The organism is Arthrobacter sp. NPDC056493, from assembly GCF_042795115.1.
Lineage (GTDB): Bacteria > Actinomycetota > Actinomycetes > Actinomycetales > Micrococcaceae > Arthrobacter.
Genome location: NZ_JBHTSL010000019.1, coordinates 1 through 55279, shown reverse-complemented (window position 1 = coordinate 55279; position 55279 = coordinate 1). Strand labels below are relative to the sequence as shown.

The 55279-nt window shown below is 65.6% G+C and carries 58 protein-coding genes, 1 tRNA gene and 1 pseudogene (1 of these 60 cut by a window edge); 37 read left to right on the top strand and 23 right to left on the bottom strand.

The genetic code is table 11. The annotated features are described in order from the left end of the window. Positions 1-747, bottom strand: partial view of an amidase gene (locus ACFQ50_RS10375; protein ID WP_377995443.1) — the 5' portion only. It extends 687 nt beyond the left edge of the window; the window shows 747 of its 1434 coding nt (coding positions 1-747); it begins with the start codon at positions 745-747; its stop codon lies beyond the left edge, outside the window. A gap of 299 nt (positions 748-1046) precedes the next feature. Here ACFQ50_RS10375 and ACFQ50_RS10370 point away from each other — a divergent pair, with 299 nt between their 5' ends. Continuing rightward, a complete protein-coding gene (locus ACFQ50_RS10370) occupies positions 1047-1781 on the top strand; it encodes a DUF5058 family protein (protein ID WP_377995442.1) in 735 nt (244 codons plus the stop codon). An 83-nt stretch (positions 1782-1864) separates the two neighbouring features. Further along, complete coding sequence (locus ACFQ50_RS10365) at positions 1865-2608, top strand: hypothetical protein (protein WP_377995441.1); 744 nt, start codon at positions 1865-1867, stop codon at positions 2606-2608. 98 nt (positions 2609-2706) lie between these two features. Here ACFQ50_RS10365 and ACFQ50_RS10360 read toward each other — a convergent pair whose 3' ends face one another. After that, positions 2707-3255, bottom strand: a complete 549-nt coding sequence (locus ACFQ50_RS10360; protein ID WP_377995440.1) for a flavin reductase family protein — start codon at positions 3253-3255, stop codon at positions 2707-2709. A gap of 260 nt (positions 3256-3515) precedes the next feature. Between ACFQ50_RS10360 and pstS the strand changes: the two genes are divergently transcribed. The 4 genes from pstS to pstB all read left to right on the top strand — a co-directional run bounded on the left by pstS (position 3516) and on the right by pstB (position 7667). Beyond that, positions 3516-4637, top strand: coding sequence for a phosphate ABC transporter substrate-binding protein PstS (gene pstS / locus ACFQ50_RS10355; RefSeq protein WP_377995439.1), 1122 nt, complete (start codon positions 3516-3518; stop codon positions 4635-4637). A 123-nt stretch (positions 4638-4760) separates the two neighbouring features. After that, positions 4761-5693 (top strand): phosphate ABC transporter permease subunit PstC, encoded by a 933-nt coding sequence (pstC, locus tag ACFQ50_RS10350; RefSeq protein ID WP_377995438.1) that lies wholly within the window; start codon positions 4761-4763, stop codon positions 5691-5693. After that, a complete protein-coding gene (gene pstA / locus ACFQ50_RS10345; RefSeq protein ID WP_377995437.1) occupies positions 5694-6803 on the top strand; it encodes a phosphate ABC transporter permease PstA in 1110 nt (369 codons plus the stop codon). It abuts the gene before it with no gap. Between the two features lie 84 nt (positions 6804-6887). Then, positions 6888-7667, top strand: a complete 780-nt coding sequence (pstB, locus tag ACFQ50_RS10340; RefSeq protein WP_377995436.1) for a phosphate ABC transporter ATP-binding protein PstB — start codon at positions 6888-6890, stop codon at positions 7665-7667. Between the two features lie 84 nt (positions 7668-7751). Here the strand turns inward: pstB and ACFQ50_RS10335 are convergent, their stop codons facing one another. The 3 genes from ACFQ50_RS10335 to ACFQ50_RS10325 all read right to left on the bottom strand — a co-directional run bounded on the left by ACFQ50_RS10335 (position 7752) and on the right by ACFQ50_RS10325 (position 10303). Then, entirely contained in the window at positions 7752-8768 is a 1017-nt protein-coding gene (locus ACFQ50_RS10335; protein ID WP_377995435.1) for an anion permease, read from the bottom strand. A gap of 1 nt (position 8769) precedes the next feature. After that, complete coding sequence (locus ACFQ50_RS10330; RefSeq protein ID WP_377953153.1) at positions 8770-9387, bottom strand: DUF47 domain-containing protein; 618 nt, start codon at positions 9385-9387, stop codon at positions 8770-8772. A 256-nt stretch (positions 9388-9643) separates the two neighbouring features. Continuing rightward, positions 9644-10303 (bottom strand): hypothetical protein, encoded by a 660-nt coding sequence (locus tag ACFQ50_RS10325; RefSeq protein ID WP_377995434.1) that lies wholly within the window; start codon positions 10301-10303, stop codon positions 9644-9646. 235 nt (positions 10304-10538) lie between these two features. On the opposite strand from ACFQ50_RS10325, the gene ACFQ50_RS10320 reads away from it, so the two are divergent. Then, positions 10539-10611 (top strand) — tRNA-Lys (locus ACFQ50_RS10320). A 123-nt stretch (positions 10612-10734) separates the two neighbouring features. On the opposite strand, the gene ACFQ50_RS10315 is transcribed toward ACFQ50_RS10320, so the two are convergent. The 3 genes from ACFQ50_RS10315 to ACFQ50_RS10305 are packed head-to-tail and all read right to left on the bottom strand — an operon-like array spanning position 10735 to position 13170. Beyond that, on the bottom strand, positions 10735-11511 hold the full coding sequence (locus ACFQ50_RS10315; protein ID WP_377995433.1) for a hypothetical protein: 777 nt from the start codon (positions 11509-11511) through the stop codon (positions 10735-10737). After that, positions 11508-12692, bottom strand: a complete 1185-nt coding sequence (gene xerC, locus ACFQ50_RS10310; RefSeq protein ID WP_377995432.1) for a tyrosine recombinase XerC — start codon at positions 12690-12692, stop codon at positions 11508-11510. Before xerC ends, ACFQ50_RS10315 begins: the two co-directional genes overlap by 4 nt. Further along, entirely contained in the window at positions 12685-13170 is a 486-nt protein-coding gene (locus ACFQ50_RS10305) for a helix-turn-helix domain-containing protein (RefSeq protein WP_377995431.1), read from the bottom strand. The genes xerC and ACFQ50_RS10305 overlap by 8 nt, the downstream gene beginning before the upstream one ends. A gap of 146 nt (positions 13171-13316) precedes the next feature. Here ACFQ50_RS10305 and ACFQ50_RS10300 point away from each other — a divergent pair, with 146 nt between their 5' ends. The 11 genes from ACFQ50_RS10300 (at position 13317) to ACFQ50_RS10250 (ending at position 20613) form a co-directional block, all read left to right on the top strand. After that, positions 13317-13538 (top strand): helix-turn-helix transcriptional regulator, encoded by a 222-nt coding sequence (locus ACFQ50_RS10300; RefSeq protein WP_377995430.1) that lies wholly within the window; start codon positions 13317-13319, stop codon positions 13536-13538. 80 nt (positions 13539-13618) lie between these two features. After that, positions 13619-13747 carry a hypothetical protein gene (locus ACFQ50_RS10295; protein ID WP_377995429.1) on the top strand — a complete coding sequence of 43 codons (129 nt, stop codon included), beginning with the start codon at positions 13619-13621 and terminating at the stop codon, positions 13745-13747. Then, complete coding sequence (locus ACFQ50_RS10290; RefSeq protein WP_377995428.1) at positions 13744-14184, top strand: hypothetical protein; 441 nt, start codon at positions 13744-13746, stop codon at positions 14182-14184. The genes ACFQ50_RS10295 and ACFQ50_RS10290 overlap by 4 nt, the downstream gene beginning before the upstream one ends. Then, complete coding sequence (locus ACFQ50_RS10285; RefSeq protein ID WP_377995427.1) at positions 14181-14918, top strand: phage antirepressor; 738 nt, start codon at positions 14181-14183, stop codon at positions 14916-14918. The genes ACFQ50_RS10290 and ACFQ50_RS10285 overlap by 4 nt, the downstream gene beginning before the upstream one ends. Before the next feature lie 29 nt (positions 14919-14947). After that, on the top strand, positions 14948-16222 hold the full coding sequence (locus ACFQ50_RS10280) for a hypothetical protein (protein ID WP_377995426.1): 1275 nt from the start codon (positions 14948-14950) through the stop codon (positions 16220-16222). Beyond that, positions 16219-16359, top strand: a complete 141-nt coding sequence (locus tag ACFQ50_RS10275; protein ID WP_377995425.1) for a hypothetical protein — start codon at positions 16219-16221, stop codon at positions 16357-16359. The genes ACFQ50_RS10280 and ACFQ50_RS10275 overlap by 4 nt, the downstream gene beginning before the upstream one ends. Before the next feature lie 308 nt (positions 16360-16667). Next, on the top strand, positions 16668-17297 hold the full coding sequence (locus ACFQ50_RS10270) for a helix-turn-helix domain-containing protein (protein WP_377995424.1): 630 nt from the start codon (positions 16668-16670) through the stop codon (positions 17295-17297). A gap of 145 nt (positions 17298-17442) precedes the next feature. Continuing rightward, the gene (locus ACFQ50_RS10265) at positions 17443-18114 is read left to right on the top strand and encodes a hypothetical protein (protein ID WP_377995423.1); all 672 of its coding nucleotides are present in this window, start codon (positions 17443-17445) and stop codon (positions 18112-18114) included. Next, entirely contained in the window at positions 18111-18341 is a 231-nt protein-coding gene (locus ACFQ50_RS10260) for a hypothetical protein (protein ID WP_377995422.1), read from the top strand. Before ACFQ50_RS10265 ends, ACFQ50_RS10260 begins: the two co-directional genes overlap by 4 nt. Positions 18342-18345: 4 nt before the next feature. Next, positions 18346-18594, top strand: a complete 249-nt coding sequence (locus ACFQ50_RS10255; RefSeq protein WP_377995421.1) for a hypothetical protein — start codon at positions 18346-18348, stop codon at positions 18592-18594. A gap of 198 nt (positions 18595-18792) precedes the next feature. Continuing rightward, on the top strand, positions 18793-20613 hold the full coding sequence (locus tag ACFQ50_RS10250; RefSeq protein ID WP_377995420.1) for a hypothetical protein: 1821 nt from the start codon (positions 18793-18795) through the stop codon (positions 20611-20613). Positions 20614-20856: 243 nt separating this feature from the next. Here the strand turns inward: ACFQ50_RS10250 and ACFQ50_RS10245 are convergent, their stop codons facing one another. Further along, on the bottom strand, positions 20857-21003 hold the full coding sequence (locus tag ACFQ50_RS10245) for a hypothetical protein (RefSeq protein WP_377995419.1): 147 nt from the start codon (positions 21001-21003) through the stop codon (positions 20857-20859). Between the two features lie 167 nt (positions 21004-21170). On the opposite strand from ACFQ50_RS10245, the gene ACFQ50_RS10240 reads away from it, so the two are divergent. After that, positions 21171-21506, top strand: a complete 336-nt coding sequence (locus ACFQ50_RS10240) for a hypothetical protein (protein ID WP_377995418.1) — start codon at positions 21171-21173, stop codon at positions 21504-21506. A gap of 127 nt (positions 21507-21633) precedes the next feature. Here the strand turns inward: ACFQ50_RS10240 and ACFQ50_RS10235 are convergent, their stop codons facing one another. Next, entirely contained in the window at positions 21634-22194 is a 561-nt protein-coding gene (locus ACFQ50_RS10235; protein WP_377995417.1) for a hypothetical protein, read from the bottom strand. Positions 22195-22368: 174 nt separating this feature from the next. On the opposite strand from ACFQ50_RS10235, the gene ACFQ50_RS10230 reads away from it, so the two are divergent. Both ACFQ50_RS10230 and ACFQ50_RS10225 read left to right on the top strand, forming a co-directional pair. Next, on the top strand, positions 22369-22800 hold the full coding sequence (locus tag ACFQ50_RS10230) for a hypothetical protein (RefSeq protein ID WP_377995416.1): 432 nt from the start codon (positions 22369-22371) through the stop codon (positions 22798-22800). A gap of 114 nt (positions 22801-22914) precedes the next feature. Beyond that, the gene (locus tag ACFQ50_RS10225; RefSeq protein WP_377995415.1) at positions 22915-23127 is read left to right on the top strand and encodes a helix-turn-helix domain-containing protein; all 213 of its coding nucleotides are present in this window, start codon (positions 22915-22917) and stop codon (positions 23125-23127) included. A gap of 262 nt (positions 23128-23389) precedes the next feature. Here the strand turns inward: ACFQ50_RS10225 and ACFQ50_RS10220 are convergent, their stop codons facing one another. After that, entirely contained in the window at positions 23390-24712 is a 1323-nt protein-coding gene (locus ACFQ50_RS10220) for a glutamyl-tRNA reductase (RefSeq protein WP_377995462.1), read from the bottom strand. A gap of 479 nt (positions 24713-25191) precedes the next feature. Between ACFQ50_RS10220 and ACFQ50_RS10215 the strand changes: the two genes are divergently transcribed. The 9 genes from ACFQ50_RS10215 to ACFQ50_RS10175 all read left to right on the top strand — a co-directional run bounded on the left by ACFQ50_RS10215 (position 25192) and on the right by ACFQ50_RS10175 (position 32430). Then, entirely contained in the window at positions 25192-26199 is a 1008-nt protein-coding gene (locus ACFQ50_RS10215; protein WP_377995414.1) for a LacI family DNA-binding transcriptional regulator, read from the top strand. Positions 26200-26295: 96 nt separating this feature from the next. After that, positions 26296-26598, top strand: coding sequence for an urease subunit gamma (locus tag ACFQ50_RS10210; RefSeq protein WP_377995413.1), 303 nt, complete (start codon positions 26296-26298; stop codon positions 26596-26598). An 8-nt stretch (positions 26599-26606) separates the two neighbouring features. After that, positions 26607-26978, top strand: coding sequence for an urease subunit beta (locus tag ACFQ50_RS10205; RefSeq protein ID WP_377995412.1), 372 nt, complete (start codon positions 26607-26609; stop codon positions 26976-26978). Further along, on the top strand, positions 26975-28717 hold the full coding sequence (gene ureC, locus ACFQ50_RS10200) for an urease subunit alpha (RefSeq protein WP_377995411.1): 1743 nt from the start codon (positions 26975-26977) through the stop codon (positions 28715-28717). The genes ACFQ50_RS10205 and ureC overlap by 4 nt, the downstream gene beginning before the upstream one ends. Positions 28718-28726: 9 nt before the next feature. Continuing rightward, positions 28727-29203 carry an urease accessory protein UreE gene (gene ureE / locus ACFQ50_RS10195; protein WP_377995410.1) on the top strand — a complete coding sequence of 159 codons (477 nt, stop codon included), beginning with the start codon at positions 28727-28729 and terminating at the stop codon, positions 29201-29203. Continuing rightward, entirely contained in the window at positions 29184-29867 is a 684-nt protein-coding gene (locus tag ACFQ50_RS10190) for an urease accessory protein UreF (RefSeq protein WP_377995409.1), read from the top strand. The genes ureE and ACFQ50_RS10190 overlap by 20 nt, the downstream gene beginning before the upstream one ends. Before the next feature lie 45 nt (positions 29868-29912). Next, entirely contained in the window at positions 29913-30530 is a 618-nt protein-coding gene (gene ureG / locus ACFQ50_RS10185) for an urease accessory protein UreG (protein ID WP_377995408.1), read from the top strand. A gap of 74 nt (positions 30531-30604) precedes the next feature. Beyond that, positions 30605-31390, top strand: coding sequence for an urease accessory protein UreD (locus ACFQ50_RS10180; protein ID WP_377995461.1), 786 nt, complete (start codon positions 30605-30607; stop codon positions 31388-31390). Then, positions 31390-32430, top strand: a complete 1041-nt coding sequence (locus ACFQ50_RS10175) for a HoxN/HupN/NixA family nickel/cobalt transporter (protein ID WP_377995407.1) — start codon at positions 31390-31392, stop codon at positions 32428-32430. The genes ACFQ50_RS10180 and ACFQ50_RS10175 overlap by 1 nt, the downstream gene beginning before the upstream one ends. A gap of 6 nt (positions 32431-32436) precedes the next feature. On the opposite strand, the gene ACFQ50_RS10170 is transcribed toward ACFQ50_RS10175, so the two are convergent. Further along, entirely contained in the window at positions 32437-32961 is a 525-nt protein-coding gene (locus tag ACFQ50_RS10170; RefSeq protein ID WP_377995406.1) for a hypothetical protein, read from the bottom strand. 100 nt (positions 32962-33061) lie between these two features. After that, entirely contained in the window at positions 33062-33670 is a 609-nt protein-coding gene (locus tag ACFQ50_RS10165; RefSeq protein WP_377995405.1) for a TetR/AcrR family transcriptional regulator, read from the bottom strand. Between the two features lie 158 nt (positions 33671-33828). Here ACFQ50_RS10165 and ACFQ50_RS10160 point away from each other — a divergent pair, with 158 nt between their 5' ends. Both ACFQ50_RS10160 and ACFQ50_RS10155 read left to right on the top strand, forming a co-directional pair. Continuing rightward, entirely contained in the window at positions 33829-35286 is a 1458-nt protein-coding gene (locus tag ACFQ50_RS10160) for an APC family permease (protein ID WP_377995404.1), read from the top strand. Beyond that, positions 35276-36931, top strand: a complete 1656-nt coding sequence (locus ACFQ50_RS10155; protein ID WP_377995403.1) for an amidohydrolase — start codon at positions 35276-35278, stop codon at positions 36929-36931. The genes ACFQ50_RS10160 and ACFQ50_RS10155 overlap by 11 nt, the downstream gene beginning before the upstream one ends. On the opposite strand, the gene ACFQ50_RS10150 is transcribed toward ACFQ50_RS10155, so the two are convergent. From ACFQ50_RS10150 to ACFQ50_RS10130, 5 genes are all read right to left on the bottom strand, one after another. Next, entirely contained in the window at positions 36928-37314 is a 387-nt protein-coding gene (locus tag ACFQ50_RS10150; RefSeq protein ID WP_377995402.1) for a VOC family protein, read from the bottom strand. The two genes, ACFQ50_RS10155 and ACFQ50_RS10150, sit on opposite strands and share 4 nt — an antisense overlap. Positions 37315-37319: 5 nt before the next feature. Then, positions 37320-38318, bottom strand: coding sequence for a carbohydrate kinase (locus tag ACFQ50_RS10145; protein WP_377995401.1), 999 nt, complete (start codon positions 38316-38318; stop codon positions 37320-37322). A gap of 116 nt (positions 38319-38434) precedes the next feature. Further along, positions 38435-39229, bottom strand: coding sequence for an ATP-binding cassette domain-containing protein (locus ACFQ50_RS10140; RefSeq protein WP_377995400.1), 795 nt, complete (start codon positions 39227-39229; stop codon positions 38435-38437). Continuing rightward, positions 39226-40272 carry an ABC transporter permease gene (locus ACFQ50_RS10135; RefSeq protein WP_377995399.1) on the bottom strand — a complete coding sequence of 349 codons (1047 nt, stop codon included), beginning with the start codon at positions 40270-40272 and terminating at the stop codon, positions 39226-39228. The genes ACFQ50_RS10140 and ACFQ50_RS10135 overlap by 4 nt, the downstream gene beginning before the upstream one ends. A gap of 21 nt (positions 40273-40293) precedes the next feature. Then, entirely contained in the window at positions 40294-41412 is a 1119-nt protein-coding gene (locus tag ACFQ50_RS10130) for a substrate-binding domain-containing protein (protein WP_377995398.1), read from the bottom strand. Between the two features lie 166 nt (positions 41413-41578). Between ACFQ50_RS10130 and ACFQ50_RS10125 the strand changes: the two genes are divergently transcribed. Both ACFQ50_RS10125 and ACFQ50_RS10120 read left to right on the top strand, forming a co-directional pair. Further along, positions 41579-42577 (top strand): LacI family DNA-binding transcriptional regulator, encoded by a 999-nt coding sequence (locus tag ACFQ50_RS10125; RefSeq protein WP_377995460.1) that lies wholly within the window; start codon positions 41579-41581, stop codon positions 42575-42577. A 60-nt stretch (positions 42578-42637) separates the two neighbouring features. Next, positions 42638-42931: a putative quinol monooxygenase gene (locus ACFQ50_RS10120; RefSeq protein ID WP_377995397.1), complete on the top strand. Its 294-nt coding sequence runs from the start codon at positions 42638-42640 to the stop codon at positions 42929-42931. Positions 42932-42949: 18 nt separating this feature from the next. Here ACFQ50_RS10120 and ACFQ50_RS10115 read toward each other — a convergent pair whose 3' ends face one another. Next, a complete protein-coding gene (locus tag ACFQ50_RS10115) occupies positions 42950-45643 on the bottom strand; it encodes a GH32 C-terminal domain-containing protein (RefSeq protein ID WP_377995396.1) in 2694 nt (897 codons plus the stop codon). A gap of 227 nt (positions 45644-45870) precedes the next feature. Between ACFQ50_RS10115 and ACFQ50_RS10110 the strand changes: the two genes are divergently transcribed. Beyond that, positions 45871-46209, top strand: coding sequence for a hypothetical protein (locus tag ACFQ50_RS10110; protein ID WP_377995395.1), 339 nt, complete (start codon positions 45871-45873; stop codon positions 46207-46209). Between the two features lie 190 nt (positions 46210-46399). Next, the gene (gene malQ, locus ACFQ50_RS10105) at positions 46400-48625 is read left to right on the top strand and encodes a 4-alpha-glucanotransferase (RefSeq protein ID WP_377995394.1); all 2226 of its coding nucleotides are present in this window, start codon (positions 46400-46402) and stop codon (positions 48623-48625) included. Positions 48626-48704: 79 nt separating this feature from the next. On the opposite strand, the gene ACFQ50_RS10100 is transcribed toward malQ, so the two are convergent. Next, positions 48705-51572, bottom strand: coding sequence for an alpha-amylase family glycosyl hydrolase (locus tag ACFQ50_RS10100; RefSeq protein WP_377995393.1), 2868 nt, complete (start codon positions 51570-51572; stop codon positions 48705-48707). A 160-nt stretch (positions 51573-51732) separates the two neighbouring features. Then, positions 51733-52776 carry a lactonase family protein gene (locus ACFQ50_RS10095; protein ID WP_377995392.1) on the bottom strand — a complete coding sequence of 348 codons (1044 nt, stop codon included), beginning with the start codon at positions 52774-52776 and terminating at the stop codon, positions 51733-51735. A gap of 224 nt (positions 52777-53000) precedes the next feature. Here ACFQ50_RS10095 and ACFQ50_RS10090 point away from each other — a divergent pair, with 224 nt between their 5' ends. Next, complete coding sequence (locus tag ACFQ50_RS10090) at positions 53001-53843, top strand: putative protein N(5)-glutamine methyltransferase (RefSeq protein WP_377995391.1); 843 nt, start codon at positions 53001-53003, stop codon at positions 53841-53843. Between the two features lie 26 nt (positions 53844-53869). On the opposite strand, the gene ACFQ50_RS10085 is transcribed toward ACFQ50_RS10090, so the two are convergent. Further along, entirely contained in the window at positions 53870-54496 is a 627-nt protein-coding gene (locus ACFQ50_RS10085; protein WP_377995390.1) for a hypothetical protein, read from the bottom strand. A 23-nt stretch (positions 54497-54519) separates the two neighbouring features. Continuing rightward, a pseudogene (locus tag ACFQ50_RS10080) lies at positions 54520-55279 on the bottom strand (HNH endonuclease); the annotation flags it as partial.

Here is a 55279-nt window from a genome sequence, read left to right as displayed (position 1 = left end):
ATCGGCCGGATCGATCACCTGTGGGTGCGGCACGCGCGGATCCCGTCCAGCGGTGACGGACATGAACAGTGCGATGTCATCCACAGTGCGCGCCATCGGGCCGGTCCGTCCCAGCCAGGACCAGGCGTTGAGATCGGACGGCATCGGAATGACGGCCTGGGACGGCCGGAATCCGACGATGTTGCAGAAGGACGCGGGGATCCGCAGCGAGCCACCCATATCGCTGCCGTCACCCATTGCCTGCACGCGGGATCCGACGACGGCGGCCACGCCGCCGCTGCTTCCGCCTGAGCTAAGCGCGGGCGCATAAGGATTGGTAGTGGTGCCGAAGAGCTCGTTGAACGTGTGGGAGCCTGCCCCGAACTCGGGAACGTTCGTCTTTCCCGTGCTGATCACGCCGGCCGCCTTGAGCCGGGCGATGATCAGGTCGTCCCTGGCCGGCACGAAGTCCTTCAACACCACCGAGCCCTGGGTGGTGCGCATGCCGGCGGTGTTGTTGGTGTCCTTGTGGGTCAGGGGCAGGCCGTGCAGGGGCGGCAGCTCGGCGCCGGAGGCAGTGAGTTCGTCGGCGCGGGCTGCCCGCTTGGCTGCGCCCTCGGCGTCGAGGGTCACCACCGCGTTGAGCCGGGGATTCACAACGGCAATGCGTTCGAGGTGGCAGTCAAGGGCCTCCCTCGCCGAGATTTCCCTGTTCCGGATGGCGGCGGTGAGCTCGACGGCGGAAAGTTCGCTGATGGCGTCAGACATGGTGCTCCTTCGGGCGGCGGTTGAAGACTGCGCGGTTGTACCCTGCACAGTTGTTCTTCCCTGAAGTGTGGTGGACCGGAAGCGGGAGCGGAAGGCATCAGCAAATGAATCCGCGGCATGACTGATCCGGCCAGAACTTTGGCCGATTCCGCCATCCCTTGCCGTCCCGGACCGGTCTCCCGGACAGTATTCCTAACCTGCTGGCCGATCCGGTCGGAGGAACAGATTCCGCAACGCAGCGGTCCTGCCCGCGGCATCAGCATCGCCGGCCCACAGCGGGCCACAATCAGGAGGCTCCCATGCACGCATCCCTGGCACCCACCGGCTCCACGGACATCCTTGCAATCGCCAATGCCCCCGTCCTCTGGCTCTGCGTGGCAGGCGTCTTCGGCGTCATCGTGATCCAGTCGCTGATCTTCCTCAGGGCAGTGCGCCGGGCAGCACCCTCGGTGCAGATGACACCAGGGGACATCAGGACGTCGTTCCGGTCCGGTGCTGTCTCGGCGATCGGCCCCTCACTCGCCGTCGCGCTCGTGGCCATCGCGCTGCTGGCACTCTTCGGCGCACCCGCCGTGCTATCCAGGATCGGACTGATCGGCTCAGCCGCCTACGACGTCTCGGCGGCCGGCATCGCTGCCGGCACCCTGGGAGCCAAGCTCGGCGACGAGAGCTACACCCAAAGCGTTTTCGCGGTGGCGTTCTTTGCCATGAGCATCGGCGGAGCCATGTGGATGATCGCCACGCTGATCCTCACCCCGTTGCTCCGCCGCGGCGACGCCAAGGTCCGCGCGATCAACCCGGCGGCCATGGCCATTGTCCCCGCGGCGGCCCTTATCGGCGCGTTCGCGTGCCTGGGCTTCACGGAGCTGCCAAAGTCCGGTACCCACGTGGTCACCTTTGCCGTGTCCGCCGCCGTGATGGCGCTGTCCCTGCTGCTGGCCAAGGCACTCGACAGGAGCTGGCTGCGGGAGTGGGGCCTGGGCATCTCGATCGTCGCCGCCCTCGCCGCCGCACTTTTCACGTCCGGCGCCTGAGCCGCGCGTCCGCCTCAGCGCGACCCGTTAGAACCCGAACCGGACCAACCCAGATCCCCTTAATACCGGACAGGAATCCAGTTATGACCGCCACCAGCACCGCACCAGCCGCCACGGACCAAGCCATGGCCGAGTTTGACCGCACCACCTCGCGTTGGGGACGCACCACCATGATCGCGGGCCTGCTGGTCTCCGTCGCCGGCCCCCTGTACCTCGTCTTCGCCGGCGGACTGGACATTGCGCCGGCGCAGCTCTGGATCGCCTTCGCCGCCGTCGCCGCCACCTTTGGGATCATCTGGATCGTCGAGCCGCTGACGTACTACCCCATCCTTGGACCGGCCGCCATGTACCAGGCCTTCATGATCGGCAACATCTCCAACAAGCTGCTGCCAGCCGCCCTGATCGCGCAGACCAACATCGGCGCCAAGCCCGGAACCCGCCGCGGCCAGCTGGCCTCCGTCGTCGCCATCTGCGGTGCGGCCGCCGTACACCTGGCCTCACTGGTCCTCTTCGTGGGGCTGCTGGGGAGCTGGCTCATCAGCGTTATTCCGCCTGCCGTCATGAATGTGACCCGCCTGTATGTGCTGCCCGCGGTCCTCGGCGCCGTGCTGGTCCAGGCCATTGTCTCCATGAAGCAGCCCAGGACCACCGTCATCGCCCTGGCCGTGGCAGCCGCCGTCGTCTTCCTTGTCCTCCCGGCGGTTCCGGGACTGGCCATGGTCTCCACCGCCATCGCCGTCCTGGGGACGGTGCTGCTGGCGTGGTTCCTCCGGGACAGGCGGCCTGCCACGGCCAGCCGCCCGGCACAGCCGTTGCACCTCGAGTAAACCGACACCCCACGAAAGGCGCTGGGTGCGTTCTGCCGGTCAGTCCCGGTGGAACGCACCCTTTTGCCGTGCCAGTGGCTACGCGTGCCATTGAGTATTTACGGTGCCAGCCGGCGGAACTCCGAACCGAAGTGCACCAGCGGGTCCGGGGCCTCGGACAGTTCCGCGCTGCTGCCCATGGCCAGCACCTCGCCCACAACCAGCAGGTGGGTCGCGGCAGAATGGACCGAAACGGTCCGCAGCTCGAAGTAGGCGAGGCAGCCGTCGATAACCGCGGCTCCTGTGGCCGGTCCGCGGCGGAACGGGACCTGCGCCAGCAGCCCGTGCAGAGGTGTCCCCGGACTGGCCAGCCACGTCGCCGTGCGCTCGTGCTTGCCGGAGAGAACGCTCAGGGCCCAGGTGCCCGCCTCCTCCACGGCCTCGCCGATACGGGACTCCGCGTACAGACTGACCAGCATGGTGGGCGGGTCGTAGGAAACCGACAGGAAGGCGCTGACCGTGGCGGCGTAGTCCCTGTTCCGCAGCCGGGTGGAAACCACAGCGACGCCGGCGGTGATGTCCGAACTCAGCCTGCGGTACAGGTCCACGTCGGCGTCCAGCCGACCCTCGCCCAACCGGTGTGCCTCCAGCGGCCCTGAAGTTTCCATGAGCCCCATCGTGCCACGTGGGGCGGTTGTTAACGCTGTTAAGAGTGTGACGAAACCACTACGGCTGTGGCGCACCTAACGCAATGGCAACCCAGCATCTGTAAGCCAATGGCCCGCCGTCGTTAACCATCCGTTCATCTCGCACCCCAAAACTTGTTACCTGCGGCCCTTAACTTCAGTGAAGGTACAAAAAGTACGCATCTCACGTTCGGACGTCTCCGGTCCGCACCGCATCAGAAACCCTGGAAGGGGTACACCCAGTGAAGGCACTCCGCTTCAGCCGCCACGCGGCAATCGCTGTTATCGCCGCTGGCGCACTCGCGCTCACCGCCTGTGGTTCAGACAATGCCACGAACGCCGCCCCGGCAGGCAGCGCCTCCGCCGCCGGCACCAAGGTCACCGGCACCCTGACCGGCATCGGCTCCTCCGCGCAGGGCGCGGCCATGGACGTCTGGAAGACCAACTTCGCCTCCGCCAACCAGGGCGCCACCGTACAGTACTCCCCGGACGGCTCCGGCGCCGGGCGCAAGGCCATCCTCGACGGTTCGGCACAGTTCGCCGGCTCCGACGCCTACCTGAAGGATGAGGAACTGGCTTCCGCCAAGAAGGTGTGCGGCCCCGAGGGTGCCATCGAGATCCCCGTCTACATCTCGCCGATCGCCATTGCGTTCAACCTGCCGGACATCACCGAGCTGAAGCTGGACGCCCCCACCGCGGCCAAGATCTTCCGTGGCGAAATCGCCAAGTGGAACGACCCCGCCATTGCCGCCCTGAACCCGGACGCCAAGCTCCCGGACCTCGCCGTCACCCCGGTGAGCCGCTCTGACGACTCAGGCACCACCAAGAACTTCACCGAGTACCTCTCCGCTACGGCTCCCGATGTCTGGAAGGACAAGGCCGACGGCATCTGGCCTGCATCCCTCAAGGGCGAGAACGCCAAGGGCACGTCCGGCGTCGTCAAGACCGTTACCGACACCCCCGGTGCCGTGACCTACGCCGACGACTCCGCCGTTGGCGGCAAGCTGGGCATCGCCCAGATCAAGGTCGGTTCCGAGTTCGTCAAGATCTCCCCGGAAGCCGCGTCCAAGGCAGTCGACGCCGGCAAGGCAGTTGAAGGCCGCGCCGACACCGACGGTGCCATCAAGCTTGACCGCACCACCACCGAAGCCGGCGCGTACCCGGTGGTCCTGGTTTCCTACCACATCGTCTGCTCCACCTACGACAAGCAGGAAACCGTCGACCTGGTCAAGGCTTTCGAGAACTACGTAGTTTCCGAAGAGGGCCAGAAGGCTGCCGCCGAGTCCGCCAAGTCGGCTCCGATCTCCGCCGCCCTGGCCGCGAAGGCCGTCAAGTCCATCGAATCCATCAAGGTCAAGTCGTAACGTCTTGTCCTGAACGCCGAAGTTCCCCGCCCAGCCGCCAGGCAGGGCGGGGAACTTAGCCGTGTAACCCGCGGTTTCAGCACGATCCACCTCTGACGCATCACCAACACCGAAGGGCCGGGTATGACCACCACCTCCCTGACCAGTTCCCGAGGCGCCGGCCGCGCCGGGGACAAAGTCTTCTCCGGAGCGGCCCTCGCAGCAGGCTGCCTGATCCTTGCCGTACTGTTCGGCGTGGCTCTCTTCCTCGTCATCCAGGCGATTCCCGCCTTCACCGCGCCGGCCGCGGACATCCAGGGCGGCGAGGGCTTCTTTGCGTACATCTGGCCGATCGTCGTCGGTACCCTCATCGCGGCCATCATCGCCCTGGCCATCGCCACGCCGGTGTCCATCGGCGTCGCGCTCTTCATCTCGCACTTCGCCCCGCGCGGCCTGGCCTCGGGGCTCGGCTACGTGATCGACCTGCTCGCCGCGATCCCCTCCGTCATCTACGGTGCCTGGGGCGCCGCCTTCCTGGCCCCGCAGATTTCGCCCGCTTACGGCTGGCTCGCCGCGAACATGGGCTGGCTGCCCATCTTCCACGGTCCGGCCTCCGCCACGGGCAAGACCATCCTGACCGCCGGCATCGTGCTGTCCGTCATGGTGATCCCCATCATCACCTCGCTGTCCCGCGAGATCTTCCTCCAGACCCCCAAGCTGCACGAGGAAGCAGCCCTCGCGCTGGGCGCCACGCGCTGGGAAATGATCAAGATGTCGGTACTGCCCTTCGCCCGGCCGGGCATCATCAGCGCCGTCATGCTGGGCCTCGGCCGCGCCCTGGGTGAAACCATGGCCGTGGCGCTGGTGCTGTCCTCCGGTGCGCTCACGGCCAGCCTGATCCAGTCCGGCAACCAGACCATCGCCGCCGAGATCGCCCTGAACTTCCCGGAGGCCAGCGGCCTCAAGGTGAGCATGCTGATCGCCGCGGGCCTGGTCCTGTTCGTGATCACCCTCGCCGTCAACATGATCGCCCGGTGGATCATCAGCCGGCACAAAGAATTCTCGGGAGCCAACTAAATGACCTCCACCCTGACCCCGGTCCGCAAGCGGTCCGCCCTGACGAAGGGCCAGTTGCCCAAGTACGCCCCCTACGTGGTCCTGGGCGTCGCGCTGGTCCTCGGGGCTGCCATCCTTGCCCTGATCGGATTCAACGCCTTCGGCTGGGGAGTTGTCTCCGCCATCCTGTTCGCCGCTGGACTCGTCGGATGGAGTGCCGCCGTTGAGGGTGCGCGCAAGGCCAAGGACAAGCTGGCAACCTGCCTCGTGGTCGGCGCCTTCCTCGTGGCGCTGCTCCCGCTGATCTCCGTCATCTGGACCGTCGTGGTCAACGGCGTTCCCGGCCTGCTCAACCCCGGCTTCCTCGGCACGTCGATGAATGGCGTCACCGGGGTGTTCGACAACCGGGCCGCGGAAGGCACCGGACCCGTCATCGGCGGCATTTACCACGCCCTCATCGGCACCGTGCAGATCACCCTGCTGGCCACCGTCATCTCCGTTCCGGTGGGCCTGCTGACGGCGGTTTACCTCGTCGAATACGGCAACGACCGCCCGCTGGCCCGCGCCATTACGTTCTTCGTGGACGTCATGACCGGCATCCCGTCCATCGTCGCAGGACTCTTTGCCGCCGCGTTCTTCTTCGCGGTGGTGGGGCCCGGCACCAAGACCGGCGCCGTCGCCGCCGTCGCGCTGTCCGTGCTGATGATCCCGGTGGTGGTCCGCTCCAGCGAGGAAATGCTGAAGATTGTCCCCAACGAGCTCCGCGAGGCCGCCTACGCGCTGGGCGTCCGCAAGTGGCGGACCATCCTCAAGGTGGTCATCCCGACGGCGATCTCCGGCATTGCGTCCGGCGTCACCCTGGCGATCGCCCGGGTGATCGGTGAGACTGCACCGATCCTGGTGACCGCAGGGTTTGCGACGAGCATCAACAACAACGTGTTCGGTGGGTGGATGGCCTCGCTGCCGACGTTCATCTACACGCAGATCCTGAACCCCACCTCCCCGTCCAACCCCGACCCGTCGTCGCAGCGGGCGTGGGGTGCCGCCCTGGTCCTCATCATCCTGGTGATGCTGCTCAACCTCGGCGCCCGCCTGATCGCCCGGGTCTTCGCACCGAAGACCGGCCGCTAGGCGTCCCCGGCCATACCGGATCGTATTTCGGCTCGGGAAGCCGGGAATTAGACTTCATTTCATACCAGCAAGTTAAGGAACATCATGTCCAAGCGCATCGACGTCAAAGACCTGAACGTGTACTACGGCAATTTCCTGGCCGTTGAGGACGTCAGCATCAACATCGAGGCCAAGTCCGTTACCGCGTTCATTGGCCCCTCGGGCTGCGGCAAATCCACCTTCCTGCGCACGCTGAACCGCATGCACGAGGTGCTGCCGGGCGCCCGCGTCGAGGGTGAGGTGCTGCTCGACGGCGACAACCTGTACGGACCCGGCGTGGACCCGGTGACGGTGCGCTCCCAGATCGGCATGGTGTTCCAGCGGCCCAACCCGTTCCCCACCATGTCCATCCGGGACAACGTCCTGGCCGGCGTGAAACTGAACAACCAGAAGATCTCCAAGGGCGAGGCAGATGCCCTGGTGGAGCGCTCACTCCAGGGCGCCAACCTCTGGAACGAGGTCAAGGACCGCCTGGAGAAGCCCGGTTCGGGACTGTCCGGCGGCCAGCAGCAGCGTCTCTGCATTGCCCGCGCCATTGCCGTGGAGCCGCAGGTGATCCTCATGGATGAGCCGTGTTCCGCGCTGGACCCGATCTCCACCCTGGCCGTTGAGGACCTCATCAACGAGCTCAAGGACCAGTACACAGTGGTGATCGTGACCCACAACATGCAGCAGGCCGCCCGCGTCTCGGACAAGACGGCGTTCTTCAACATCGCCGGCACCGGCAAGCCGGGCAAGCTGATCGAGTTCGCCGAGACCAGCACCATCTTCAACAACCCGAGCCAGAAGGCCACCGAGGACTACGTCTCCGGCCGCTTCGGATAACACACAAGCCATCGATTGCTCCGTAACTGCCCTTTTGAACGCCCAGAAGGGCAGCTACGGAGCAATCGATGTTTAACGCGGGTTTCAGATGCCGATTAGCGGGGAGAGCGCCAGTTCGAGGACGAAGGCCCCCGCGGCCGTGGCTGCCGGCGTCAGGACCCACAGCGACAGGATCCGGGTTACCAGTTTGCGGTGGATGGTGGCGAACTGCTGGTTTTCCCCGGCGCCCAGCACTGAGGACGTGACCGTGTGGGTGGTGGACACGGGCCAGTGCAGTCCGATGGCGCCAATAAACAGCAGGAGCGCACTGAAGCCCTGGGCCACCACTCCGCGCAGGGGATCGATCCGGGTGAGCCGGTAGCCAATGGTGTGCGAGATGCGCCAGCCGCCAAACAGTGTGCCCGCCGTGATCGTTGCCGCGGACAGCACCGCCACCCACAGGGGAAGCGAGCCGCCGTCGGAATAGCCGGCCGCCAGCAGGGCCAGGATGAATACGGCGCTGACCCGCTGGCCGTCCTGGAGGCCGTGGCCAAAGGCCACGGCGCCGGCGGCGATGGCCTGGGCGGACCGGAACCGTTTGTTGACCACGCTCGGCTGGGTGTAGCGCGCAGCCCAGGTGACGGGAAACACCAGCAGGTAGGCGGCGACGAAGGCAACAACAGGCGAGAGGACCAGGGGGAGGACCACCTGGAACAGGAGCGACTGGTCCACGCCGCCCACCGAATTGCCGCCCACCACCACGCTGGCGGTTCCGGCCCCCGCCAGTCCACCCACCAGGGCATGCGTGGAGGAGGACGGGACGCCCCGCCACCACAGGAAAATGCCCCAGGCGCACGCGCTGGCAACGCCGGCGGCGATGATGGTCAGGCCGCTGTCCCCCCGCGGGAGGGCAACCCAGTTCTGGCTGATGGCCACGGCCAGTCCGGCGCTCAACAGGGCGCCGATGAGGTTGAAAAGGGCGGCCAGCAGTACTGCCACGGTGGGGGTCAGGGCGCGTGTGCGCACGGCCAGGGCCACCGATGTGGACACGTCGCGGAAACCGTTGATGAAGGAAAATGCCGCGGTGAGGAGCACCACCAGGGCGAAGATGAACAGCGTCACCTCAGGATTCCTTGACGATGATGCTGCCCACCAGGGTTGCGATCCGGCGCATGTCCTTGGTGACGTCCACCAGCTGGTTGGCGATGTCCCGGTTGCGGGCATACTGGGCTGACTTCATGTCCTTGAGCATGTCCGCGACCCACACGCGGTGCGTGCGTTCGGCCCGCTTGGCCAGGCGCAGGACCTCGATCCAGTAGTCCTCAAGGTCGTCCAGGTTGTTCAGCCGGCGCATGGCGTCAGCCGTAAGCTCGGCCTGGCGGCTGATGATCTCCAACTGGTCGGCGGCGCGCTTCGGCAGCCGGTCCAGGTTGTACAGCGCCACCAGCTCGGCCGCGGCGTCCAGCTTTTCAATGGCTTCGTTCAGGCTCTGCGACAGGGCGTACATGTCCTCGCGGGGGAGGGGATTCACGAAGCTGGTGCGCATATGGGTCAGGAGGGCGAAGTGCAGCTCGGCCGACTTTGCCTCGTGGTTGTGCATGTCCTCCACCAGCCGGTTGTGTTCGGTGGCCGGTGCGCCCAGGATTTCCGCCATGGTGGCGCTGGCAAAGACGATCTGCCGGGCCAGCTGCGAAAGAAGGTTCAGGCCTGCGGGTTCCTGGGGAAAAAGGCGCAGCTTCATGAGTACCGGTCTCCGGAGGATCGTCAGGGCGGGACGCCGCGGGAGTCTTTGACTTGACGTCCGAGCCGCAGCTAGTCAGTACTTTACCGGCACCTGCGTTGGGGCATAAAAATGGTGCCGAACCGGATACGCCTCTCGGCGGTAGGCCGCTCTAGGCGGCTAAATGTTGAAGCCCGGGGGTTTCGCGGTTCGGCACCTATTTCAGTGTTCTACTTTGGCTGGGCCAAGTCAACATTGACAGATCGGGGCTGATGGGTCAGTCAAGCTCACCCAGCCGCCAGGCATTGGCAGCGTGTTCCAGGTCCTCTGCGGTCTTCACGAGAAGGTGGGAGTTGCGCGTCAGCTTGCGCGCGTGGCTCTCGTTCGAGTGCTCCGCGCCGTCCGCCAGCGTGGCCTGGCCGAGCGCCACCACGCGGCAGAACGCGGCGGACCGCTCCAGCGCAACGTCGAAGTCGCCGTCGAAGGCTCCGGACAGGATGGCGTCCGCCATGTTCTTCATTTCATCGGCGCCAGGCGGCTCTGCCGCACCGGCCACCACGTTGGAGACCTGGGCGGTGTCCTTGCCCGCCTTGAAATATACGGAGATGCGCTCGGGATCCTGCACCGTTGCCGCGCGGAGGGCATACAGCCGCCACAGCGCGCCGGGCAGCGAGCGTGCCGGGCTTTCAGCCCACATTTCCGCTATTGCCTCAAGCCCCTGCTCGTCGGCCAGCTTAACCAGCCGTTTGGTGATGACGGGATCATCGCTGTCCCGCCCGTGGCGCACCAGGGCCTGGGCGGCCAGGTGCGCGGCTTCCGAGACACGCGCCGGGTCGGCGCCGCCTGCGAAAGGTTCGAAATCAATGGGCGCAAAAGGCTTCGGTTTGTGGTGCCGCTCCGCCCCGCCCGGGCCGCTGGTTCCTGCATTCTGGCTCATGGTCCCACGCTACTCCTGCAGGGAACCGGAATCGAGCGTCCTCTGCAGCGCCCGGCTGGCCTCCAACCACAGCGCCAAAGCCTCGCCGCCTCCCGGCAAAGACACGTTCGACGGCGGCGGCGGGGCGCCGTCCTGAAGTCGCCACCGTCTGGGGTACAGTATTAAACGTCCAGAAATGGACGGGAACTGTTTCGCGTTTGCAGGCTGTTGAAGCCCGCATTCCAGCAGACAGTTTGGGCCTTTAGCTCAGTTGGTAGAGCATCGGACTTTTAATCCGTGGGTCGTGGGTTCGATCCCCACAGGGCCCACTCTTTTAGCGAAGAGTGGAGACCCCCAATTCCTTGCAAATACAGGGAATTGGGGGTTTTTTGCATCCAGCTCCGTCGAGGTGCCCGACCCTGTTAGAGGGTGCCCACCCAACGGAAACCCAACTAATTCGATTCCACCGCGGCGGAAGAAAGACGCTCGAAAAGCTGCACCCCAAGCGGCGTGGCCTTTAGGGACTGGCTGAAGGCATCCGCAATCACAAACGTACCTGCCTCTGTGCCCACTCCCTCTTCGACGGGGTCCATCAACAAGCCAGCCCGGATGAGGTCCTGAATCAGCGGAAGAACGGCTTCGTCGAGCCCGAGTCCCTCGCCGACATCTGACACTTTCATGACGGGCCCCGTGCGCCACAGCGTGGATCCAGTTCCCCTGGGCGCGGGGTGCTCCAGGAACAGGCCCAGAATGCGGATGTGCGGCGGCTCGACGACAGAAACAATTCTGAGCCAGACGCTCTCCAGATCGAGCAGAGCGTCATCGGCGAGGATCGCTCCCAGAGACTGGCCTAGCGTGGCAGCCTTCCCGGGCAATCGGGACCTCCTGGCGGCATCGATGGCTTCCGCAGCTAGCAGGACCAGGTCATCGCGCTCGATTAGCTCGCGAACGACTTCCTCCGGCGACAGCGCACTCTCTTTGCTGGCCGCCGCCAAGACTTCGGACGTACGGACCTGTTGCAGGGTATTGAGTCGTTCACCCACGGCTTGAAGGGCCGCTCCTACCCCAGCCAGGGGTATCGCCGCCGCCGGATAGACGACACTGAGAAAAGCGACGGCGGACGCTAACGTCCCCTTTCCTGCGGCTCCTAGACCGTACTGGTGGGGGAGTGGATCATCTGATGGGTTCTCGTCGGCCGGAGTGTCTCCGTTTGGGTTCTCGTAGTTCACTGCACGACCCGATCAAGAACGTCGGCGACCTCCGAGTGCACAACCTTGCGCCCCATGTACACGTCTTGGGTCATCGACACCTGAGCGTGGCCGAGCTGGTCCGCTCCGATGCGGGCGGAGAGCCCTTGGGCGTCAATGAGAGTGGCAACAGTCTTGCGGAAGGTGTGGGACGTGACCCAGTCGAGCTTTAGCGCGGCACGTACTCGTCGCCATTGCTTGCTGACTGCAGACGGGTCACGGAGGGCACCGGTCGTGGACGGAAAGATCACGTCATTGATGTTGGCCACAGCGGCGACCTGCCGGCCCATCAGCATCGAAACGGCAAAGTCGGGGAGCGGCAGTGTCCTGGCGCCCGACTTGGTTTTCGTGAAGCTCTCGCGGATCATGCCGCCGCCCGGCACGCGGTTGACTTTGCCGGATATGGTCACCGTCTTGGCAGCGAGGTCGATGTCCTTCCAGCGGATCCCGAGCACTTCGGAGATGCGGGCTCCCGTGGCGGCGAACATGATCACCACATCGGTCAGATCGGCGTGTGAGCAGTATTCACTGATGGTCTGGTTGGGTGTGACCTTGTTGGCCGGGTTTAGCTTGACGGGGGAATTCCGGAGGGCATCAATCACCCCACGCAGTTGGTCCACGGTGAGGGCCCGGGCAGGCTTGGATTCCATCTTGATCGTGCCGACGTCGCGGACGGGGTTTGAGGTCGCCGCCCCGTACCGTACAGCGAGGCCAAACATGCCGCTGAGGATGACGCGGGCAGACTTGGCAACGGAGAGCCCGTGGTTGGCCTTCAGAGCCTTCACGAAGCCGTCCAGGCGCTGGGTGGTGGCTTCGCGGATCTTGTAGCCGCCCAGGCCCTTGATGACGTAGCCGGACGCGTACCGGTAGCGCTCCATGGTCCGGATGGCGCGGCCTTCCTCGAGCAGGTGCGCCTCGTAGGCCTCCCAGAGGTCCGTGAGTCGGCTCTCGGGCGTCAGGTCCTCCACGGACGGCGCTGTGCGCTCTGCAAGGTGCGCATTGAGGTTCCGCTCGGCTTCGGCGCCGGTGCGGCCGTTACGCTCCACCAGTCGGGTCACGCCGTCCAAGTCCCGGACCCTGGCCTTGGCCACCCACCGGCCCTTGCCCAGCTCGGTGCGCTTGATCTTCCCCCATGAGCCGATGGGGAGCGGCGGCCTAGGCATTGGGATCATCCTCGACAACTTCGTTTCTGCCGGCATGGGTCAGTATGTCGAGTGCCCACTCTTGCTGCTGTTCGGCGTTGCCGAGGTCCTCAATGGCGCGCCGGGTTATGTTGCGCGCCTCGTCAAGCTTGTCCGCTGCAGTGAAAATGAGCTGGGACAGCGCGCTGGGATCCATCGCCATGGTGTGGCGGAGCATGTCGGTCCGTGACATCACAAACGAATCAGAGATGACGACGTTCCCGAAGTCATAGCGCCGGTACATCTCGGGAATGCTGCGGTTGAAGATCTGGGCCAGCGCCACAATCTCGGCGGCAACAAAAGCTCTCTTGCCTGACTCGGCCTGCGAAACAGTCGACCGAGACCAGGCTCCGCCCAGAAGCTCGCCTACTTTCTCTCCAAGCTCTGCCTGTGACATCTCGCCGCGGAATCGCCTGATGTTCTCCCCAATTACTGCTTCCAACCGCTTTGGCTCGGCCATAGTCGACTCCTTGTTGTTTATGAATTTCTAACCCAAGTATCACTGAAGCGTTGAGGCTTGACAAGCGCCAACAATATAGTGATAGTTAGATGCAGATAAACAACAAGCCAATTGTTTACCTATAGCTAACGAGGAGGAGAGCAAAGATGGCCACTATCCAGCTCCGCGCAGGCCATGACGCCGCCGAGCGGCACCTGACCATGCAGGATCTTGCGGACCGCTGCGGCGTCTCCCTGGCAACCGTCCGGCAGTGGCGGGTCAAGGGAACGGGGCCGCGGGGGATGGCGATCGGGAAGTACGTCCGGTTTCGCCTCTCCGATGTCCTCGCTTGGGAAGAATCCCGCGCCGACGCGAATGGCGCGGCCTGAGCGCAAAAAGAAAACGGCCCCGCAGGCACCACCCTGCAGGACCGTCCATCGAAAACCAACCAGCAGAAGGAATCCGAAAAATGTTCAAGAACCAGTATGCACCCCGGACCATCAACCGGCCAGCACCGACCCGCCCGGGCCTCGTCTACACGCAGCGCGGCAACGACTTCGCCCGCCTCATTGCCACCGCAAAGACGGTGACCCGGTGAACGCCCGCACGACCCGCCGGCTGACCTTCCAGCCCGTCCCCGGCGTAGCCCAGAACACCCGCGGCGCCAGCCTCCCCGCCGGAACGCCCGTCCACTACGACGGTGCCCGCCTCCTGGCCAACGTTGACGGCCAGAACGACTACGAACTCACCGCACCGGAGCAGGGAGACTACGAAATGGACGACAACACCCAGAACCCGTTCGCCACAGCCACGGACCCGGCTCTGGAGCGCCACCACTGGCAGAACCTGTTCGGCCTGATCAACTCCCTCCGCCCTGAATGGGGTATCAGCCAGATCGCCAACACGGTCTTTGGATGCCGCGACCTCTTGCCCTTCCCAGAGCTCGTCGCCACGGCCGTCCGGACAGCCCAGAACCCGCGATTCAAAGGACCGGGCGCTATCCGCCTCGTCCTGACGGGGATGGTCGCACCGTGAGCGCCCTTCAGCAGTTCGTCTACGCCGGCCACGACGTCCGCACCCTCGAGATGGACGGGGAGCCTTGGTTTGTCCTCGCGGACCTCTGCACTGTCCTGGGCCTCCGGAACGCCACGATGATCTCCCAGCGGATCGACGCCGATGCCCTAAGCCAGGCTGAGGTCATCGACTCCATGGGCCGCAAGCAGACGGCCAGCATCGTGAACGAGGCCGGAATGTACGAGGTGGTCATCCGCTCCGATAAGCCGGAGGCCGTGAAGTTCCGCCGGTGGATCACGGGGGAGGTCCTGCCGGTGCTCCGCAGGACGGGAACGTACACCGCTGGCCCGGCCTATGAGCTGCCCCAGAGCTTCGCTGACGCGCTCCGGCAGCTTGCGGACACGCACGAGCAACTGGAGGCGGCCACACCCAAGGTGGAGGCCTATGAGGCCCTTATGGCCACCGATGGCCTGTATTCGATGCAGGCCTCAGCGAAGTCACTCGGCTACGGGCCCAACATCTTGTACCGCGAGCTGCGCCGCCTCGGCATCCTCCAGGGGAACAACCTGCCGTATCAGAAGTACGCGCACCACTTCGAGGTCAAGCTTGGCAGCTACCGGAACCGCAAGAACGAACTGGTGCCGACAGCGACAACCATGGTTCGGCCGGCGGGTCTCGACTTCCTCCGCCGCAAGCTAGCACGGGCCGCAGAGGCCGCTGGTGAGCTAGCCCGGCCGTCCGTTTCCGCCCGCTGAACACAATCCCCATAGACCCGAAAGAGGAGGTGCACGCATTGGACCAGGACCGCGACTTCACCCGCGAACCCATTGGAAGGTTCGAGTGGGAACGCATCCTGCGCCGCATCCGCGTCAGCGTGCCGAGCGTGAAGCTCGTCGGGTTCGCCATGGCCACCTACGCCAACGCGGACGGGACCAAGATCCGGCCGGGACAGAAGCGGCTCGCCGCGGTCCTAGGGACAAGCGAGATGACCGTCCGGCGCGGTCAGACCGAGCTTGAAGAGACGGGAATGCTGGAGCTCGTGTTCAAGGGCCACTCCCAAGGCCGCGGACAGGCTGGCGGGTATGCCAGCGAGTACCGGCTCACCATCCCGTCAGACCTCCTCGAACGCGTGCCCCTCCTGGAACCGGACGAACTGAATCACCGGACACCCGTGAACAGTGATTCAAGCAATGACCGGACACCCATGTCCGCCAATTCTCAGGAAACACCGGACACAAGTGAAGAAATACCGGACACCCATGAGGAAACACCGGACATATGGGACGAATCACCGGACACCCATGTGCCCCCACCAGACCATTCCCACCACATCAAAGACCACAACAATAATCACCACTCCATCACCGTCGCCGAAGCTGACGCGCAGGCGCGAGAAGTGAAGCAGGGACAGATGTTGATCGATATTCCTGCTCCGGAGGAACCAGCCCAGTCCAAGGCTGCCCTTGCCAAGCAACTGGCAGAGGACTTCAACGACTGGTACGCCATCTACCCCAAGCATGTAGGTAGGGGAGCCGCGGTGAACTCCTACTCCAAGGCTCGGAAGAACGGCGCCACGGCTGAGGAGCTGGCCGCCGGCGCCCGCAGGTACGCGGACGAACGTAAAGGCCAGGATCCCCAATACACGGCAGCACCCGCCACATGGCTGAACCAGGAGCGCTGGACCGACGACCCGAACCACACCGGGGAGATCGACGTCGACGCGATCCTCGGCAGAGACTACTGGGCGCCCGGCACGCCTCCAGAGGGCCTGACTGTGGCCGAAGAGATCGCGTGGAAGAAAGAACAGCGCGAACAGCACAAGGCCGAACGCCTAGAGGAAGCCAAAGCCAAGGCCGCATCAACACAGCTCACGCCATGGGATCCCGCCTACCACCAGAGCGGCAGGACCACCACCGGCCAGAAGATGCGGAACACCCTCGAACTTGGCCGCCGCATGCAAGCCCAGCACGACCTCGGCAATGGCACCTCAATCCCGCGCCAGTACGCATGGTGCAACCCATCCCGGGAGATCGAAACCCCAGAACAGGAAACCGCATGACCGACTACATACCGCCCTCCCAGTGCTGGCAGTGCGTGCCCATCGAAACAGTCACCACCCAGTCAGCCACCACCTGGACCGTGGACATCGCCCACGAACCCACCTGCCCCAACAACCCGAAGGAGCGCAGCAAATGACCGCCAGGGACGCGAACGCGCACGGTGCGCAATCAGGGCATGCACCATGCATTGGGCCAGAAACAGAGACGCAGCATTCGGACGGTACGAAAGGCAAACGCGTGCATGCGCCCGTTGGGCCACAAACGAAGTCGTACGGTACGCATTCACCGGGATCCGAACGTTCACACGGTGCGAACCCCGAACGCATGGTTGCGGGCGTTGGGCCAGAATTCGCCTCGCATCCGAACGGTTCCGATGGTGGACGCGCACGGGCGCACGTTGGGCCGAGAACGGATCCGAACCGTTCCGAAACCGTTTCGCAGGACTTGACCGGTCAATTCGGAAACCCCGCGGGCGCGCACGTTGGGCCGGTCCTGGACGGCAACACGGACACCCGAGGGCTCGTGGACGACGTCGAGCGGGAACACCTCGCGACAGGGTACGGCGCGAAGGTGCGGCAACTGCGGAAGGGCGCTGGGCTTACCCAGGCTCAGCTTGGCCAGTTGGCGGGTATCGGCGTCACGCACATCAGCAGGTTGGAGCAGGGGCGCCGCAGGCCGTCCGTGGACGCCACGAAAGCGCTCGCCCGGGTACTGAGTCCGGTTCTGGATCCTACGGCCTTGGAACAGCGCCTTGCGGGGCTCGCGGGGGAGTCCTTGCGGGAGGGCGCCGCCCGGCGGAAGCGTCGGCAGGAGAACAAGCACAGGCGGGAAGCCGCTGACCTGATCGGCAAGCAGATCAAGCGGGTCCGACGACAGATCGCCGTGGCCGAGAGCAGGGGTCTGCCTGTCTCGGAAACCATGCGGGCACTGGCCGGCTCCAGCCTCCCGGAGCGACTGGCTCCAGTTCAGGACGATCCGGGCATCGAGGGTTACGAACCGGTCAGGTCCGCCAGGGACCGGAGCGAAGAGATCCGGGACCTCATCAAATCAGTCACAAGAGGGCGGCGCCGGTGAGTAAAGCGTTGGGTAAGCGTTGGATTTCCCGCCGAATCTCCGGCCTCGACCCGCCGAATGGCCCGCAATCACGCGCATTCCGGAACAGCCGGACACATAACCATCCATTATCAGTCACCCAAAACCAGCACAGGAGACAAGCCCCATGAGGGACTACACCACCAAACTGACCGAGCTGCAGCGCAGCCACCAAGCCGCCGTGGCCAAGGCCAACGAATACACCAACCCGGATCTTTCCGCCGAGGGCATCGACAAGCGCCGGGCGGAACTCATCGCGAAGGCCGGCGAGGACCACAAGGCCAAGCTCGACCACCTCGCCCGGGAGTTCAAGGATGAGGCCACCGAGACCAAGCGCGTAGCCGCCGCGGCGATCCCCACACCCGCCGGTGACACCTCGCAGGCATGGGGACGGGCAAAGATGCTGCTCGAAGCGGGGCAGACGCTGCAGCAGATTGTTGCCAAGGCGGATCCGGCACTGCTTCACGCAGTCACCGAGTGGGGCCCGACGTACCTTGAGGCGGAAGCCTATAAGGGCAGGTCTGACGGTTTCGCTCCGGTCGCGGTCGACGCCGCACCACTCCAGCGGTCCATCCGCCAGCGCTGGACGCAGGTACTGGACGGTTTCGCCCCTGGCCGGATCGAACGGGGCGCGGAAGCTGAAGCAGTAGAGGCTGAGTTCCAGGTCACCGCCCAGCACTTCGCCGCACGGCTCGACGGAATCCATGTGGGCGCCGACGACCTGACCGCGGCCATAGAGGCCCGCCTCGCCGGTCAGCGCGCCGGGGCCGGCCTCGCAAAGGAAGGCGACGCGGCATGAGCGGCGAAAACATCCAGATCGGTTCGAAACTTAGGGACGCCGCCGTGGATTCCCAGCCGGGGGACTACCGGCCGTACGTCAATGACCGCGTGGAGGGGCAGCCAGAGATACAGGTAGGTACAGAACTGCGGGACGCGGCCGTCGACCCCAAGCCCGGTGACAACCAGCCGTATACCGAGAAGGGCGAGCATGTGAACGCCATCGCATGGCCGCCGGCAGGGAGCTGAACGCGTGAGCGACGATTACATCCAGCTTGGTAGCCAGTTGCAAGACGCAGCGGCGGACCCGAACGCAACCCCCGTCGAAGTTCAGCTTGGAACGAAGTTGAGGGATGCCGCGATCGATCCGCAGCCGGGGGATTATCAGGCACCGGTCCGCGGCACTGACGGCCATCCCGTCAGCGTTCAGGCAGTGAGCCCCCGGAGCGGCAACCCGCCATTCGTCAACGGGGCCCGCTGGAGCCCGCCAGAGGCTCCCTAAAACACCCCATAGACCGGCCGGCTGCCGGTTCTGGGACGTCCCGGCGGCCAGCCATCCCACAAACCAACCAAGGAGGAACAAATGTCAGGAATCATCTTCGGCGTTCCCGCCCCGAAACCACCCAAGCAGACCAAACCGCAGCCCAAGCCGGCACCCGAAGCGGCCAGGCCCGCCGACAAGAAGGAGGGCAAGTAGCCCATGACCGCCACCTACCCATTCGAGATGCAGTTGGTTGTCGATCCGGACAACCCCAGGAACATCGTCGCCGCCGGAGTCGTGTCCATTTACGACTCCGAGGACCTCGCCAAAACCACCCTGTTGGCGTTGACGGACCCGAACGGTGTCCCGATCCCGAACCCGATCACGTCGAACGCGAACGGCTTCACGCCCCCGTTCGTGACTACGTCGCCCCAGGTCCTTTGGGTGTCAGGGCCCTACGTGGACTATTTCAGCAGCTATAAGGGTTTGCGGGATGAGGCCGTGGCCGCGGTAGCAGCAGCGGAAGCCGCAGCAGCAACAGCCGGCACGGAAGCCGCAGCGGTCGCCACATCCGCCATTGGAACGGCAACGGACGACGCTACCGCAGCGGCCGCCAGCGCAGCCACAGCGGCATCCAACGCCGCCGCATCGGCCACCTCTGCAACCAACGCCGCAGCCCTTGTGGGGGCACCCGCAGACACGGCCATGGCCGCTGCAGCGAACAACACCGGCAGCCAGTTCCGAGCGGCACTTTCTGCCACGATTCTGGACAAGATCAAGACCGATTCCGTACCGAAGTGGAAGGCCGCCACCGCGTATCTCGCCGGGGATAAGGTGGTGGCTCCCAGCGGCGATGTAGTGTCCGCCAAAGTAGATTTCACCTCTGGAGCGAGCTATAGCGCCGCGAACTGGAACTACTCGACCACCTTCCTCGGAGCCGCTGGAACTAAGACTGACACCAGCGCGGGTATTCTCGACTGGCAGAACAACTCCACCAGCGGCTACATCGTGCACGCACGCACTGGCCCACTGTCCACCAGCGCCGTAGCAGCAATGGCCATCGGCACTGACCTTGGAGCGGGCAACGGCTTGCTCATCTCGCACAAGAACACCGGCATTGGTGTCCTAGCCACCGGCCAGCCGGGCTCCGGACGCATCGCTGAGTTCACCTCCCGCGGCTCCGGCTCCGGCTTCTGGATCAACGTCCAGGCGGGCGGCGCGTCCGCTCAGGTCAACGCCCGCGACGGCGGCGGATTCCCGGACGGCTCCAGCACGGGCGGTTCCACCACGTTCACGTCCGCCACCGCGGCGTTCACCGCCGGAGACGTGGGCAAGGCCATTGTCCAGCTCACCTCCCGCGGCGATACAGACCCGTTCGGATCCATCCAGGCCGGAACCACTATCGCATCCGTCACTAATGCCACTACGGTTGTCCTGTCCCAGCCCTCAGCGGCCACTGGCAGCAACATCATGTTCAACGTGGCCGGACGACTGCCGGCGCTCACACAGCCGCTGTTCCGCATCATGGAGACGGACCTCGTAACCGAGTTGGTGAAGTTCACCCGCGGCGGCGCCAACTTCAAGGCTGCGGACGTGGCAAGCATCCCGCTCACCGCAGAAGGCAAGGCGGGACAGACGGCCCGCATCTTCGCAGCGGTCAAGAACGGCGACGCAACGCCCGTTTTCGCGGTCAACTCGGACGGCTCCAACACGTCCACCTCGGGCATGTTCGCCAACAATGCAGGCGTTCCGGGCGCTGACCCGTTCACCGCCACCACCTACTCCAGCCACGCCAGCATCATCGGCGTCCGGGCCGGGGCAGGGTCAGGCGATAACTTCCAGGCCCGCGGCAACGGCGCAACACCCCTGTCCCGGTTCAACAAAGACGGCGTGTTCATTACCAAGATCAACGCAGCCCCTGCTGACGCTGACCTGGCCGTTGGTGAAGGCGCCGTCTGGATCGACCCCACACCGGGCACGGGCGGCGTCCGCTGGAAGATCAAGGCCACGGACGGCTCGATCATCAACAAGACGCTGTAGCGGGCCAATCGACCGGCTTTGCTCCCTAACTGAAATGCCCCGTCATCTTCGGATGGCGGGCGTTTCAGTTAGTCCCAAACCTCCACGACATTGTGCCCGTCAGTGGCAACGTGCGGGCCCCCATGGCCAGTGTCTAGAACGCAGCAAGCGAATACATGCACGCTTTCGCAGTCCCCGACATGCTCAACGTCCAGCGGGAAGTCGTCGCCTACCTTGATCCCATTCGATGCAGTCACGAGGGCTTCAGTCGTTCGGTTCGTCAGCCAGCGCATCAATGTCATAGGCGTAATCCTTCACGGCCTGGTCGAGATCCCGCTCGGTCACAGATTCCTGACGAGGTTCGTAGGAGGCGGCCAGGTACTTCTTGGGTTCGTTCTCTTCAGTAGTCATGGCCCCCATCATAGGGCTGTATGAGAAGACATGGCTTTGTGCCGTAAGTGAGCCCCTCCAATCATCATCGGGTTGGAGGCGGCCTTTTGTCCGACCCGGTCATTATCATCGGTAGGAGGGAACAGACCGCCAACCTGGCGGGAGCCCGGGCCACAAGGGGGAACACGGTGCGTATTCGGAGCACATCTCGGATTCTTATCGATCTGCTGCATGACAGCGAGGAAATCGGGAAGGTGGCAAAGTTCGCGGCGAGGTTCAAGCTGCCCATGCACCTCGGCCCGTCGACGGAAGATTCGTTCCTCGCCGCTGACTTTGAGCAGACCCCACGGCGGTGGGCGTTTCAGGATTCCGGGCTGTCGGTCTGCGCCCAAGCAATGGCTGACAACAAGTCGGTGGACCAGGTACTAGCCCAGATTCGGAGCGAAATCACAAGCTGGGGCGTTGATCCTACGGTCCCGTTTGATGTGGACGCGCAGCGGGAAACCGCGAAAACCGGAGGCTAGAACGGCGGTGGCCCGTTCGTTGAGACCTAAGAACGGGCCACCTACCGGCGCCACAGATGCCCAGCTTCGTTGCAGCGTCCGGTGTCGGGAGTATATGGCAAGGTGCCTCAAGGTGCACGCCCTTGGTCTACCCCTGAACCGGGAGCGCGTCTTCGCCCTGTCCCGCTCCGGAAGGCTGCACTGAAACCCTTGTGAACTCGGTGGGCAGGTCAACGTCACTGGAAGCAAGGATGATCTTCAAACGTTGGGCAACGTCGGCATTATCCAAGTTGGCGTTGTAAAGCTCGGTGCCCTCGTTGCTCAAAGCATCGCCCGTCGCATCGTCCAAGACCTTGCCGCCCGGCAGTGTGTACTTGTAATCGGAACCATAAGTCGGTTTCCACAGGTCGATCATGTGCCAGACAGCGCCGAAGATGTACTCGCGCCCTTCCTTATCAAACGCGTTGATCTGGTACATGTTCAGCATCTCTGTTCCGTTGCGGTTGTCCACGTCCGCGACGACGTACGTCACGGGCTTGCCACCGGTCTTTTCCCGGTACGCCTCCAGCTTTGCCAGGGCAGGATCTGTTGCCGGTGTAGGGAGCTCGAAAGTGATCTTTGCTCCGGACTGGGTGTTGAGCTGGAATTTCCCGGCTGGGAGAAGGGTTGGCGTGGGCGTGGCCTCGGTGGAGGCGGTCCCCGAATCCACCGCGGTTCCCGTGGATGGCGCGGTGCTGGGGGCCGCGCAGCCAGCGGCCAACAGGACAAGGACGATTGGTGCAAGTATGCGTTTCAAAGTTCCCCCAATATTGAAATAGCGATATGGGCCACACTCTATCCATGCGGGGACTCAATGTCAGCGCCAGTCACTAACCTGCGGCGAGTGGTGAAACTAGACGTAGGCGCCGTGGTGAGGGTGCTGGTCAGGCACGGCAAGCACGGCGGATATATTGGGCCCATGCCCACGTTCAACCTTGCCGGCGTCAAGTGTGACTACCTGGCCCCTACGCTTGAGGGCGACCCGGAGGAGGTGCATTCGTGGGAGTACGGGAAGTGGCCGCGGGTCGAGGCAGCAGTACCCCTTACGGACGGCGAAACTGTCAGCATCTACGCAGTCGCTTCACGGTGGGGGCATGGGCTGGTTCACGTCTCATGGCAGGATGACGACGAACACAGCCATGGCGCGTGGATCCCGGCGGCCAATGTGCGACGTCTCACCGCGTCCGAGTGGGACATCATTGAATACCGCCAGTGCCCGCCTGATCTGCGTTCCGTCAGGTGGGGTAAGCGGATGCCGGGGTTCTTGCCTGAGTGACCTTGTGGAGGTGTGGGGGGAAGTTCCATTAGGTTCCTAGGGAAGGTCTGCCAGGCTCGCTCAAGAACTATGTGAATCCGCAGGACTTACTGCAACTCGTTGTAGCTTGCCTGCATGACGAGCAAAGCAGCCGGCCGTGAGCCGGACATGAAGGTACGCGAAGTGGCCGAGTTCCTGAACATTGATCCTGAGACGGTCCGCATCCTCGCCAGGCAGGGCATGTTCCCGAACGCATACAAGACCGGCACTACGAAAAACCACCCAGTCCGCATCCCATGGGCGGACGTCCAGGCTTACCGGTTAAAGCAGCCGCGGGTACATGGATAGGAGCCAACGTTTACCCAACGAAAACGACGATATGTAATGAATCGTGACGATTGCCCGAAGTCGGGACTACACCCCGTTTTGCCGCGGAAACTCGGACATTATGGATGACGACGAATCTTGACGGAATCGGCCGCCAGCTAATCCGTGGGTCGTGGGTTCGATCCCCACAGGGCCCACTCTTTTAGCGAAGAGTGAAAAGTCCCCGGCTTCCTGGCAACAGGAATCCGGGGATTTTTTATGTCTGCGTACAAGGCACAGCGGCTTAGCTCGCTGCCGGCAGGGTGTCCTCCGGGACCTGTTGGCCTTGACGGTCCCGTGCAGGGCAGCCCGGCGGGCCTGTTTCCGCCTCTGCGGCAGGACCGGCTTCCTTCGCTGCCGCGGCTGCAGCCACGTCCAGCCCGAACAGCGTTTCAAGGGCTGCGGTGTATTCATCCTGCCGGCCCTCTGCCGCCAGCTCGCGCGCTCTCGACGTGGGCACGTGCAGAAGTTGCCGCACCACCCGCCGCAGCGCGAATTCCACCGCTTCTGCCGTGGCCGTGCAGCCGTGCTGGTGCTTCACCTTTGCCACTTCACCGGCCAGTACCGATTGCATGTGCTCGCGCAGCACTACGATCGCCGGATCCAGAAGCCGCGCCTGCCGGTCCTCCTCAAACTTCACGGCCGCCTGCCGGACCAGTTCGCCGGCCTGCCGGACGACGTCGGTTTGTTCACGCGGCGAGGCCAGCCGCACCTGCTCCAGGGTGATGAGGTCAAGCCCGGGCAGTTCGCCCAGTTCCGGTTCAAAGTCCCGGCTGAGGGCGAGGTCGACGACGACGGGCGGGCCGGCAGCGCCTTGCCCGAAGGCCAGGAAGTCGTCGGCGCTGAGCCTGGGGCCGCGGCCGCTGCAGCCGATCACCACATCCGCGCCGCGGACGGCAGCCGGCAACTCCCCGGAGGTCAGGCCGGTGGCGCCCCGGGCTGACGCAAACGCCCCGGCCCGTCCGGACCAGGAAAAAACGGACACCGCCGTGCACGCCCTTGCCGCCAGAAGCGCAAGGGTGGAGCCGGCGTAGGCGCCGGTGCCGATGACCACCACGGAGAGGCCGGACAGGTCCCGGCGTCCCAGCCTGGCCAGGGCGAGGTCCAGCGCAACGGACACCATGGAACGGCCGGCCTCACCCAGTGCCGTCAGGGAGCCAACGTCGCGGGCAGCCCGGGAGGCTGCCTGGAAGAGCCGGACCAGTGGACCGCTGGCCGACCCGCTTTCCTGGGCCGAGGCCAGGGAGCGTCGCAACTGCCCGGCGATTTCCCGTTCGCCCACCACTGCCGAGTCGAGCCCGGTACCCACCGAGAAGAGATGCTCGGTCATGGCGGTGCCCGTCAGGCAGTCAAGCGTCCGGCCGAGTTCCTCGGGGGAAACAGCCGAGCATGTGCTGATGGCATCCAGGACGCTCTTCCTGGTGGTGTCCGGGTCCGCGCCCGGAGTAACGTCGCAATAGACCTCGAACCTGTTGCACGTGGACAGCACAACCGCGCCCGCCACGCCGTCCAGGTCCGCAAGGACGTCCGAAGTGATACGGACAGGCCCCGAACCGAGCGTGGCCAGGAACTCGAGGCCGGAACCCCGGCCCTCCTCGCCGCCAACCGGTTCGGGACCCCCGTCCCCGCGCCGGGAAGCTGTTCCCCGGTACGGTGTGCGGGCATGATGGGAAACCACAAGAGCAAACTGCCGTTCTGACGGGGTTAATCCCTCGATGGATCCCCCTGCACCCTGCAACAATTCGGCCCCCTTCCGCCGCAACGTTCCCCACCCTTTTCCTGCCGCGCCACTTGGAGGCCGCCCCGGGTGGTGGCCGCCGCTTAACGCTTACGAGGCAACCGTTTCCGGACCGGTCCCGCCGGTGGCCGCCGCTAATGAGGACACCGCCGTTTGTCGCCAGGACCAGGCGCCGTTGCCTGGCCCCGGAACCAAGAGACCTTGCAGAAAGGGTGGGGGACCCACCTTGGGAAATCCTTGACGGGCGGGGCGGCCTGCATTCTGCAACGATGTACCTGAGAGGAACGTCTGCCGCGAAGGGACCCTGCATGGCCGTGACAATGAACGATGTTGCCCGCGCGGCCGGAGTTTCCCTGAAAACCGTGTCGAATGTGCTCAACAACTATGAGTTCATCAGGCCGGCCACCCGGCAGAAGGTGCTGGACGCCATCGCCGAGCTCGGGTATGAGGCCAACCTGACGGCCCGGAGCCTGCGGTCCGGAAAGTCCCGCATGCTGGGCCTGGTGGTGTCCGACCTCTCCGTGCCGTATTACGCGGAGCTCGCTTCCAGGCTGATGACAGTGGCGGCCGCCCGGGACTACCGCGTCCTGGTGGAGCAGTCGGCAGCGACCCGGGCCAACGAGCTCACAGCCCTGCAGGGATCCCTGAGCCAGCTGACGGATGGGCTCCTGTTCACTCCGCTGGTGCTGGACGCGGACGCCGTGGCCGCCGCCCGGCGGGGAACCAAGCCGCTCGTCATGCTCGGCGAACACATCGACGACCCCCGGTTCGACCTCGTCACCATGAAGAATGTCGGCGCGGCCAAGGCCATGACAGCCCACCTGCTTGCGGGAGGCCGCCGTCGTATTGCGGTGATCGGGGCCTCCTCCGGGGACCGGAGCGGTTCGCCCGGACTTAGGCTGGCCGGATACCGGGAAGCGCTGGCCGAAGCGGGAGTGGAGTTTGATCCGGCCCTGATTGTGCCTGCGGAATGGCGCCGTGACGGAGGTTCATCGGCAGTCGCACGGCTCCTGGACGGTGGCCGGCCCTTCGACGCCGTCTTTGGATTGAATGACGCCCTGGCCCTGGGGGCGATGCACGAGCTGCTGCTCCGCGGGGTCAAGGTGCCGGGGGACGCAGCCGTGGCCGGGTTTGACGACATCGATGAGGCGCGGTTCTCGTCCCCGTCGCTGACCACTGTTGCTCCCGGCATGAACCAGATCGCCGAGCGGTCCGTGCAGCTGCTGATCGACCGGATCGAAGGGGCCGAGAAGGCCGCCGGGGGCGTGCACGTGAAAGCAGAATTCGAACTGAGGGTCCGTGCCTCGGCCCCATAGATTCCCAGCCTGACCTGACACTCCGGAAACGTGGTTGAAACGAACGGGGCTTAGTCTGGGTCCCACGCCGACCCGCAGGCCGTTGAAGGGATCCCCATGCATCTGTTGCCTCGTGAGCAGGAAAAGCTCATGATCGTGGTCGCCGCCGACCTCGCCCGCAGGCGCCAGGCGCGCGGACTCAAACTCAACTACCCGGAAGCTGTGGCCATCATCAGCTACGAGCTGATCGAGGGTGCCCGGGACGGCCGCACCGTTGCCGAACTCATGAGCTCCGGCACCACGCTGCTCAGCCGCGGCGACGTCATGGAGGGCGTGCCGGAGATGATCCACGATGTCCAGGTCGAGGCCACCTTTCCGGACGGCACCAAGCTCGTCACCGTCCACAATCCCATTCGGTAGGGACCGCCATGATTCCTGGAGAGTACGTCCTGCGTCCTGAGCCGCTGGTCATCAACGCGGGCCGGGAGGCGATCGACGTCGTCGTCCTTAACACCGGTGACCGGCCCGTGCAGGTGGGCTCGCACTACCATTTCGCGGAGGTGAACCCGGCCCTGGAATTGGACCGCGACGCCGCCTACGGGCGGCGCCTGGACATCCCCGCCGGCACCGCCGCGCGGTTCGAACCCGGCGACAGGAAGACTGTCCGGCTGGTTCGGCTGGCCGGCAGCCGTGAGGTCTACGGCCTCAGCAACGCTGTGAACGGCAGGCTCGACGGGGACGGCACTGACCGGGATGGCGCCAACCACCACGGCGCTAACCAGACAGGGGGAACCCAGTGAGCTTCGAACTGTCCCGCCGGCAGTACGCGGACCTGTACGGCCCGACGACGGGCGATGCCATCCGCTTGGCGGACACCGACCTGTTCCTCGAGATCGAGAAAGACCTCACGAACTACGGCGAGGAAATGGTGTTCGGCGGCGGCAAGGTCATCCGGGACGGCATGGGCCAGGACGGCCAGGCCACCCGGGACGGAGGACCTGACGGCGGCGTGCCGGACACGGTCATCACCAACGTTGTGGTGCTTGACTACACCGGCATCTACAAGGCGGACGTCGCACTGAGGGACGGCCACATCTTTCGGATCGGCAAGGCCGGAAACCCGCAGATCGCCGACGGCGTGGACATCGTCATCGGGGCCAGTACAGAGATCATCGCGGGGGAACGCAAGATCCTAACCGCCGGGGGAGTGGACACACACATTCACTTCATTTCCGCGGACCAGGTAGCCACGGCCCTCTGCAGCGGCGTGACCACCATGGTGGGCGGCGGTACGGGACCTGCCGAAGGCACCAAGGCCACCACAGTTACCCCCGGCAAATGGCACATCCACCGCATGCTGCAGGCTGCCGACGGGCTTCCCGTCAACATCGGCCTGCTCGGCAAGGGGCACGCCTCCGCCGTCGAGCCGCTGGCCGAGCAGATCCGCGCCGGCGCGGTGGGCCTGAAGGTCCACGAGGACTGGGGGTCCACCACATCCTCAATCGACACCTCACTGAAGGTGGCGGACGAGTATGACGTCCAGGTTGCCATCCACACGGACACGCTGAACGAATGCGGTTTCGTGGAGGACACCATCCGGGCCATCGGCGGGCGGGTCATCCACACGTTCCACACCGAAGGCGCCGGTGGCGGGCACGCGCCGGACATCATCAAAATCGCCGGCCTGCCGAACGTGCTTCCCGCCTCCACGAACCCCACGCTGCCCTACACCCGCAACACCATCGAAGAGCACCTGGACATGCTCATGGTGTGCCACCACCTCAACCCGGACATCCCGGAGGACGTGGCATTCGCGGATTCCCGCATCCGCGCCGAGACCATCGCGGCAGAGGACGTCCTGCAGGACCTCGGCATCTTCGCCATCACCTCGTCGGACTCCCAGGCCATGGGGCGCGTGGGCGAGGTGATCACCCGCACCTGGCAGGTGGCGGACAAGATGAAGAAACAGCGCGGCGTCCTGAAGGACCCCGCTGGTGCTGCCCACGGAACCGCGGACAGCGACAACTTCCGGCTGAAGCGCTATGTGGCCAAGTACACCATCAATCCGGCCATCGCCCAGGGCATGGCGGACTGTATCGGCTCCGTCGAGGAGGGCAAGTTCGCCGACCTGGTGCTCTGGGACCCGGCGTTCTTCGGCGTGAAGCCCGAGCTGGTCCTCAAGGGCGGCCAGATTGCCTACGCCCTGATGGGCGACGCCAACGCGTCCATTCCCACACCCCAGCCGCGCACCATGCGGCCCATGTTCGGTGCCCACGGCAAGGCCCTGCAAAAGTCGTCCATCACCTTCCTCTCCCAGGCAGCCATCGATGCCGGCGTGCCGGCGGAACTGGGCCTGGAGAAGGTCATCCGGCCGGTCTCCGGCATCCGGGCCCTGACCAAGGCGGACCTCAAGTACAACGACGCCACGCCCAACATCGAGGTGGACCCTGAAACGTATTCGGTGACCGTGGACGGCGAAGAGGTCACCTGCGAACCGTCGGACGTACTGCCCATGGCGCAGCGGTACTTCCTCTTCTAGGAGCTACAGATGATCATCGAGAAAGTCCTCGGCAACGTGCACGACCAGGCCGTGGAGTCCTACTTCGGACTGCACCGGGAGAAGGTGGTGCTGCCCAGCGCACAACTGCTCAAACGGATCCAGCGGGTCACCACCGACCACGGCAACGAGATCGGCATAAGGCTTCCTGCCGGTTCGGCCGACCTTCGTGACGGAGACGTGCTCCACGTGGCTGCAACCAACATGATCGTGGTCTCCGTGTTGCCCACCGACGTCCTGGTGATCGCATCCCGGACCATCCACGAGATGGGTGTGGTGGCGCATTCCCTCGGCAACCGGCATCTGCAGGCACAGTTCTTCGAGGCGGCCTCGGAGTACGGCGCCGAGGTCATGGTGTGCCAGTACGACCACACCGTCGAGGACTATCTCAAACACGTCGGAGTGCCCTACGACCGCCAGGAACGCGTCATGCCAGTGCCTTTCCGCCATGCCGAACACAGCCACTAACTCGTACCAGCTCGCACTGCGGCAGCTGACTGATTCCGGGCTTCCTACCGGGGCGTTTGCGCACTCGCTGGGGTTTGAGACGTACATCGACCGTGGAGTTGTGGTCGATGAGGAGTCTTTCGGGGTGTGGCTGGGGGCGTTCCTATCGCAGCAGCTGACCTATTCGGATGCGTTGGCCATGCGGTTCTTGTATGAGGGCGTCCCTGTGGCTGAGCTGGACGAGCTGCTGACCGCGCAGCTTTTGCCTCGGCAGGTGCGGGAGGCCAGCGTCAAGATGGGGAACCGGCTGCTCGAAATCGGCACGGAGGTGTTCCCGTCACCGGAATTGTCGGAGTACCGGTCGCTGGTGAGCGGGGGCCGGGCCGCCGGCCATCAGCCGCTGGCGTTCGCCGTCGTCGCCCGTTCCCTGGGGGTTCCCCCGGCGGAGGCGACCGCCGCGTATCTTTTCGCGGCCGTCACGTCCCTGACGCAGAACGCCGTCCGGGCCATCCCGCTCGGGCAGAACGCCGGCCAGCGGGTGTTGCGGAACGCGCACGACGCCGTTGCTTCCGCCGTCGAGCGGGCCGCCCACCTGACGCCGGACGACTTCGGCGCGGTCAGCCCCGGACTGGAGATTTCACAGATGAGGCACGAACGGCAACGTGCGCGCATGTTCATGAGCTAACTGTGCTTTTTACTGAACTGTGCTTTTTTTACTGAGGAGGACAACATGAGTGAACCCATCAAGATCGGCATCGGCGGACCCGTCGGGGCCGGGAAGACCCAGCTGGTGGAGCGGCTCACGCGGCACATGAGCGCGGAGACCTCCATGGCCGCCATCACCAACGACATCTACACGATCGAGGACGCCAAGATCCTGGCCGCCAACGGCATCCTGCCCGAGGACCGGATCATCGGCGTCGAGACCGGCGGCTGCCCGCACACCGCCATCCGCGAGGACACGTCCATGAACACGGCCGCCATCGAGGAGCTGAAACAGCGGCACCCGGACCTGCAGGTGATCTTCGTGGAGTCCGGCGGCGACAACCTCTCCGCCACCTTCAGCCCCGAACTGGTTGACTTCTCGATCTACATCATCGACGTCGCGCAGGGCGAGAAGATCCCGCGCAAGGCCGGCCAGGGCATGATCAAGTCCGACCTCTTCATCATCAACAAGACAGACCTGGCCCCGCACGTCGGCGCCGACCTCGCCATCATGGAACGGGACTCGCGCGAATTCAGGGGTGCCAAACCCTTCTGCTTCACCAACCTCAAAACGGACGAAGGCCTCGAACACGTCATCAACTGGATCCGGCGCGATGTCCTGATGCTCGACCTCCAGCCATGAGCACGACGGCGACGGTGCAACCGGCGCCTTGCGGTGTGCTTGAGCTCGTCATCAGCGAACGTGGTGGGCGTTCCATTGCGTCCCGGCAGTTTCACGAAGGTGCACTTCGGGTACTCCGGCCGCACTATCTGGATGAGTCCGGGCAGGTTTGTTATGTGGTGGTGAATCCGGGCGGCGCCTATCTTGGGTCCGATCTTTACGTGGTGGACGTGGAGGTGGGAGACGGGGCGGACCTGCTGCTCACCACGCAGTCTGCGACCAAGATCTACCGGACCCCGGGCTCATTTGCCGAGCAGCGGATGACCGTCCGGCTGGGAGAGGGCTCGCGGCTGGAGCTGGCGCCGGACCAGGTCATCGCCTACCGGGAGGCCAGGTACCGGCAGAACACCCACATCACGGTCCGGCCGACGTCGAGCCTGGTGATGGCCGAGGTGGTCACGCCGGGGTGGTCCCCGGACGGCGCGTCCTTCCGATATGAGGAACTGCGGCTCCGGAACGAGATTCACGTGGAGACGGATGGCGGCACCCGGCTGCTCGCCCTGGACAACCTGCTGATCCGCCCGCCGCTTGACGACGTCACCGGCACGGGCTTCATGGAGGGCCACAGCCACCTGGGCTCGCTGGTGGTGGTGGACGCCCGCGTGGACCAGGCGCTCGCCGACGAACTGCACCGGCTGGCCGAAAAGTTCGATGCCTACACAGGCGTCTCGCTCAGTGCCACAATGGACGGCATCACGGCGCTGGTGCTCCGTTCCCTGTCCAACAGCACCGAAAAACTCAATACGCTATTGGGTGGCTGCAGCGGCCTTCTCCGCCAACGCTGGTACGGCCAGGCGCCCCTGAACCTGAGGAAGTACTGATGACTGCCTTAACCCAGTTCGCCACCATGTACCGCGAGCGTGAGCAGTTGCCGCTCCGGACGCGCCTGCTGGCCACCTTTGGTGCGGTGGGATTCCTCCATCTTGCCGCCGTCGTGCTTCTGGTTGCCGGCACCGCTGCATCGGGGCAGCCGCTGGCGTTCGGACTGGTGCTCACGGCCTACCTGGCCGGCATCAAGCACAGCTACGACTGGGACCACATCGCCGCGATCGACAACTCCACGCGGAAGTTCGTGGCTCAGCGGCAGGATCCCACGAGCGTGGGATTCGCCTTCAGCCTGGGGCACAGTTCTGTGGTGATCCTGGCCGGGGCACTGGTGGTTTCCGGAGTTTCGCTGGTGGGCAGGTTCATGACCGGGGGCAGCACCGGGAACCTGGTCCTGGGGCTGATCGGCAGCGGCGTCTCCGGGCTGTTCCTGCTGGCCATGGGGATCTTCAACGGGTCGGCATTTCTGGGCGCCGCCAGGTCCTACCGAAGGGTCCGCGGCGGCGGAACGGTGCTGCCCGGGGAACTGGAAGCCAAGGGCTTTGTGGCCCGACTCATGGCCCGGCCGCTGTCCAGGGTGCAGCGGCCCAGGAACGTGTACGTGATCGGATTCCTGTTCGGGCTCGGTTTTGATACGGCCACCACCATCGGGCTTCTGGTGATGACTACGGCGGCTTCCCTGGCGGGTGTTTCCCCCGCCGCGCTGCTGGCGTTGCCGCTCGCATTCACCGCCGCCATGACCCTGTGCGACACGGCCAACGGCGTGGCCATGATGCGGATGTACAGGTCGGCCATCCATGATCCCCTGCGCAAACTCGGGTTCAACGCCGTCATCACCGGGCTCTCGGCCCTGTCTGCGCTTTTCGTCGCCGTGATAACCCTGGGCGGCTTCTTCAGCGAGGCGTTCGGCCTGGACGACCCGCTCACCGCCTGGCTGGGCGGCATCGAGCTGGGCGACGCCGGGCTGCTGCTCGTGGCTGCATTCCTGCTGCTGTGGGGCGCGGCAACGCTGCGCGGGCGTCGGAAAACCGCCTAATCCGGCTTAGTCCGCGTCGGCCACGATCCGCTTGTAGAGTTCCTTCAGCCCGCCCACCGTGCCGATGACCTGGCCCAGCATCAGTCCGTCCATCACGGCAAGGCTGCACAGCTTCACGATGTCCGCGGGGACCCACAACGCCACAATCCGGCTGCGAAAGATACTGAAGAGGATGTAGGCCACCAGGATGATTCCGCCGAGGATATCCAGTTTGCCCACCACAGTCCTGGCGGCCCGGTCCCATTCCAGCCGGAACATGCGGCTGGCCACGAGTCCGACGGCGATTCCTCCCACCAGTGCCGCCACCGCCGGCGGGACCGCCTGGGGAGTGGCCAGGAAGAGCTCAACTATGACCACCACGAGTAGCACCACAAAGATCACCGCAAAAATCCGCATCCGCGTCCGGATCTTTCTGTCGACGTGGCGCCGGGCAACCTCCCGCCGCGCGCCCCGGGGAATGCGGGTGTGGGGGCGGGAGCCTTGGGCGGGTTTGCCGCCGTGGTCTGCGCGGCGGCCGTCCGGGTGGCTCATGCGGCCCAGTCTACGCCTGGGCAACGGGGCGCCATACGCACAAGCGCCGTATACCCGGCGGAGCGCCAAGTGGGCTAAGAAGGCCTAGCTGCCTAGCTGCCTAGCTGCCGAGCTTCGCGCGCAGGCCGCCAATGACCACGTCCAGGCCAAAGTCGAAGGCGTGCCCGCCCCGTTCCTCCGATGGCCCCGCATTGCCGAGCGCGCGCTTCAATGTGGGGTAGCCCTCCGCCGGCGGGTCCCACACCACTTCCGGCGCCGCCAGGTCCAGGGCCGCGCCGAGGGCAAAGCTCTCGATGGTGGAGATGGCTGCCACGACATCACGCCCGCGGAACCCCGCGCTCTCCAGGGCCAAGGCCAGGTCCTCGTAGAGGCCGATGACCGCCGGATCCGTGATGGACTGCAGCACCAGCAGCGGAGCCAGCCGCGGATGGCGGGCAAATGCGTCCCGGTACGCGCGGATCAGAACCCGCAGCGCGACTTCCCAATCGCTGTGGTCCACCGGCGGGTACGGCTCCTCGGTGATGATCCGGTGCCGCAGCAGTTCCAGGATCTCGTCCCGGCCGCTGACGTGGTTGTAGATGGAGGACTGGCTGACGCCGATCTTTTTCGCCAGCTTCGGAAAGCTGAAGTCGCCGCTTTCATCGACCAGTTCCAGCGCGGCAGTGGTCAGGGCCTCCACGGATATCAGCGGGAGGAGCGGGCGCCCCATGGAATCTCCTGTCTGCAGCTCTGGAACATCGGAACCCAGCCTAGTCTGCGCCTCCTGCCGGAGCCGCTTTTGCGAAAGGTATTGTGCTCCGCGCCACACGCCCGCATACTAAAACGAAAGCCTTTCGTTTAGTCGGGCTTCCCAGAAAGGACGGACCAGTGCCGGATATCCGAACCAGACCTCCGGCGTCGTCTGCGGACGGCGCCCTCAAGCGCAATGCCCTGGGCACGGGCGGCATCGCCTTCCTCGTCATTTCGGCGGCAGCGCCGCTGACCGTCATGGCGGGCGTTGCCCCGGTGGCCATCAACGTCGGCGGCATTGGCGCCCCGGCCGGCTATCTCCTGGCAGGCCTCGTGCTCACCCTCTTCGCCGTCGGATTCATGGCCATGACCCGGCATGTGAAGGCGGCCGGCGGTTTTTACACCTACATTTCACTGGCCATGGGCAAGACGGCGGGACTCGCCTCAGCCATCCTGGCGATCGTCTCCTACAATTGCCTGCAGATCGGCGTCTATGGCCTTTTTGCCGTCCAGACCCACGACATGCTCAAGGTGGTCTTCGGGCTGGACGTGTCCTGGCCGGCGATTGCCCTCGCCGCGGTGGCCGCCGTATGGTTCCTCGGCTACCGGGGCATTGACGTCGGCGCCAAAGTGCTCGGCGTGCTCCTCGTGGCCGAGACCGGCATCCTGGCCGTGATGGGGGTGGGCATCCTCGGCAGCGGCGGCGCGCACGGAATCAGCGTGGGCTCCTTCAGCCCGGAGAACGCGTTCGGGCCGGGCGTCCTGGCCATCCTCGGCATCTGCTTCGCCGCCTTCATGGGCTTCGAGTCCACCGTGCTGTACCGCTCGGAGGCCCGCAACCCGGACAGGTCGGTGCCCCGCGCCACGTACATCGCCGTCGGCTTCATGTCCGTGTTCTATGCCTTCATCGTCTGGGCCGTGGTGCAGGCCTACGGCGAAGACCGCGCCGCGGAAGCCGCCGGGGAGCTGGCCGGCGGGATGTTCTTCCAGACCATCAACCACTATGTGGGCCCCTGGGCCGAGGTGGCGATGTACATGCTGATCGTCACCAGCGTCTACGCCTCGCAGCTGGCATTCCACAACGCGATCAACCGCTACGTCTACATGCTGGCGCGCGACGGCGTGCTGCCGGCCTTCCTGGGGCAGACCCACCCGAAGTTCAGGTCGCCGCACCGGGCCGGCCAGCTGCAGACGCTCCTGGCCGCCGTTGTCATCACCGTGTGCGCCGTCCTTAACGCCGATCCCTACCAGCAGTTGCTGATCTGGGTGAACACCCCCGGGATCTTCGGCATCGTCGGGCTGCAGGGCCTGGTGTCGGTGGCGGCCTTCCTCTACCTGCGCCGGAACCCCGACGCCGTGACGCACCGGCTGATGGTCCCGCTCAGTTTGGCGTCGGCCATCCTGCTCTTCGGCGTAGTGCTGCTGATCGGGATCAACATCGAACTGCTCACCTTCGCCGACGCGCTCACCAACACCGTCCTCATATTGGTTACCCCGCTTGTCTTTATCGCCGGACTCCTGACCGCCCGCTGGGTACGCCGCCACCGGCCGGAAACCTACGCCCAGATTGGAAGCTTCGAAACCCATGAATCCTGACGTGATCATCCTTGCCGGCACAGTCCACACGATGGACGGCATGCCCTCAGGGAGCCCGGCGCCGCAGGCCGTTGCCGTCCGGAACGGCGTGATTGCCGCCGTCGGAAGCCGCGCGGATGCGGCCGGGTGGCCGGCCGCGGAGGTCATCGACTTCGGCGACGCCGTGCTGACCCCCGGCCTTGTGGACTGCCATATGCACCCTGTTTTCGGGCTGGAACTGACCCGCGGCTGCGACCTGTCCGGCGCCGCGGACCTTCCCGCGGTGCGCGCACTTCTGCGTGCCGCGGCAGCTGAAACAGCGCCAGGCGAGTGGGTACGCGGCTGGGGGCTGGACCCCAACGTGTTCGGATCCGCCACCGCCCACCGCGACCTGATTGACGGCGCCGTCTCCGGACAGCCGTGCCTCATCCGGCTGTTCGACGGGCACTCCGCGCTGGCCAGTTCCCAAGCCCTCGAAATCGCGGGGGTCACCGGTCCACGCTCCTTCGACCAGGCCGCCGAGGTGGTCTGCGACGGAAGCGGCAAACCCACGGGGCTCCTGCTGGAGGCGGCCGCCGTCGACCTCGTTGCCCGGGTGGTGCCCACCGAGTCCTTCGCGGAACGGAAGGCGCGGCTGGCGGAACTGCTCACGCAGTTCTCACGGTCCGGGCTGACCGGGGCACACGTCATGGACTGCAATGACGATTCGCTGGAGCTTTACCGGGCGCTCGAGGAAGAGACCGACGGCGGCCTCCCGCTCCGGCTGCGGATCTCGCCGTGGTGCATGCCCGGCAGCGGTGAACCGGAATGGCGCGTGCTGGCCGGGCAGGTCGGCGCCGGCGGACGGCGCTGGGAGGTGGCCGGCATCAAGCTGTTCGTCGACGGCACCGTGGACAACGGCACGGCCTGGCTGTTTGAGCCCGATGCCTACGGTGAGTCGGTGGCACCCTTCTGGCCCCGGCCCGAGGAGTATGCCGAAGCCGTGCGGTACTTCGCCGGACGCGGCATTTCCACGGCCACGCACGCGATCGGCGACGCCGGGGTGGCCGCCGTCCTGGACGCCTTCGAGTCCCTGCCTCCGGGCACAGGGGCCACTCCGGCGGCGCGGGGAGTGCACCGGATCGAACACCTCGAGACCGTTCCGGACGAACTGATCCGCAGGTTCTCCCGGTCCGGCCTCATCGCCAGCATGCAGCCCACCCACTGCACGCACTACTCCCGCGCCGACCACTCGGACAACTGGTCCACCCGGCTCGGCACCGAAAGGGCCAACAACGCCTGGCGCTGCGCGGACCTCCGTGCCGCAGGAACCACCCTGGGGCTCGGCTCCGACTGGCCGATCGCCCCGTTCGAACCGCTGCCCATCCTGGCGGACGCGCAATTACGACGGCGGTCGGGCCGCCCGGGTGAGCAGCCGGTTGTTCCCGGCCAAGCCCTCACGGCCCTGCAGGCGCTCGAAGGCTACACCTCGCACGCCGCCCGTGCTGCGGGGGAGTGGGGCGTTTCCGGGTCCGTCACTGTAGGCAAGCGCGCGGACTTCACAGTGTTCGACGTGGATCCGCTGGCCGTTGCGCCTGATGACCTTGCAGCGGCCCGGGTCCTGGCGACCTTCGTGGACGGGCAGGTGCAGCACTCCGCAGCCAGAACCGGCCTGCAGTTGCGTTAGGCGGTGAGGGGCTCCAGCCGCCTGCGCAGGAGGCAGAACTCGTTGCCCTCAGGGTCGGCCAGGACGTGCCACTGTTCGTCGCCGGTCTGCCCGACGTCGGCGGGACGGGCGCCGAGGGCGAGCAACCGCTCCAGCTCGGCGTCCTGGTCCCGGTCGACAGGGTTAACGTCGATGTGCACGGGGAGCCTGCCGGTCCGCGGGTTGCTGCTGGGGCTCAGGATGATGGTGGGCTGCAGGCCGCCGAACCCGGCGCCGGGCGGGCCGATCTCGATGGACCCGCCCTCCCGGTCGAGCTCGACGTAGCCGAGCACCTCGCTCCAGAACCGTGCGAGCAGTTCGGGGTCGGCGGAGTTGAGGACAAGTTCGCTGATACGGCATGCCATGGGAGTCAGTGTACGGCGGGCACCGCCATCTGGCCGGGCATACTGTCCTCGGGGAGGTCCGCCAGGAGCTCGGCCTCCGTGGGCGGATTGGCTCCTGGGCGGCGCACCGTGATCGCGGCGGCCTTCGAGGCCGTGCGCCCCAGTGTTTCCAGCACGGCAGGCGCCAGGCCGTCCGATCCGCGCGCCAGCAGTCCGTAGATCAGCGCCGCCATGTACGAATCCCCGGCGCCAATGGTGTCGGCCACCGCGGACCGGATGGCCGGCACCACCAGCTGCAACTCCGGAGTGGCAAGCAGCGATCCTTCTGAACCGCGGGTGACCACCGCCAGCCCCGCCCCCAGCTGGAGGATCCGTGCCGCGGTGTCCTCCAGCTGCAGGTCCGGGTAGAGCCAGCGGGCATCCTCGTCGCTCAGCTTGACCACGTCCGTAAGCGGAACCAGCTCCTCGAAGATGGTCCGCGCCTCGGCCTGGCTGCCGAGGAGCGCCGGGCGGATGTTGGGATCGTAGGTGACCAGGCATTCACGGTGCGACTGCTCCAGGAGGGTCCTGACGGCTGCTGCGCCCGGAGCCAGGAAAGTCGCGATCGAGCCGGTGTGGAGCACCCTGGGCAGGGACGCCGGGGCCACCGCCGGCAGTTCCCAGCGGATGTCGAAGTCGTAACTGGCGGAGCCGTCGGCAGCCAGCGTCGCGGTGGCCGTGGCCGTCCGCGCCTGTGTCCGGGAGCCGGGCAGCAGTGCGACTCCGGCGCGCTGCAGGTGCGCCTCGATGGCACGGCCGCGGCCGTCGTCGCCGATCGACGTGAGGAGCGCTGTCCGGATGCCGAGCAGGCCCAGCCCGTAGGCAACGTTCGACGGCGATCCGCCGGGGTGCTCGACGGTTCCGTTCGCGGACGCAACGACGTCCACCAGCGCTTCACCGATGACGATGACTTCCGGAGTCGCTGTGCGGGTTCCGGAGTAAGCAGTTCCGGCGTTGGAGGTGGGGATCACGGTGGGGCCTTTCATGGAGCTGTCCGCGGGCCGGCTTCGGCCCGCGGACGGGGTTGGTGCTGGGTTTTCGGGTGCTGCCTTGATGGGTTGGGCTCCCGGTTAGGTGCCGGGCTGTGGGCAGTGCCGGCTTGTCAGGCCGTGGCGGCGCCCGTCATGATCGCCACGGCGTCGGTCATGCTGTGCGACTGAGGCGTGATGGTGGCCGCGCACTTTCCGAGCCGCTGGATGTGGATGCGGTCCGCCACGTCGAACACATGGGGCATGTTGTGGCTGATCAGGATCACCGGCAGGCCCCTGTCCCGGAGGTCCCGGACCAGCTGCAGGACCTGGTTCGATTCCCGGACGCCGAGTGCCGCCGTCGGCTCATCGAGGACAACCACCTTGGAACCGAACGCCGCGGCGCGGGCCACGGCCACCGCCTGGCGCTGGCCGCCGGACAGGTTTTCCACCGGGACCGTCACGTCCTGCAGGGTAGAGATGCCCAGCCGGGTCAGTTCCTCCTTGGCCTTGCGGCGCATGCCCTTGGTGTCCAGGACGCGGAAGAGCTTGCCCAGCGGGCCGGCCAGCCGTTCTTCACGGCCGAGAAACAGGTTGGAGGCGACGTCCAGCGCGGGTGACACCGCGAGGTTCTGGTAGACGGTCTCGATGCCGTGGGCACGGGCGTCCTGCGGCCGCTTGAAGTGCACTGTCTGCCCTGACACCTTCAGCTCGCCGGAGTCTGGCACCTCGGCGCCGGTGAGGCACTTGATGAGGGTGGACTTGCCTGCGCCGTTGTCGCCGATGACCGCGAGGACTTCACCCGGGTAGAGGTCCAGGCTGACGCCGTCCAGGCCCACGACGCGTCCGAAGGTTTTGACGAGGTTGCTGGCCTGCAGGATCGGCTGCCGAACCGCCGTGCCGGACGGCTGGGTTTCAGTGGCGGTCATGATTTCACCTTTCGGATCCACTGGTCGATGGACACAGCGAGGATGATGAGGACGCCCACGGCGAGTGTCTGGTACAGCACGTCGAGTCCCGCCAGGGACAGGCCGTTGCGGAACACGCCCACGATCAGCGCGCCGAGGAGGGATCCCCAGACGGAGCCGCGGCCGCCGAAGAGGCTGGTTCCGCCAATCACGACGGCGGTGATGGAGTCGAGGTTGAGGTCCACGCCGGCGTTGGGGCTGGCGGCGTTGGTGCGGCCGATCTGGAGCCAGGCACCCATGGCCAGCACGGCTCCGGCAGCCAGGTAGACGCTCATGAGGACGCGGTTGACGGGAATGCCGGCCAGGCGCGCAGCTTCCTTGTCATCCCCGACGGCGTAGACGTGCCGGCCCCACGCTGTCTTGCCCAGGATGAAGGCAACAGCGCCGTAGAGCAGGAGCATCATGATCACGCCGGTGGAGATGCGGACCGGGCCCAGCGGGAACGTGCTTCCGGTCCAGGTGAGCAGGCCCGGCATGTTGGACCCGCGGACGGTGGAACCGCCGGAGTACAGCAGGGTGACGGCGATGAAGATGTTCAGGGTTCCGAGGGTGACGATGAACGGCGGAAGCTTGAACCGGGTGACGAGGAAACCGTTGAGGGCGCCCGCCCCCAGGCCCACCACCAGGCCGGTCAGCAGAGCGAGCGGGCCGGGAAGGCCGCCGCCCACCGCCAGCTGCGCCACCACCATGGAGGAGAGGATCATGACGGCGCCCACGGAGAGGTCGATTCCCGCGGTGAGGATGATGAGGGTTTGCGCGATCGCCAGCGTTCCCACCACCGAGACCTGCTGGGTGATCAGGGAGAGGTTTTCGAACCGCAGGAACCGGTCGTTGAGTAGCCCGAAGATCACCACCGCCACGAGCAGCACGATGGCGGGACTGAGTGCAGGGTACCGGTGCAGGACGTTGCGGATGCGGCTGAGCGGTGTCTGGCGGTCGAGGAATTCCTCGGCGAGGTCGGCATGGCCGGTGGCGGGCGGGCCGGCTGTCTGTTGCTGGGTCATGTTCGCTCCTGTCATGTCCGGTTACTTGCCCCAGCAGATCTGGGAAGCTTCCGACGTCGTGATGCTCTTGACGCCGTCGGCGGCCTTGTCCGTCACGAGCTCCACGCCGGTGTTGAAGAAGTCCAGGCCCTCGGAGTTGGACGGCTTCTGGCCGGTCTTGGCGAGGTCGGCGATGGCCTTGACGCCGAGCTCGGCCATCTTGACCGGGTACTGCTGGGCGGTGGCGCCGATGATGCCGGACTTGACGTTGTTAACGCCGGTGCAGCCGCCGTCCACCGAAACCACCAGGACGTCCTTTTCCTTGCCGGCGGACTTCAGGGCCTCGAAGGCGCCGGCAGCAGCGGGCTCGTTGATGGTGTAGACGACGTTGATGTTGGGGTTCTTGGCGAGCAGGGTCTCCATCGCGGTGCGTCCGCCGTCCTCGGCGCCCTGCGATGCCTGGCTGCCGACGATCTCGTAGTCGCCGCCCTTGCCGCCCGTGTACTTGCCGGTCTTGGCCTCGTCGCCGTTCTTCTTCTTGTCCGCGGTGTCGATGCCTAGCCCGGCGAGGAAGCCCTGGTCGCGGTTGTAGTCCACCGAGACCACTTTGTCGTCGAACAGGTCCACGAGGGCGATGGTGGCCTTCTTGCCGCCCAGCTGGGCGGCCGTCCACTTGCCGATCAGCTCGCCGGCGGCGAAGTTGTCTGTGGCGAAGGTGATGTCCGCAGCGTCTGCGGGGTCCGGCGGGGTGTCCAGCGCGATGACGAACAGGCCTGCGTCCTTGGCCTTCTTCAGCGCGTCGACCACGGACGGGCCGTTGGGCGTGATCAGGATGCCTTTGTCGCCCTTGGAAATAGCGTTTTCGATGGCCTGGATCTGGGTGTCCTCATCGCCGTCGGCCTTTCCGGCCGCGAGCTTGAGGTCGACGCCGTCCGCCTCCGCCGCCTTCTTGGCTCCGTCCTGCATGGAAACGAAGAAGGGGTTGGACGTGGTCTTCACGATCAGCGAGACGCCGACCTTTTCGGACGAGGAGCCGCCGGTGGTGGTGGTGGCGGTGGAACTTCCGCCGCAGGCGGTGAGGCTGAGCGTGCCGAGAGTAAGGACTGCGCCGATGGCGAGCAGGCGGTGGGTGACTGTCCGCGGGGCTGTGGAACTCAACATTGAATCTCCTCCGGGTTGTGGCATCTGAGCATGCCTGACAACGATGTCAGGCATCATGTAATCAATGTCACAGGGTAGAGTCAAGGCAAATGCAATGATGAAGGACGGATTAATGACAACGATGTCTAATCGTTACCAGGCCGAGGGGGCCAAGAGCCGCCCCACCATGCGCCACGTCGCGGCGCTGGCAGGCGTGGGGATCAAGACTGTGTCCCGCGTAATGAACGATGAGCCTGGCGTCTCGGAAGCCACCCGGCAGCGTGTCCTTGGCGCCTCGCAGCAGCTGAACTACCAACTGGACATGGCGGCGGGCAGCCTGCGGCGCGCCGGCCGCCAGACGCTTTCCATCGGGCTCCTGCTGCCGAGTGTCGCCAACCCGTTCAGCAGCGAGATCCACCGCGCCATGGAGGACGCCCTCGCGGCCCGGGGCATCGCGGTCTTCGCTGCCAGCCTGGACGATGACGCCGAGCGGGAGAAGGCCCTGGTGACTGCCTTCCTGGGCAGGCGCGTGGACGGGCTGGTGCTCACGCCCATCGCCAAGAGCCAGGCGTACGTCATTCCGGAACATTCCAGGGACCTGCCGATCGTGTTCATCGACCGCGAACCGGTGGGCATCGAGGCTGACGCCGTGGTGACGGACAACGCCGTCGGCGCCGCCAGGGCGGCGGCCCACCTGATCGCGCACGGCCACACCCGGATCGCATATATGGGTGATCGCGCCGATATCCAGACGGCCCGCGAACGGCGCCGCGGGTTCGTCGAGGAACTTGGCCGGGCGGGGATACCCACCTCCGCGGTTCCGGTCCGCGAAGGGCTCCACGACGAGGAGTCAGCGCGCCTGGCCACCCTGGAGCTGCTCAGGGCCGAAGACCCGCCCACGGCCATCTTCTCGAGCCAGAACCTGGTGACGTTCGGCGTCATGCGGGCCCTGAAGGAGCTGGGCCTGAACAAGCGCGTTGCCCTCGTTGGCTTCGACGACTTCACTCTCGCGGACATGATGGAACCGGGCGTCACCGTGATTGCGCAGCACCCCGACCGGATCGGAAAACTGGCCGCCGAACGCCTGCTGGCCCGAATCGACGGCGACCCCGGCGCGGCGCAGACCTACGTGGTCCCCTCCGAGCTCATCACCCGCGGGTCCGGCGAGTTGCGGCCGCCGGAATGAATGGGCCATCGAATCGAAGCTAACTGCCCACCCGAGCAAACCCATCCCGACAGGAGAACCATGACCAAGACGCTCTACGCCGAATTCACCGTCAAGCCCGGCAGTGAAGCCCGGGTTGCCGAAATGATGCGGGAACTTACCGAGCTGGTGCGCAACGAGCCCGGCAACCAGCTGTTCCTGCCGTACACCCGGGAAAGCAACCCCCGCGAGTACTTCGTGTTCGAGGTCTATCAGGACGCGGCAGCCTTCCAGGAGCACATCACGGCGGACTACGGCGCCCGGTTCAACGGGGAGCTAACCGACCACATCGAGGAGGACGGCTCGGTGCTGACCTGGCTGCAGCCGGTCCACTAGGCCGGCTGCAGCCTGCCTTTACTTCCGGTTCTTGGCCGGCACCTGTGCCGTCTGGAACATGGACTGGCCGAGCGGCGTGACAGTCAGGGACTTCAGCCGGGCCGTTCCCCCTTCGGCGAAGAGGGCCACCTGGTTGGCGCCTTCCTGTGAAATGGCCCCCTGTGAAGGGACCTGTTCCGGGAAGACCTGTTCCGTGATGGTCCGCAGGCCGTTCTGGGCGAATACCTCCACCGAGGACCGGTCGACATAGATTCGCAGCGTCACATTGCCGCTGGCGTCCACGGCCACGGGGGCGGAGTCAACCGAGGCGAAGAGCGGATGGAAGTCTGCGATTCCGGAGTTGCTCCGGTCGACATACAGCTCGCCGGTTGCCTTGTCGTAGCCGATGGCGGTCGACTTGCTGCCGTTCCCCAGCACGGTAATCCCGGCCTTGGACGCCGATCCGGGGGAGAAGGTCACCTCGATCCGTTGCACGTCGCCCGAGGCAGCGGCCGGCAGTGCGTGCGTGCCGGCGGGAATGCTGCGGGCCCGTTTTTCGGCGTAGCTTTTCTTTGTGCCGAGGCCATCCACCTGCTGGACGGCCTTCTGCGTCAGGCGCGGGCCGGTGGCCGTCTGCGTCAGGGCCACTTCGCGGGGCAGCGACATGGCACTGCGCCAGGGTGAGGTTGGAATCGTGTTGGCGTAGTCCCAGTTGTTCATCCAGCCGAGCATGATGCGCTTGCTCTGCGGCATGTTGTTGAAGGACACGGACGCGTAATAGTCCCGGCCGTAGTCCAGCCAGTCGTAGGTCTGGACCCGCGGCGTGGCCGGCCGCGGTGAGGCGATGAACTCGTCCGCCAGGATGTGGCCCCAGCCGAAGCGGTTGTTGTCCACCACCCGGATGCTGGCCTGCCGCCCCCTGAACTCGGAAACGTTCCACGACGCCCAGTCCAGGACCTCGCTGTTGGCCCCGGTGGCCGTCCTGACCACCTTGCCGTCCACCACGAGGTTGACGGTGGTTTCGTCTGAGCGGGGGACGGCTGCCTGGTCCGTCAGCATGACGTGGTCCAGGGTGAGGTGTCCCCAGCCGCCGGTGGCCTGGTCCACGATCCGGAGCTGTGCCTGCTGCCCGGCGAACTCGGACACGTCCCAGCCCTTCCAGTTCAGGGCGCCGGCGTCATCACCGGCGAGGCTGCGCACCACATTGCCGTTCACCAGCAGCTGGGCTTCCAGGGTCTGCCCGGAGCCCGCCGTCCGGTGTCCGCCGCCCACCAGCATGCTCATGAAGTTCCGGTTGACCGTGAACGACGGCGACGTCAGGGTTCCCTGCCGGTCGTCGCCGGGTGCGCCTCCCGTGTCGAACGTGTTGATCCGCTTGGCGCCGATATAGAAGTCGCCGCCGGAGGTTGACGGTTGGAACACCGGCGCCAGATCCCCGGTTCCCGTCCACCCGGCGTCGGCCAGGGTGTGGCCGTCCGGGACCTCAAAGCCGTTGAACAGCAGGTCCCCGGGTGGCGGGGTGTTGTCCAGCTTGTCCGAAACGCGCGGATGCTGTCCGCCGCCCACCAGGAAGTTGAGATAATCACTGTCCACGGTGAACTGCGGCGAGTTCATCGACCCCAGTGGCCAGTCGCCGTCGTTGAATGAATTGATCAGGCCGGCGCCGGCAAAGCCGGTGACGCCGTTCTGCCCCGAGAGGGTGCCGGCCGCGGGTGTCCCGGCAAACGGGCCGTCCTTCGGGTTGCCCGCTTCGTTGTTCACCGTCCAGCCGCTGTATGAGCCGTCGTTGAAGCCTGCCAGGGGAGTGCCTGCGGGCAGCGCGTCACTGGCCTTCGTGGTTTCCGACGTGAAGGTGGTGCCGTCGAAATTGCCCACGAAATACTGCCCGGCCGAGCCTCCGGCCACGCCTCCCGGGTTGATGTTGACCACCATCACCCACTTGATGTTGGCGGGGTCGCCGTCGACGGCAAGCGGAAACAGGTCAGGGCATTCCCAGAGGCCGCCCGTGGCGTTCGCCGGGCCGAACTCGCTGAGCTGCGTCCAGTCCTTGAGGTTGCCCGACTTGTACAGCAGCACCTTGTGCTCAGTGGCCTCGACGGCGGCCATCACCCAGTAGCCGCCTCCGCCGGGCAAATCGAACCAAAACACCTTCGGGTCGCGGAAGTTCGCGGAGTTGCGGTTGAGCACCGGGTTGCCGCCGTACTTGGTCCAGGTCTTGCCCTCATCGAGGCTGTAGGCGAGTGACTGGGCCTGCAGCCCCCTGTAGGGCGAGGCGTCCTTGTAGGCGCTGGTGAAGACCGCCACCAGCGGAGGGTTCGCGGCAGTGCCAAGGCCGGAGCTGTTGTTCTTGTCCACCACGACGCTGCCGGAGAAGATGTCCTGCTGGTCGTCGGTGGCGATGGCCAGGGGCTGCTCCTTCCAGTGCACCAGGTCGGGGGACGAGGCGTGTCCCCAGGACATGTTGCCCCACTGGTTGCCGGACGGATTGTGCTGGTAGTAGAGGTGGTAGACGCCCTTATAGAACACCATCCCGTTGGGATCATTCATCCAGTTTTGCTGCGGCGTGTAATGGTAGGCCGGCCGGAACTGCTCGTCTCCTGTAGTCCCCGCGGCTGTTGCGGTTTCCGCTCCGGCCAGTACCGCGGCCAGGCTGAGACCCGCCACGGTCAGTGCGGTGCATAGCTGTAGTCTGCCGAATTTTCTCTGCTGCATTGTGCCGGTGCCGCCCTTCATCGCGCGTGCCTTCCCCAGGTTGAAGAGGATAGACAACGTTGTCAGTGACTGGAACGCTAGGGGATGTCCACAAGACAAGTCAACGGATTCGACAAGCCCTGGATCAGGGTTCAGCTAGGCCCTTCTGGGCCTCCTGTGAATCAGTCCTGTGACGTCCCCTGGCTGGGACACCGTTGTCATGTTCCCGCCGCCGGAGTTTGCGGAAGCACCATTGTTAGGGTGGAATCATGAAACGCAGCCTGCTTGCCCTGTCCATGCTTCCTGTCCTTGTCCTGCTGGCGGGTTGCGCCCAGGCCGAGGAAGCAGCCAAGAATGCGGCGAGCTCCGCCGTTTCCCAGGCTGCCAACGCGGCAGCCGAGCAGGTGAAGGGCCAGATCTGCACCCTGATCGAGGATGGCCTGGTGAGCGCCTCGGACAAGGCTGCGCTCGCGGGTCTCGTCGCCGGGGCCGAGACGGCCGGCGTGCCCGCGGAAATCACCGGACCCCTGAAAGCTATCGCCCAGGCCGGCGACCAGGTTCCCGGAGATTCTGTCCGTGAGCTCCAGAAGGCCTGCGCTGCCGCCTGAGGCCTGGCCGCGGGAAGTCCAGCACCACGGCATCAGCATCACCGCAGAGAAGTTTCTGCCCACGGCCGCCCGGGTCACTCAACGCAGCCTGCAATAATCGGAATCAGCAGTTGCGGGGGCGCTGAAAACGGCCAGCCGTGACGGGCAGCAGCGTTAGTTTCGGGCCGATTACAGCAGACGAGGCGGACATATGAAGGTTCCCAGCCAGCAGCACGTGACTACCCATGAAATCCCTTCCCCTGAAACCCCTGAAACACGGGTGGGCAACGGAAGGCCGGTAACCAGTGCCGCAGTCAATCCGGAGCAGCTGCGCTGGCTGGCGGAGGCGTACGGAGTTGGCACGTCCTACCAGGGGTGGGACGGGCAGCCGCACGAGGTTGCGGCCGAGACCCTGATCCGCGTCCTGGCTGCCCTGGGAGTCAACGCCCTCACCGATCAGCACATCGAGCGCGAACTGGCCGAGGCGGAACTGGCGCCCTGGCGCCGGATGCTGCCGCCCGCCGTCGTGCTTCAGGAAGGCACGCCGGGGCAGGTGGCGGTCCACGTCCCGCACGGTTCGACTGCCCGACTGTGGGCCATCACCGAGGACGGGCGCGAGCTGGAGGCCGTCCAGGAGGACGTCTGGGTGGAACCCCGGGAGGTGGACGGCGTTCTGACCGGACGGGCCACCTTCGCCGTCCCCCAAAACACGGGCCTGGGGTGGCACACCTTGCGTGCCGAGGCAGCCGGAGTGGTTGCCGAGGCCACCCTGGTGGTGACTCCCGCCCGGCTGTCCACGGCAGCCGGGCTTGAGCAACGCAGGGGCTGGGGGCTGGCGACCCAGCTGTACTCCGTCCGGTCCAAACGGTCCTGGGGTGTGGGCGATTTTGCCGACCTCGCCGAGCTCGCAGCGGTAGCCGGGGCGCGCGGGGCCGACTACGTGCTGGTGAATCCCCTGCACGCGGCCGATCCCGTGCCGCCCCTGGAACCGTCGCCGTATTCACCGTCGACGCGCCGGTTCTTCAACCCGCTGTACCTGCGGATCGAGGCCATCCCGGAACTGGCGTACCTGAAGCCCAAAAAGCAGTCTCTCGTCCACAGCCTCATGAAGCAGTCGCGGAAGCTGAACCAGGACGCCACGCGGCTTGACCGGGACAAGGTCTACTCCGCCAAGCTGGCGGCGCTTGAGCTGATCTCGGGCGTCCGCCGGTCGCCGTCGCGGCAGCTCGCGTTTGAGGACTATTGCCGGAGGGCCGGTGCAGGCCTGGATGACTTTGCCCTCTGGTGCGCCATCCGGGAGGACCTCGACGCCGACGACCCGTTCTGGGCCGACCCAACGGCTGCGCTTGGCTCGCCTTTGGCGGAGCGGCTCAGGGGTGAGCTGGCGGAACGGATCGAGTTCCACCGCTGGCTGCAGTGGCTGTGCGACGAGCAGCTCGAATCTGCCCAGCAGTCCGCCCGCAACGCCGGCATGCGCCTGGGCGTGGTGAATGACCTTGCCGTCGGCGCAGATCTCCAGAGTTCCGATGCCTGGACGCTGCGCGGCGTCCTCGCCGCCGGAGTCAGCGTCGGCGCGCCCCCGGACATGTACAACCAGCTGGGTCAGGACTGGCATCAGCCGCCCTGGCACCCCACCCGTCTGGCCGAAGCCGGGTACAAGCCGTTCCGGGAGATGCTCGCAACGGTGCTGCGGCATTCAGGAGGCATCCGGGTGGACCACATTCTCGGCTTCTTCCGGCTCTGGTGGGTGCCGGAAGGGAACTCTCCGGTGGACGGCGCCTACGTCCGTTTCGACCACGACGCCATGATCGGCATCCTCGCCCTGGAGGCTCACCGTGCGGGCGCCGTGGTGATCGGCGAGGATCTGGGCACCTTCGAGCCGTGGGTCCGGGACTACCTTGCGGCCCGGGGCATCCTTGGCACCTCGATCCTGTGGTTTGAGAACGACGGCGACGCCCCGCTGCCGCCCGAGCGGTACCGGGTGCAGGCGCTTTCCAGCGTGAACACCCACGACCTGCCGCCCACGGCCGGCTACCTCGCCGGTGACCACGTGACGCTGCGGAACGCGCTGGGGCTCCTGGAGCGTTCAGCGGAGGAGGAGCGCCTCGAGCACAACGCCAAGCTGGAGAAAATGATGGACCTGCTCCGGCAGCGGGGCCTCCTTTCCTCCAGCGACGCCGGCTCCGAACAGGAACGGATCGAGGCGTTGCACCGACTGCTCGCGCAGACCCCGTCAGTTCTTCTGGGGGTGGCGCTCGTGGACGCGGTCGGCGAACGGAGGGTGCAGAACCAGCCCGGAACTACCTCAGCGCAGTACCCCAACTGGCAGGTGCCGTTGGCCAACTCCGATGGGGAATCCGTGCTGATCGACAGCCTTGACGGGGACGGCAGGTTCAACTCCCTGCTCGCCGCGGTCGAGGAGGCAATGCGGTCCTGAGACCCGGGGCCTGGGGCGGCCGCCCGGCGGGGCGTGAGCCCGGGGCTACTGCCTGGTCGGCGGTGAGCCCCGGGCGTGCCTATCCGGCCGTGATCACGTGCGAAGCGTGGCTGTACCGGAAGGTGACCGGACCGCCGTCGTGGTTCAGCACGATATTGGAACCGTTCGGGGCGCCATCCTGGCCGTAATTTTCATTCCAGGAGCCGTTGATGGCCGCCTTGAATTCGTACTGCCCGGCCGGAAGGTCTGCCGTGAGCTTCCACAGCCGGTCAGCCGGATCGAAGGTCATGAACGCGGACTGGCACGCCGGCTGCCAATCATCCGGGCAGCCCATCTCGCTGTTCAGGCTTCCCGCCACAGTGACCGAGTCGGGCTGCGGCGCGGCGCCCACCACCACTGTCCGGACATTGCTCATCACGTTCGATCCGTCGAGCTTTGCCCGGTACCGCACTTCCGTGCCGTCGGCGAGGTCCAGGGCAGCCAGGTCGTCTGCCACCGTGTAGGCCGGCGACGAGTCATCTTCCGAGCCGATGGGTGTCCATGGCCCGCCTGCGATGCTGCGCTCGAAGCGCACCACATGGCTGGCCTTTTCCGGATCCGCCGTGGCCACCAATTCCACGTTCCCCTGGACGGTGCTGCCCTCGGCCGGCTGCTGGATCGTCAGCACCGGGTCCGGCACCACAGCGGACCGGGAAGTGCTGACCGACGTGCGGCCGGCGTTGTTCAGGACCACAGCCCGGTACTCCACCGCGGCCCCGGGGTTCAGTCCCGAGACATCATGGAAGACGCGGTAGGGGGCGGTGTCGTCGGTGCCCACGCGCTCCCATTTGCCGCCCGGCGTCCTGGCCTCGAAGGTGACCTCGTAGAACGAGGTGCCGTCGACGTCGGCCGTCACCTGGATGCGGCCGTTGTCCCCGGCGGACGTGCCGGCGGCGGCTGCGGCGGAAACGGGGGCCTGCAGCGTTACGGCCAGGGCGGCCTTTTCGCGGGGGATCCTGCCGGAGGACTGGTAGACGACGGCGGACAGTGGCGGCACCGTGACGGTCAGTTTTCCGTCGGCTGAGGTCCTGGAGTTTTTGGCGGCGTCGCCGTAGAGAAGGCGGTAGTTGCGTTTGGCGATGTAGGTGGGAACAGCGGCTGTCTGCGGCTTCTCGCTGTTGTTCAGGGCCACCACGTACTCGCGCTGGTCCTTTGCGTCCGTGCGGGAAAAAGCGTAGATGCCGGGCCCGTCCGAGGCATAGCGGTGCTGGTGGGCGCCTTCGCGCAGGGCGGGGTGCTCCTTGGTCAACTGCGCGAGTTCGCGGATCTTGGCGTAGAGCGGGTGGCCGGTGTTGAAGTTGTCAGTGGCGTGCGTGGCGTCCGTGCCGAGGAGGTCGTCTTCGAGATAGTCGGGCACCTTGCTGGCGAACAGGGTCTGGCGGGCATCCTGGTCCCCGCCGGGCCCCGTGAAGCCCTGCTCGTCTCCGTAGTAGACCACGGGGTTTCCGCGGGAAAAGTACATCAGCTCGTGGGCGAGTTCGTCGCGGGCCACGCGTTCGGCGTCGTCCGCGTCCGGGTTGTCAGCGCTGATGAAGCTGCCGATCCGGCCCATGTCGTGGTTTCCCAGGAAGGTGGGCAGCTGATAGACGTTGGAATCCGCATCGGTGTACCAGTCGTCGGCAGTGAAGAAGGCCTCGAGCTGTTTCGCGTCCTGGCTTTTCGAGGCGAAATTGCGTGCGGCATCCTGGAACGGGAAATCGAGGACCGCCTGCATCTCATTGCGGGTGGTGAACTGGCTGGTGAAGCTCTTGGACGTGTCGAAGACCTCGCCAAACATGAAGAACTCGTCCTTGCCGTGCTCCTTGGCGTAAGCAAGTACGTCGGGCCCGAACTGCTGCCAGAACTCGTCGTTGACATGCTTCATGGTGTCGATGCGGAACCCGTCCACGCCGAAGTCACGGATCCACGTCTCGTAGATGTCCGTCATGCCGGCCACGACCGCCGGGTGTTCGGTGAACAGGTCGTCCAGGCCGAAGAAGTCTCCGTAGAAGGAGTCCTCACCGGCAAAGGTGGTGTCCCCGCGGTTGTGGTACAGGGTCGGGTCATTGAGCCAGGCCGGAACCTTGAGGTTCTGCTCCGTCGGATCGAGCACCGGCGTGTACGGGAAGGAGGTTTCGGCGTCGAGCTTTGGGAAGTCCGCGCGGCCGGCGAAGTCCCGGTCATCGAAGGCTTCGCCCGAGGCGGTGCGGTACGGCTCCTTGTCCTTGGAGACGTAGCCGGTGCGGGCGGCCTCCTGGTAGCCGATGACGTCCGCGGTGTGGTTGGTGATGATGTCGAAGTACACCTTCATGCCGCGGGAGTGCGCCTCGTCGATCAGTGCTTGCAGTTCGGCGTTGGTGCCCAGGTGCGGATCGATCTGGGTGAAGTCCGTTACCCAGTAGCCGTGGTACCCGGCGGAGTTGTCCTCGGGCTGGACCGCCTTGTTCTTGAAGCTCGGGGTCAGCCAGATCGCCGTGGTCCCGAGCCCCTGGATGTAGTCGATCTTGTCCAGGAGCCCGTTCAGGTCCCCGCCGTTGTAGAAGCCCTTGCGGGTGGGGTCGAAGCCGGAGACCATCGGATCCGGTCCCAGCCCACCCTGGTCGTTGCCGGCGTCGCCGTTGCTGAATCTGTCCGCCATGACGAAGTAGAAGTTCTCGCCCGTGACGGGGGTTCGGAGCGAATGGGCACCTTTTCCTGGTTTGGTGTCCGACGGCGGCCCCGGGTTTTTGTTGGCGTCGGCGGCTTGGGTGGGTGCTGCGGTTGATGCCGCATGCGCGGGCGGGGCGGCTTTGATTGTCGGGGCTGCCTGTGCGGGCAGGGCCGATGCAGCCAGCAGGGCGAGCGCGCCGGCTGCCGCCAGAGGTGCCCGGGTGGGCTTGAGGGGACCGCCGGTGCGGCGCGGGGAATTCAGGCGAGGGACGGTGAACATGTTGGACCTTCCGCGAAGCAACGCTGCTTGTCCGGGTGGGGAAGCCCGGAAGCCGTTGGTGGTGCCGACTCGTCCAGGCAGGCCCGATCACCAACGGCAACTCCTGTGATGGGGCCGTATTGGCAATGACTAATCCTGTATTGGCCTTGTCGATTGCGGCTTAGCTTGCCACAATCAGGGCCGTGGGGGAACCCGCGACGAGACGCTGAAGGGGGCCTTCCGGGAGGCCGGTCTGGGCGTTGAGGTGGAAGGTTGTGATGTCGTGGGAGCGCTCATGGGCCACGTGAAGGTATTCGCCGCGGACCAGGTGGTGACGGGGCCAGTCGCCGGCGCTGGCGAAGTCGCCGAGCGGGCGAGGCAAACTGCCCTCCGCCGTCTGCGTTACCTCCAGCACGCTGATGCGGTTGGATCCCCGGGTGCCGACATAGGCGAACCGCCCGTCCGCCGACAAGGCTATTTCGGCCGCGGAGTCGCCGTCCTTGGCACCGTCCGACGTCGCGGGCCCCTGCCCGACCAGCTCGAACTTTCCCGACACCGAGGCGGCCCGGGCCGCAAATACCTCGATGGAGTACTCGGAGACCACGAACACCGTTCCATCGGAGTGCTGCACCAAGTGGCGGGGGCCGCTGTCCTTCGGCAGCACCACCTCATGGTCCAGCACCAGGCCTGTTTTGGGGACGTGGTTCCAAACGCGAAGGAGGTCGTGGCCGAGGTCCGTGGTCATGATGCGGCCGTCGGCGAGTACCAGGCTGGCGTGGGCACGGCTGGGTCGTTCGTCCCGGTGCGGGTCGCTGGATGGTGCCGCCGGAAGGCGGCGGGCGATCCCGCCGTCGTCCGTCAGTTCGTAGAGCAACACCTGGCCATCGCCCCAGCAGGCGACGACCAGGAATTTGCCTTGCGGATCGACGGTGACGTGGCAGGCAGCTGCACCGGCCGCCCAGGGCTCGCCGACGGCTTCAAGGCCGAACTCTCCCCGTCGCCGGTACGCCTGAACGGTTTCGGCCTTCTCGGCGACGGCGTAAACCATTGGGAGTTGCCGGTGCGCGGCAACGAACGACGGGGAGTCCGCCTTTGCAGCAGTACCGCGCCAGGTGAGCGTTCCATCAGCGTCGGCCGATACGGCTCCGATCCCGGCCCCGTGGCCGCCGCTGTCCGCGGTGTAGGAGCCGGTCCAGATAAGCGTGTGGTTTTCGCTGTGGGTCATCGTTCCATCCTGCCAATATTTGCCGGATTCGGCGTCGGATAACATGGATTTTTGCAGAGCCGATTTCAGTGCGGGCACGTTGAGAAGTGCCGAGTTAGTACCCAGGAGGTGAGAACAATTCACGCAATGCCAGCTTGGGTTCTTCCTGCCCGCCGCCCTACGGACCGCCAAGGCTAGTCGGACGAATGCACGGAGCGCCCATCATCGAACCGAAGGACGCATCCATGCCTGTTCAATCACTGCCGTCCCGTTCCGCCGTCACCAGCAGGCTGCGCGCCGCCGGCTGTGTCTTTGCCGAGGACGAAGCGGACCTCCTCCTTTCCGCCGGTCTTGCCCCGAACGAGCTAATCATTGCCGTGCAGCGGCGGGTCGACGGGTTCCCGCTCGAGCACATTCTGGGCTGGGCGGAATTCTGTGGCCTGCGGATCAGGGTAGAGCCTGCCGTCTTTGTGCCGCGCCGCCGGACGGAACTGCTGGTCCGTGAGGCCGCTGGACTCCTCTGCGTCGTGGCCGCGGAGCCAGCCGGGCCAGCTGGCACCGCCCCGTCCGCAATGCCATCCACCCCGCAGGTTCTTGTTGACCTGTGCTGCGGCTCCGGAGCCGTAGGCACTGCGCTTGCGGCACTGGTGCCCGGCGTTGAGGTGCACGCATCCGACGTCGACCCCGCTGCGGTGCAGTGTGCACGCCTCAACATCCTGCCCGTGGGCGGTGCGGTCCACGAGGGCGATCTCTACTCGGCGCTGCCTGCGCGGCTCAGAGGCAACGTGGACGTCCTCGCGGTCAATGCGCCGTATGTGCCCACAGCTTCCATCAGCAATATGCCGTACGAAGCCCGCGTTCACGAACCGCGGGTGTCGCTCGACGGAGGGCCCGACGGCCTCGACACCCAGCGCCGGGTGATCGCGGAAGCCGCGGCCTGGCTCAGGCCGGGAGGGCACCTTCTCATCGAAACGAGCCGGCGGCAGGCTCCTCTTACAGCAGCGGCCATGGTCTGTGGGGGACTGAGCCCGAGAACCTCCACGTCGGCTGAATTGGACGGGACAGTCGTGATCGGGAAGCTGCTGTAACTCCCGGGGCTGTTGGTTTTGGCGAGCTACGTGCGCCCGCCGAGGAAATCCTGTGCGCCACGCAGAGCCAATTCATTGCGTAGCGCGGTGAGCCGGGCGACGATCGCTTCAGCTGTCGCCAACCGTTGTCGCGCACGGTCTTTTTTCTGGGTCAGAGAGTCTTCCTCTTCATCCGGGAGCCATTTGTAGTGAACGAACGCGTTTCGCCAGTTTGCAACATCACGAATGCCCCTTAGGAGGTCCGCGTCCAGCCCCTGCCCGAAGGTGAGCGACCAGATAATTCCTGCCTTATGGTGCATGGGTTGCTTGATAAGCGACATAGCGTCCGAATGCTCCAGATCTGATTGTTCGGCTTGCCAGATGTACATCCAGTTCAGCCAATGCTCGATCCAGGTGGCATAGAACATGATGGCAAAGTCGATGTCGGAGGCTTCGGCGAACGCCCGAGCTTGCTTCAACAATGAGTCCTGGTGGTCCGGAATAAGGCGAAATTCCACGCCGTCAGCGATGATCTCGCGCAGTTCTGTCGTCAGCGCCAGCTGGAATTCGGCTTCTGTCATTCCACGAGGGTCTATGCGTCCTTCGGCGACGAGACTGGCCGCCAGCGAATCAATCAGTGACTTGGCGAGCACGTCGCCGTCGATATCCTCCACGGATTCACATCCCGCTTTCAGGTTCATGTTTTGTGGTGGTGGTTTTGTCGGGGTTGTTGGCGGGGGTCGATGTGGGGCGGTGGGATGAACCAGGGGATGCCGTTTTTGACGTGGATTTTCCATTGTTCCTTGTGGATGAGGTGGTGGTGGTGGGTGCAGAGGAGGACGCCTGTGTCGGTGCTGGTGGGTCCGCCTTGTGACCAGTAGGTGGTGTGGTGGGCTTCGCACCAGGGTGCGGGGATGGTGCAGTTGGGGAACGCGCAGCCTTGGTCGCGGGCGGTGAGGGCTTTGCGGATATGGGGTGGGAAGACGCGGGTGGTGCGGCCGATGTCGAGGATGCGTCCTTGGCTGCCGAGGAGGATGGGGATGATGTCGGCGTCGCAGGCGATTTTGCGGATGGTGGAGGCGGTGACGGGGCCGGTGTAGGTGAAGGTGCCGCTGCCGGTGGGTATGCCGGCGGGTGCGGTGCCGGGCAGCGCCGTTCCGGTCCGGTTGATGCCGGGCGGGGTGCCGGGGGGTGCGGTGCCGGGTGGGGGTTGGGACTCGCTGGTTTGCCAGGTGCCGGGCAGGAGTTGGGGTTCGCTGGGGTGCCAGGTATCTGTGCCGGTGGGGTGGTTGGTGCTGCTGACCTGCCAGCCGTCTGTGCCTGTTGACTGGTTGGTGGTTGGCCGGATGCTGTCTGTTGGCCGGGTGCCGGGGCGGTTTTTGTTGTAGCGGGGGCCTTGGGCGGCGGTGGTTTGGATGCTGTTGAGGAGGTCGTGGTAGCTGATGGTGACCATGACC

Bases quoted from the DNA above. Each gene is read 5' to 3' on its own strand.
- ACFQ50_RS10370 (WP_377995442.1), top strand. From the start codon at position 1,047: ATGCACGCATCCCTGGCACCCACCGGCTCCACGGACATCCTTGCAATC.
- ACFQ50_RS10365 (WP_377995441.1), top strand. From the start codon at position 1,865: ATGACCGCCACCAGCACCGCACCAGCCGCCACGGACCAAGCCATGGCC.
- ACFQ50_RS10360 (WP_377995440.1), bottom strand. From the start codon at position 3,255: ATGGAAACTTCAGGGCCGCTGGAGGCACACCGGTTGGGCGAGGGTCGG.
- pstC (WP_377995438.1), top strand. From the start codon at position 4,761: ATGACCACCACCTCCCTGACCAGTTCCCGAGGCGCCGGCCGCGCCGGG.
- pstA (WP_377995437.1), top strand. From the start codon at position 5,694: ATGACCTCCACCCTGACCCCGGTCCGCAAGCGGTCCGCCCTGACGAAG.
- pstB (WP_377995436.1), top strand. From the start codon at position 6,888: ATGTCCAAGCGCATCGACGTCAAAGACCTGAACGTGTACTACGGCAAT.
- ACFQ50_RS10330 (WP_377953153.1), bottom strand. From the start codon at position 9,387: ATGAAGCTGCGCCTTTTTCCCCAGGAACCCGCAGGCCTGAACCTTCTT.
- ACFQ50_RS10325 (WP_377995434.1), bottom strand. From the start codon at position 10,303: ATGAGCCAGAATGCAGGAACCAGCGGCCCGGGCGGGGCGGAGCGGCAC.
- xerC (WP_377995432.1), bottom strand. From the start codon at position 12,692: ATGCCTAGGCCGCCGCTCCCCATCGGCTCATGGGGGAAGATCAAGCGC.
- ACFQ50_RS10305 (WP_377995431.1), bottom strand. From the start codon at position 13,170: ATGGCCGAGCCAAAGCGGTTGGAAGCAGTAATTGGGGAGAACATCAGG.
- ACFQ50_RS10300 (WP_377995430.1), top strand. From the start codon at position 13,317: ATGGCCACTATCCAGCTCCGCGCAGGCCATGACGCCGCCGAGCGGCAC.
- ACFQ50_RS10295 (WP_377995429.1), top strand. From the start codon at position 13,619: ATGTTCAAGAACCAGTATGCACCCCGGACCATCAACCGGCCAGCACCG.
- ACFQ50_RS10275 (WP_377995425.1), top strand. From the start codon at position 16,219: ATGACCGACTACATACCGCCCTCCCAGTGCTGGCAGTGCGTGCCCATC.
- ACFQ50_RS10265 (WP_377995423.1), top strand. From the start codon at position 17,443: ATGAGGGACTACACCACCAAACTGACCGAGCTGCAGCGCAGCCACCAA.
- ACFQ50_RS10260 (WP_377995422.1), top strand. From the start codon at position 18,111: ATGAGCGGCGAAAACATCCAGATCGGTTCGAAACTTAGGGACGCCGCC.
- ACFQ50_RS10250 (WP_377995420.1), top strand. From the start codon at position 18,793: ATGACCGCCACCTACCCATTCGAGATGCAGTTGGTTGTCGATCCGGAC.
- ACFQ50_RS10245 (WP_377995419.1), bottom strand. From the start codon at position 21,003: ATGACTACTGAAGAGAACGAACCCAAGAAGTACCTGGCCGCCTCCTAC.
- ACFQ50_RS10225 (WP_377995415.1), top strand. From the start codon at position 22,915: ATGACGAGCAAAGCAGCCGGCCGTGAGCCGGACATGAAGGTACGCGAA.
- ACFQ50_RS10215 (WP_377995414.1), top strand. From the start codon at position 25,192: ATGGCCGTGACAATGAACGATGTTGCCCGCGCGGCCGGAGTTTCCCTG.
- ACFQ50_RS10210 (WP_377995413.1), top strand. From the start codon at position 26,296: ATGCATCTGTTGCCTCGTGAGCAGGAAAAGCTCATGATCGTGGTCGCC.
- ACFQ50_RS10205 (WP_377995412.1), top strand. From the start codon at position 26,607: ATGATTCCTGGAGAGTACGTCCTGCGTCCTGAGCCGCTGGTCATCAAC.
- ureE (WP_377995410.1), top strand. From the start codon at position 28,727: ATGATCATCGAGAAAGTCCTCGGCAACGTGCACGACCAGGCCGTGGAG.
- ACFQ50_RS10190 (WP_377995409.1), top strand. From the start codon at position 29,184: ATGCCGAACACAGCCACTAACTCGTACCAGCTCGCACTGCGGCAGCTG.
- ureG (WP_377995408.1), top strand. From the start codon at position 29,913: ATGAGTGAACCCATCAAGATCGGCATCGGCGGACCCGTCGGGGCCGGG.
- ACFQ50_RS10175 (WP_377995407.1), top strand. From the start codon at position 31,390: ATGACTGCCTTAACCCAGTTCGCCACCATGTACCGCGAGCGTGAGCAG.
- ACFQ50_RS10170 (WP_377995406.1), bottom strand. From the start codon at position 32,961: ATGAGCCACCCGGACGGCCGCCGCGCAGACCACGGCGGCAAACCCGCC.
- ACFQ50_RS10165 (WP_377995405.1), bottom strand. From the start codon at position 33,670: ATGGGGCGCCCGCTCCTCCCGCTGATATCCGTGGAGGCCCTGACCACT.
- ACFQ50_RS10155 (WP_377995403.1), top strand. From the start codon at position 35,276: ATGAATCCTGACGTGATCATCCTTGCCGGCACAGTCCACACGATGGAC.
- ACFQ50_RS10150 (WP_377995402.1), bottom strand. From the start codon at position 37,314: ATGGCATGCCGTATCAGCGAACTTGTCCTCAACTCCGCCGACCCCGAA.
- ACFQ50_RS10145 (WP_377995401.1), bottom strand. From the start codon at position 38,318: ATGAAAGGCCCCACCGTGATCCCCACCTCCAACGCCGGAACTGCTTAC.
- ACFQ50_RS10140 (WP_377995400.1), bottom strand. From the start codon at position 39,229: ATGACCGCCACTGAAACCCAGCCGTCCGGCACGGCGGTTCGGCAGCCG.
- ACFQ50_RS10135 (WP_377995399.1), bottom strand. From the start codon at position 40,272: ATGACCCAGCAACAGACAGCCGGCCCGCCCGCCACCGGCCATGCCGAC.
- ACFQ50_RS10130 (WP_377995398.1), bottom strand. From the start codon at position 41,412: ATGTTGAGTTCCACAGCCCCGCGGACAGTCACCCACCGCCTGCTCGCC.
- ACFQ50_RS10125 (WP_377995460.1), top strand. From the start codon at position 41,579: ATGCGCCACGTCGCGGCGCTGGCAGGCGTGGGGATCAAGACTGTGTCC.
- ACFQ50_RS10120 (WP_377995397.1), top strand. From the start codon at position 42,638: ATGACCAAGACGCTCTACGCCGAATTCACCGTCAAGCCCGGCAGTGAA.
- ACFQ50_RS10115 (WP_377995396.1), bottom strand. From the start codon at position 45,643: ATGAAGGGCGGCACCGGCACAATGCAGCAGAGAAAATTCGGCAGACTA.
- ACFQ50_RS10110 (WP_377995395.1), top strand. From the start codon at position 45,871: ATGAAACGCAGCCTGCTTGCCCTGTCCATGCTTCCTGTCCTTGTCCTG.
- malQ (WP_377995394.1), top strand. From the start codon at position 46,400: ATGAAGGTTCCCAGCCAGCAGCACGTGACTACCCATGAAATCCCTTCC.
- ACFQ50_RS10100 (WP_377995393.1), bottom strand. From the start codon at position 51,572: ATGTTCACCGTCCCTCGCCTGAATTCCCCGCGCCGCACCGGCGGTCCC.
- ACFQ50_RS10095 (WP_377995392.1), bottom strand. From the start codon at position 52,776: ATGACCCACAGCGAAAACCACACGCTTATCTGGACCGGCTCCTACACC.
- ACFQ50_RS10090 (WP_377995391.1), top strand. From the start codon at position 53,001: ATGCCTGTTCAATCACTGCCGTCCCGTTCCGCCGTCACCAGCAGGCTG.